The following is a 56805-nucleotide window of genomic DNA, read 5'->3' as shown; positions in this document are numbered from 1 at the left end:
GCCGCCGCATCCGGTGAGCGCCAAGGTGCTGCTCAGGGCCGCCGCCGTGAGTGCCGTTGCGACCCGCAGGCTGGTTGGCCAGCGGGGTCTCGTACTGCTGCTCGTCATGTGGGGAATCCGCCTCATAGACCTGCTCCGGGACCGGGCCACTGTACGCATACCGACCCGGGTTGCGCGTACACCCGGTAGGTAACGCAAGATGTGGGACGGATTACATCCTGTCCACAGGGAGAACCTGCATCGGGCATTTGCGTGTTCGTGGGGATAGCCTTGCCCGTGGGCAACCCATTTCTTACAGTGCGAAAATTCGGAAGAGGCGAATCAAGCCGTGTCCTCAGGCACCCCGTCCCCCAACACTGCCGACATCCCAGCGGAATTCGGCGCCAACGAGTGGCTGGTCGAGGAGATGTACGACCAGTACACGAAGGATCCCAGCAGTGTTGACCCCGTGTGGGTGAAGTTCTTCGAGACCAACGGACAGCCTGGCGCGTCGCCGAACGGCGCCGCCGCCCCGGCGAAGCCCGCTGCCAAGTCTCCGGTCCCCACGGCACCGACGGGCGCGCCGGCCGCCGCGCCCGCGCCGACCACCCCCGCCTCCGCCGAGGCGCCGGCCGCCAAGGCGGCTCCGGCCCCCAAGGCGAAGCCGCGCCCGGCCGCGCAGGCCGCCGAGCCGGCCAAGGGCACCGCGACGCCCACCCCCAAGGACGCCCCGAAGCCGACCGCCGTCGCCGTCACCGACGAGCCGACCTACACCACGCTGCGCGGCATCCCTGCCGCCACCGCCAAGAACATGGACGTGTCGCTCTCGGTGCCGACCGCGACCTCCGTGCGCAACATGCCGGTCAAGCTGCTGTGGGACAACCGCACGGTCATCAACAACCACCTCAAGCGCGCTCGCGGTGGCAAGGTCTCCTTCACCCACCTCATCGGCTACGCCATCATCAAGGCGATCAAGGCGATGCCGGCGATGAACAACACCTACGCCGAGGTCGACGGCAAGCCGACCCAGGTGACCCCGCCGCACATCAACCTCGGTCTGGCCATCGACCAGCAGAAGAAGGACGGCACCCGCCAGCTCGTCGCGCCGTCCATCAAGGGCTGCGAGCTGATGGACTTCGCCGGCTTCTGGACGGCGTACGAGGACATCGTCCGCAAGGCCAAGGACAACAAGCTGTCCATGGCCGACTACTCCGGCACCACGGTCAGCCTGACCAACGTCGGCGGCATCGGCACCAACAACTCGGTGCCGCGGCTGATGCAGGGCCAGGCCGCGATCATCGGCGTCGGCTCGATGGACTACCCGCCCGAGTTCCAGGGCGCCTCCAACGCCACCCTGGCCAAGAGCGCGGTCTCGCGGATCATGACGATGACCTCGACGTACGACCACCGGGTCATCCAGGGCGCGCAGTCGGGCGAGTTCCTGGCCACGGTCCACCGGCTCCTGCTCGGTGAGAACGACTTCTACGACGAGATCTTCGCGTCGCTGCGGATCCCCTACGAGCCGATCCGCTGGAACCAGGACATCGACACCACCCACGACGACCAGATCTCCAAGCAGGTCAAGGTCGGCGAGATCATCCACGCCCACCGCGTGCGTGGTCACATGATGGCCGACACCGACCCGCTGGAGTACAAGCAGCGTTCGCACCCCGACCTGCAGATCGAGTCGCACGGGCTGACCCTGTGGGACCTCGACCGCGAGTTCCCGGTCGGCTCCTTCGCCGGCGGCCGCAAGCCGTTCATGAAGCTGCGCGAGATCCTCGGTGTCCTGCGTGACTCCTACGTCCGCACCACCGGCATCGAGTACATGCACATCCAGGACCCCGAGCAGCGCCAGTGGATCCAGGACCGCGTCGAGCGGCCCTACGACAAGACCCCGCGCCAGGAGCAGCTCCGGATCCTGTCGAAGCTCAACGAGGCCGAGGCCTTCGAGACCTTCCTGCAGACCAAGTTCGTCGGCCAGAAGCGGTTCTCCCTCGAGGGCGGCGAGACCGCGATCCCGGTCATCGACGAGGTCTGCGAGGCCGCCGCCGAGGCCGGTCTGGACGAGGTCACGATCGGCATGGCCCACCGCGGCCGCCTCAACGTGCTCGCCAACATCGTCGGCAAGTCCTACAACCAGATCTTCCGCGAGTTCGAGGGCAACATCGACCCGCGCACGGTCCAGGGCTCCGGCGACGTGAAGTACCACCTCGGCGCCGAGGGCGAGTTCCTCTCCGACCTGGGCGACACGATCAAGGTCTCCGTCGCCGCGAACCCGTCCCACCTCGAGACCGTCGACCCGGTCCTGGAGGGCATCGCCCGCGCCAAGCAGGACGTGCTCGACCAGGGCGCGGTCTTCCCGGTCCTGCCGCTGCTGGTCCACGGTGACGCCGCCTTCGCCGGCCAGGGTGTGGTCGCGGAGACGCTCAACCTGTCCCAGCTGCGTGGCTACCGCACCGGTGGCACCGTCCACCTGGTCATCAACAACCAGGTCGGCTTCACCACCTCGCCGGGCTCCTCGCGCTCCTCGCTCTACGCCACCGACGTCGCGCGGATGGTCCAGGCGCCGATCTTCCACGTGAACGGCGACGACCCGGAGGCCTGCGTGCGCGTCGCGCGGCTCGCCTTCGAATACCGCCAGGCGTTCAACAAGGACGTCGTCATCGACCTCATCTGCTACCGCCGCCGCGGGCACAACGAGGGCGACGACCCGTCGTTCACCCAGCCGATGATGTACGACCTGATCGAGCAGAAGCGCTCGGTCCGCAAGCTCTACACCGAGTCGCTGATCGGTCGTGGTGACATCACGATCGAGGAGGCGGAGCAGGTGCTGGCCGCCTACCAGGCTCGCCTGGAGCAGGTCTTCACCGAGGTGCGCGAGGCCGACAAGATGCCGCAGGCCTGGGAGACCGTCCCGGACTACCCCGAGAAGCCCGCCGGCGAGACCGTCACCGCGATCACCAACGACGTGCTGAAGCGGATCGCGGACTCGTACGTCACCCCGCCGGAGGGCTTCACGGTCCACCCGAAGGTGATGCCGCAGCTGCAGCGCCGCGCGACCCAGATCACCGACGGCGGCATCGACTGGGGCACGGGCGAGACGCTCGCGTTCGGGTCGCTCCTGATGGACGGGCGCCCGGTGCGTCTGGCTGGTCAGGACTCGCGTCGCGGCACCTTCGTGCAGCGCTTCGCGACCATGATCGACCGCAAGAACGCCGACGAGTGGACGCCGCTGAACAACCTCACCGAGGACCAGGCGAAGTTCTACGTCTACGACTCGCTGCTCTCCGAGTACGCCGCTCTCGGCTTCGAGTACGGCTACTCGGTCGCCCGGCCGGACTCGCTGGTCCTGTGGGAGGCGCAGTTCGGCGACTTCGTCAACGGCGCCCAGTCGGTGATCGACGAGTACATCTCCGCGGGCAAGACCAAGTGGGGCCAGGACTCCGGTGTCGTGCTGCTGCTGCCGCACGGCTACGAGGGCCAGGGCGCCGACCACTCCTCGGCACGCATCGAGCGGTTCCTCACGCTGTGTGCCGACGAGGCCATGGTCGTGGCTCAGCCGTCCTCGCCGGCCTCCTACTTCCACCTGCTTCGTACCCACACCCTCGGCGCCGAGCACCGGCCGCTGATCGTCTTCACCCCGAAGTCAATGCTGCGCCGCAAGGAGGCCGCCTCACAGCCGGCCGACTTCACCTCGGGCTCGTTCCAGCCGGTCATCCCCGACACCGAGGCGGACGCCTCGAAGGTCAACACCGTCCTGCTGGTCTCCGGCCGCCTCACCTGGGACCTCACGGTCGAGCGTAAGAAGCGGGACCGCGACGACGTCGCGATCGTCCGCGTCGAGCAGCTCTACCCGTGGCCGACCGAGGAGCTGGCCACCGAGCTCGCGAAGTACCCAGACGCGCAGGTCAAGTGGGTCCAGGACGAGCCCTTCAACCAGGGCCCGTGGCCGAGCTACTACCTCAACGTGGTTCCCGAGCTGGGCCGCGAGGTCGAGCCGATCACCCGCCCGGCCTCCTCCACCACCGCCGTCGGCACCATCAAGCGGCACACGGTCGAGCAGAAGGAGCTCATCGACCGCGCGTTCGCCTGATGGCCTGATCGCACCACATGCCGAGTCGGCGCGTTCTAACGCGCCGACTCGGCGTGGTTTTGGTCGTCTCAGACCGGGACCGGGACCGGCTCTTCGCTGAGCCCGACCTTCGAGTGGAGGCGTCGCAACGGCCGCGGCGCCCACCAGGCCGCCTCCCCGAGCATCCGCATGGCCGCTGGGAGGAGGATGCCGCGGATCAGGACCGCGTCGATGAGGATCGCCAGCCCGACCCCGAGGCCGAAGAACTTCATGAAGCTGATGTCGCTGACCATGAACGCGAAGAAGCTGGTCGCGATCAGGGCGGCGGCCGTGGTGACGATCCGACCGGTGTGGGCCAGGCCCTGCACGACCGCATCGACGTTGCTCAGGCCGCGGCGGCGCATCTCGGTGATCCGGCCGAGCACGAAGACCTCGTAGTCCATCGACAGCCCGAACGCGATCACCAGCAGCAGGACGACCATCGAGACGTTGAGCGGCATGGCGGTGAAGCCGAGGAGATCGGCACCGAATCCCTCCTGGAAGATCAGCACGGTCGTCCCGACCGTCGCGCCGAGGCCGATGAGGTTGAGCACCAGCGCCCGCAGCGGCTGGATCAGACTGCCGGTGAACAGGAACAGGATCACCACCATCGCGATCGCGAGCCCGCCGACGGCGTACGGGAGCTTGGCGCCGATCGCGTCGAGAGAGTCCAGCAGCTCCGCGGCGCCGCCACCGACGAGCGCCTCCGTCCCGGCCGGGGTGGGGACGGCGCGTACGTCACGGACCAGGTCACGCGCCTCCTCGGACTGACGGTCGAGCTGGTTGACGACAGCGAGCTCGTCGGCGCCGTCGCCGGGCGGGAGGGCGGGTGTCGTCGAGGCGAGGGCACCGTCGACGTACGTCCCGACGCGGGTGTCGACACGGTCGACGTCCTCGACCCGGGATAGATCGGCGGCGTACGTCGCCAGGCTCTCCTCATCGACGCTCGAGGTGGTCACGACGCGGATGGGGCTGGTGCCGTCGCCGTCGAACTCCTCGCGAAGCAGGTCGCCGGCCTGACGGCTCCCCGCCGATGCCGGGAGGACCCGGTCGTCGGGGGTGCCGAACTCGATCGCGGCCAGCGGCGCGGCCATCGCGAGCAGGACGGCCACGACCGGGAGCGCCACCCACGGCCGCCTGGTGACGAAGCCGGCCAACCGCGTCCAGAACGGGGCGGCGCCACCACGGAGGCCGCGTACGCCGGGGACGCGGAGGGCGTCGATCCGGTCGCCCAGGAGGGTGATCGTGGCAGGGAGCAGCACGACCGCGACCACCGCGGTGATCACCATGACCCCGATGCCGGCGTACGCCGAGGAGCGCAGGAAGTAGAGCGGGAAGAAGAGCAGCGAGGCCAGTGAGACGGCGACCGTGGTGGCGCTGAAGACGATCGTGCGGCCGGCGGTCTCCACGGCACGTACGACGGCGTGGGCGTGCTCCGCACCGGCGGCTCGCTCCTCGCGGACCCTCGCCACCATCAGCAGGCCGTAGTCCACCGCGAGTCCGAGCCCGAGGCCGGTCGTCAGGTTGAGGGCGTAGATGGACACGTCGGTGAAGTTGCCGAGCACCGAGAGCTCGGCGAAGGTGCCGGCGATGGCGAACCCGCCGACGCCGATCGTGACGATGGCGGCGACGACGTTGCCGAAGGCGAGGACCAGCAGCGCGATCATCAGCGGGATCGCGATCGCCTCGGCGAGGGCGAGGTCGGCGCCGATCTGGCTGCCGACCTCCTCGAAGGTCGCGAGCTGGCCGCCGACATGGACCGTGGCCCCGTCGTTCGCGGTCTCGTCGGTGTAGCGGTCGATCACCGCGGCGGCGTCGACCGTGTCGGGGTTCTTGGCGCCGACGGAGATCAGTCCGTGGGCGCCGTCCTCCGAGGTCATACCGGGGCCGGGGGCATCTAGGTAGGAGACGACGTCGGTCATGTCGTCATCGGCCCGGAGACGGTCGACGAGCGCCTGAGCGTCCTTCGCAGCGGTGCCTTCGGTCACCTCGCCGTCCGCTGCACTGACGGTCAGGAGGAAGCCGGCCTCGTTGCCGAAGCCCTCCTCCAGCGCGGTGGCCGCGCGGCTGCTCTCCGAGGCGGGGTCGTCGAAGCCGGCGTCGTCGAGCTTGCCGAAGGCCGAGGTGGCCAGATAGATCGCGCCGAGGAGAGCGACCAGGCCGATCACCAGGACCCGGCGCGGATTTCGCACCACGAGGGTGCCGAGTCGGTGGAACACGATTCCTCCAGAATGAATGTGGGCAGGCGTAAACTTTGCAGGTGTTAACTTTCCCTTTGATGTGGGCAGGTGTCAACATGAATTCCGTGAAATCCTCTGAGAGCTCGGACGAGGGCGCCCGGCCCTACCACCACGGCGACCTCCGGAACGCGCTGGTCGATGCGGCCGCGACGCTTGCCGAGAAGGGCGGCCCGGACGCGGTGACCATCCGAGCCGCGGCCCGCGCGGTCGGCGTGACCCCGACCGCGACCTACCGCCACTTCGCCAACCAGTCCGACCTGCTCCACGCCGCCAAGCACGAGGCGATGGACCGGCTCACCGCGACGATCCTCGAACTCCTGGCCGCCGAGAGCCCCGCTCCCCACCCGGCCGAGGCCGCGGTGCAGCGTCTCGCGGCGGCAGGACGGGGGTACGTCCACTTCGCCCTAGCCCAGCCCGGACTGTTCCGCACCGCGTTCTGCCGTCCCGCCACGGACGACGAGCATCCGACCGAGGAGCTCTCCCAGGTCCTGGCGGAAGCCCCGCCGTACGCCTTCCTCACGACCGCTCTCGATGACCTGGTCGATGCCGGCTGGCTCGCGCCCGAGCTCCGTCCCGATGCCGAGACGGCCGCCTGGTCGACCGTCCACGGCCTGTCGGTCCTCTTCGTCGACGGCCCCTACCGCCACGTCCCTGTGACCGAGCGCGACCGGCTCATCAACGTCACCCTCGGCATGGTCGTACGCGGCCTCTCCGGAGGCCCGGCCTCCGACGCACCGCTGAACGCAGAATGAAAGACTGAGGCCATGTACTTCACCGACCGCGGCATCGAGGAGCTGGTCACCCGTCGGGGCGACGAGGAGGTCACCCTCGCCTGGCTGGCCGAGCAGCTCCAGGCCTTCGTCGACGTCCACCCCGAGCACGAGACGGCGATCGAGCGCCTCGCCACCTGGCTGGCCCGCCTCGACGACCCCGAGGACTGACCCCGCCGAGTAGGTAGTTCTTGCGCGCCGAGAAATCAGTTGTGGGCGACGAAACCAAGCTTTCGTCGCCCACAACTGCGGATTCGGCCGCCAGAACTACCTATTCGCCTAGGTCTTTCTCGGCTCGCTTCGCCGCGGCGCGGAGCTCGAAGAGCTCGGTGGCCATGCCGCCGATGGCACCGGCCATGTCACGTACGGCGCCGGTGATGATGACCGCCACCTGACCGACGGTGGTCGCGGTGACCTCGACGGCGCTCTGGGCGACATCCTTGCGGATCTCGTTCTTGCTCAGCTCGGGCTCCATGACAACCCATTGTGGCTGGTCAGGCGTCATGCCGCGACCCCCTGGAGGGCGGGAGCGGCCTCGACGCCATCAGCAGCAGGGCGCTTGCGGTCGGGCAGGGCGTACCTGCAGATCTTCTTGAGGACGCCCCACAGCTGCTGGTGCAGCGGGCCGGTGTTGTAGGCCAGGTCGTAGCGCTCGCAGATCTCGCGGACCTCCTCGGCGATCTCCGGGTAGCGGCGCGCGGGGAGGTCGGGGAAGAGGTGGTGCTCGATCTGGTGGGACAGGTTCCCGGACATGATGTGGAAGATGCGCCCGCCGGTGATGTTGGCGGAGCCGAGGAGCTGGCGGTAGTACCAGTGCCCCTGGGTCTCGTCCTCGCACTCCTCCTGGGAGAAGGAGGCGACGCCGGCTGGGAAGTGGCCGCAGAAGATGATGTTGAAGGCCCAGATGTTGCGTACCAGGTTGGCCACGCCGTTGCCGAGGAACGTCAGCGGCGCCAGCGGGCCGGTGAGCAGCGGGAAGAGGACGTAGTCCTTGAGCGCCTGGCGCTTGACCTTCTTCATCAGGCCGCGGTGCAGCTCGGCGTTGTCCGACATCTTCCGCTTGCCGGCGACGATGTTCTCGACCTCGAGGTCGTGCATCGCGACGCCCCACTCGAAGAAGACCATCAGCAGGAACGCGTACACCGGGTTGCCGAGGAAGTAGGGGTGCCACTTCTGGTCCTCGTCCATCCGCAGGATGCCGTAGCCGATGTCGCGGTCCTTGCCGAGGACGTTGGTGAAGGTGTGGTGGATGTAGTTGTGGGAGTACTTCCACTGGTCGGAGGGGCACACGTTGTCCCACTCGAACATGCGCGAGTTGAGGTCGGGGTCGCCCATCCAGTCGTACTGGCCGTGCATGACGTTGTGCCCGATCTCCATGTTGTCGAGGATCTTGGAGATCGACAGACAGGCGACGGCCGGGACCCAGCCGATCATGGGCAGGTAGAAGAGCGCGCGGCCGGCGAGCTCGAAGGCGCGCTGCTTCTTGACGATGTCGTAGATGTACGCCGAGTCCTTCTCGCCCAGGTCGGCGACGATGCGCTGCCGGATGGCGTCCATCTCGGCGCCGAAGGCTTCGAGCTCCTCGGCGGAGAGGCGGCGGTTGCCGGTGTTCTCAACGGTGGTCATGGGGGTGTCTCCTTGGAGGAATCGTCAGAGGTCCACGGAGCAGTCGCCCTCGGGCGTGCTCACGCAGATCCGGATCTGTTCGTCGGGGAGCTCGGAGGTCTCGCCGGTGAGGACGTTGCGGACCCGTCCGGAGCTCTTGTTGGTCGTGCAGGAGAAGCAGATCCCCATCCGGCAGCCGGACTCGGGGGTCAGCCCCGCGGCCTCGGCCTGGTCGAGGATCGTGGCGCCGTCGTTGGCGACGGTCTTGCCGTTGCGCGCGAACTCCATCTCGCCGCCGGCGACGCCGGCGTTCTTGGGCGGCTTGAAGTACTCCACACGGAGCGACTCGGTGCCTTCGTACGCAGCCTGAGCCGCCTCGATGAGCGACGCCGGCCCGCAGGCCCAGGTCGGCAGGTCCCGATATCCCGGGACCAGCTTCGAAAGCAGCGCCGGGGAGAGGTAGGGCGCGCCGTCGGCGGTGTGGAGGATGTGCAGGTCGACGCCGTGGCCCTGGTGACGGATCTCCTCGAGCTCGTCGGCGAAGATCTGGCGGTCGGCGCTGGGGGCCCAGTGCAGGAAGGTGACCATGCCCCGGTGCGTACGTCGCTGCAGGGAGCGCAGCATCGACATCACCGGGGTGATGCCGGAGCCACCCGAGATCAGCACGATGTGCTCGGGCACGCGGTCGGGGAGGACGAAGTCGCCCTCGGCCTGGGACAGGTGGACCAGGGTGCCGACGGTGGCCCGCTCGGTCAGGAACTTGGAGATGCTGTAGGGGGTCGCGTGCTCGTCGTCGTGGGCGCGCACCGTGATCGTGAGCGGCTCACCCGGCTTGCCCTCGGTGTTGGAGACGGTGAAGACGCGGGTGGTACGCCGCCCCTCCCCCGTGTCGATGCCGACACTGACGTGCTGGCCGGCGCGGTGGCCGCGCCAGGTCGAGGTGGGCTGGAGCGTCACGGTCGCCACCCGGGGCGCGCCAGGCGCGCTCACCTCCGGGTGGATGTCGGTGATGCGGGCGCGCACCTCGTGCGCGGCCAGCATCGGGTCGATCTGGGTCAGGTAGCGGTCGATGCCGTGCGGTGAGGCGAGCGCCGCAACCGTGCGGGAGCGGAGGATCCGGCCGCCGAGGTCGAGTGCCATGTGTTTCGCCTTTCAGTGAACATCTGTACACCGACAACCATGGCTGGTCACCACAGCACGCGTCAAGACGCCACGGACGTGGTCCAGATCACGGTGTACAGGTGTGCACCTGACGGGCCCCCGGCCGCTGCGCCTAGGATGGTCTGGTGATCGAGACGGGTGCGGAGCCGGAGAGCCGTGCGGAGCGCAAGCTCCGGACCCGGCGAGCGATCCTGGACGCGACGCTGGAGCTGTGCACCGACAGCTCGCTGACGGCGCTCTCGCTGCGCCAGGTCGCCAAGCAGGTCGGCATCGTCCCGACCGCGTTCTACCGCCACTTCGACTCCATCGAGTCGCTCGGGCTGGCGCTGGTCGAGGAGTCCTTCGACTCGCTGCGCGACCTCTTCCGCGACGTACGCCGCAACGCGCGGGCGGACCAAGACATCGTCGACGGCTCGATCGATGCCCTCGTCGACCACGTTCACCGGCGCCGCGACCACTTCGGCTTCATCGCCCGCGAGCGGGTCGCCGGCCCACGTTCGGTGCGCGAGGCCATCAGGCGCGAGATCGAGCTCTGCGAGCGCGAGCTCGCCACCGACCTGGCGCTGATGACCGGCACCGACACCTGGACGGGCAAGGACCTGCACGTGCTCTCGTCGCTGTTCGTGACCGTCCTGGTCGCGACCGCGGAGCAGATCCTCTCCACCACCCGCCCCGAGCAGGAGGAGCAGATCGTCGCCACCGTACGCACCCAGCTGAGGATGCTGCTGATCGGTGTCTACCAGTGGCGCTCGGAGTCGTAGCCGGCTAGCAGCCGCACACCGCGGGCTCGCGCCCGTGCTCGCACAGCTCGGCCAGCTCGGCGTCGAGATCCGCCTCGGGCTCCTCGACGGGCTCCGCAGCGGCCTCCTCGTGCCCCTCGGCCCGAGCCGGCAGCAGCACGGCCATCACGACCACGATCAGAGCCAGCCCGGCGCTGACCATGAACGCGGCCTGCAGGCCGCTCACCTCGGCCGCGACGGCACCGACCTCGTCGATGACCTGGTCGCTGCGTACGGACATCACGGTGACCGCCAGGGCGGTGCCGAACGCGGCCGCGACCTGCTGCAGCGTGCCCAGGATCGACGAGCCGTGGGAGTAGAGGTGCGAGGGCAGCGACCCGAGACCCAAGGTGAAGACCGGAGTGAACGCAGCGGCCAGGCTGACCATCAGGACCAGGTGCAGCACCAGCACGAGCAGGTAGGGCGTGGTCAGCGAGATCTGCGAGAGCCCGGCGAGAGCGACCACGATGCCGACGGAGCCCGGGATCACGAGCACCCGGCCACCGTAGTTGTCGAAGATCCGCCCCACGGTCGGCCCGAGGAGACCCATCGCGAGACCGCCGGGCATCACCAGGAGGCCGGTGTAGAGGGGAGAGAGCCCGCGCACGGTCTGCAGGTAGAGCGGCAGCAGGATCATCGAGCCCATCATCGCCAGGAACGCGACCGCCATCAGGACCAGCGACTTGGTGAAGGTGGGGTGCAGGAACGCGCGCAGGTCCAGCAGCGGCGATCCGACCCGCTGCAGCCGGAGCTGACGGAGCACGAACCCGAGGATCAGCAGGGCCCCGAAGCCCGCGATGACCAGCGGAAGACCGACCTCACCCTCGGCGAACCGGCTCAGCCCGTAGACGAGCGAACCGAACCCGAGCGCCGCGATGACCACGGAGGCCCAGTCCACGCTGGACTCCGCGGGCTCGTTGACGTTCTCCAGCCGGCGCAGCCCGGACCAGGCGACGCCGACGGCGATCGGCAGGACCAGCAGGAAGAGCAGCCGCCACGAGCCGAAGCCCAGGATCAGCCCGGACAGGGTCGGTCCGAGCGCCGGCGCGACCGAGATCGCCATGGTGACGTTGCCCATCACCCGGCCTCGGTCGCTCTCGTCGACGACCGTCATCAGCGTGGTCATCAGCAGCGGCATCATCACCGCGGTGCCCGCGGCCTGGATGACCCGGCCGGCGAGCAGGATCCCGAAGACCGGCGCGATCGCCGAGATCAGGGTGCCGGCGATGAAGACGGCCATGGCCGTCGCGTACGCCGTCCTGGTCGTCACCCGCTGCAGGAACCAGCCGGTCACCGGGATCACCGACGCCATGGTGAGCATGAACGCGGTCGAGACCCACTGAGCGGCATGCTCGGTGACCCCGAAGCTGTTCATCAGGTTCGGGATCGCGTTGAGCATGATCGTCTCGTTGAGGATCACCACGAAGGTGGCCAGCACGAGCAGGGTGATGACGGCAGGCGTACGCCGCTTCTCACCGTCGATCGGACGGTGTGATGGTGTGACGGCAGCAGTCATGACGAGTTCCTCGGGTCGTACGCAGGGGCCCGTTGCCGCCCGCTCTATACATAGATCGAACGGGCGGGGCCGATTTCGACATCACGCCACGAGAAACTTTCAAGCCCCCCGGCAGTGACACTCAATGGTCCCTTGCTGAACCGGGGAGAGTCGAACGATATTCCGTACGTCACACCGCCGGCGTCACAGCGTGAAGACGACCTTCCCGAAGAGGTCACCGGCGTGCATCGCCTCGAAGCCGGCCTTGGCCTCGGTCAGCGGCATGGTGCGGTCGATGAGCGGGCGGGCGCCGGTGGCCTCGAGCAGCGAGACCAGGCTCGCCAGCTCGCTGCGGGTGCCCATCGTCGAGCCGATCACCTTCAGCTGCAGGAAGAAGATGTTGGTCAGCAGCGCGTCGTCGAGGTTCGCCCCCGACGTGGTGCCGCTGATGATGATCGCCCCGCCCGGCCGCAGCGAGCGCACCGAGTGCTTCCAGGTCGCGCGCCCGACGGTCTCGATCACCGCGTCGACCTTGACCGGCAGCCGCTCCCCCGACGGCAGAGCCTCGTGGGCACCGAGCTCGAGGGCACGCTTCTGCTTGGCCTCGTCGCGCGAGGTCGCGTAGACCTTCAGGCCGGCCGCCCGCGCGAGCGTGATCGCCGCGGTCGCGACGCCACCGCCGGCGCCCTGGACCAGCACCGAGTCGCCGGCCTTGAGGCCGCCCTGGGTGAACAGCATCCGGTAGGCGGTCAGCCACGCCGTCGGCAGGCAGGCGGCCTCCTCGAACGACATCCCGGCGGGCTTCGGTACGACGTTGCGTCGCGGCACGACGACCTTCTCGGCGAAGGTGCCCTGATGACGCTCGGAGAGCAGCGACCGCTTCGGGTCGAGGGTCTCGTCGCCGGACCAGTCGGGCGAGGAGACCACCGAGTGCACCACGACCTCGTTGCCGTCCTCATCGAGCCCGGCCGCGTCGCAGCCCAGGATCATCGGCAGCGCCTCGGCCTTGAGGCCGACGCCCTGCAGCGACCACAGGTCGTGGTGGTTGAGCGAGGCCGCCTTGACGGTGACAGTCGTCCACCCGTCCGGAGCGACAGGGTCGGGCCGCTCCCCCAGCACGAGGCCGGAGATCGGATCGTCGGATGAGAACTTCTCGGCGTACGCAGCGAACATGCGCCCGACCCTACCGACCGTGCCCCGACGAGTCGGCCCGTCTTGACAGTCAGACCTGCCGAGTCGGCGCGTCAGAACGCGCCGACTCGGCTACGTCAGGCGCGAGCGACCCCGTCAGCCCGAGCGGCCTCGGCGACCGCAGCGGAGACGGCGGGGCCGACGCGCGGGTCGAACGGCTCGGGGATGATCTTGTCCGCGGACAGCTCGTCACCGACCAGAGCGGCCAGCGCCTGCGCGGCGGCGAGCTTCATGCCCTCGGTGATCGAGGAGGCGCGCACGTCGATCGCACCCCGGAAGATGCCGGGGAAGGCGAGGACGTTGTTGATCTGGTTGGGGAAGTCCGAGCGCCCGGTGGCGACGATGCTGGCGTACTTGTGAGCCACGTCAGGGTGGATCTCGGGGTTCGGGTTGGCCATCGCGAAGACGATCCCCTGCGGCGCCATGGTCGCGACGAGCTCCTCGGGGACGGTGCCGCCGGAGACGCCGACGTAGACATCGGCGCCGGCCAGCGCGTCGGCCAGCGAGCCCGAGCGGCCGGTGACGTCCGCGGTCACCTCGGCGATCGCCTTCTTCGACTCGGTCAGGTCCGAGCGGGTGGAGGAGATGACGCCCTTGCGGTCGAGGAGGACGAGGTCCTTGATGCCGAACTCGAGCAGGATCTTGGCGACCGCGACGCCGGCGGCGCCGGCACCCGAGATGACCACACGGGTCGACTCCGGGTTGCGGCCGGTCAGCTTCAGCGCGTTCATCAGCGCGGCCAGCGTGACCACGGCGGTGCCGTGCTGGTCGTCGTGGAAGACCGGGATGTCGAGCGCCTCCTTGAGGCGGTCCTCGATCTCGAAGCAGCGCGGCGCGGAGATGTCCTCCAGGTTGATCCCCCCGAACGAGGGCGCCATCCGGATGACGGTCTCGACGATCTCGTCGACGTCGGTGGTGTCCAGGCAGATCGGGATGGAGTCGACGCCGCCGAACTCCTTGAACAGCACCGCCTTGCCCTCCATCACCGGCATCGCGGCGGACGGGCCGATGTCACCGAGACCGAGCACCGCGGTGCCGTCGGTGACGACCGCGACGGTGTTCGGCACCCAGGTGTAGGTCTGGGACAGCTCCGGGTTCTCGGCGATCGCGGTGCAGACCCGGGCGACGCCGGGGGTGTAGGCCATCGACAGCGATGCCCTGTCGGAGACCGATGCGGTCGCAGCGATCGCCATCTTGCCGCCGCGGTGAAGCTCGAACACCGGGTCGCCGTCATAGGCGGTGGACTCGGTGGACAGGGTGGACTCGGTCATTGGGGGGCCTCCAGAAACTACAGACTCGGACGTCGGGCGGTCGAACGCGAGCCGAGGGGTGGAGCCGCGCAAGGCGCCATCTACAGGGATGTGATGCCCGGATGGCAGTTTCCCACAGGCTACCGGAGGAAGCGGTTGATGTTTCCTACAAGGTGACCAAGGCCTCATCTGGAGCCCTCATCCAGAGACTTGCCCCAGGATGCGTGGGCGCGGCCACAGTCGGGCCACGACGACGCCGATCACGTCGGTGTCCGCGACCGGCCCCCGGTGACGGGAGTCGATCACCCCCGGAGCAGCCGGGTTGTCCGAGAGCAGCCACCACCCGGAGCGCCCGGAGACGGTCGTACGCCGCTCGACCGCCCGCTTCACCACGACCGCCCCGTCGGCGAGCCGTCCGACGACCACGCACCCGGGCACGGGCGTACGTCCGTAGGAGACCCACAACCGGTCCCCCGCTCGCAGCGTCGGCTCCATCGAGACCCCTACGACCTTCGCCATCCCCCAGCTGTGTCGGGGTGCCCTGGCCGCGATGTCTTCCATGCGGAGTAGTGTCGCAATCCGTAGGACACATGAACACTCTTTGAGAGGACCCGCATGTTCGCGCGACTTTTCGCTCCCACCATCGAGGTCTCGGCCCACTGCGACCTGCCCTGCGGCGTCTACGACCCCGCCCAGGCCCGCATCGAGGCCGAGTCCGTCAAGGCCGTCATCGCCAAGGCCCTGGACAGCGACGACCCCGACTTCCGCACCCGCGCCATCGTGATCAAGGAGCAGCGCTCCAACCTGGTCAAGGAACACCTCTGGGTGCTGTGGACCGACTACTTCAAGCCCCCGCACTTCGAGGCCTACCCCCAGCTCCACACCCTCGTCAACGAGGCCACCAAGCTCGCCGGCGCCGCCGGCACCAAGGGCACCCTCGACCTCGAGACCGCCGACAAGCTCCTCGCCAAGATCGACGAGATCGCCGAGATCTTCTGGGCGACCAAGAAGGCCTGAGGACAAGAAGGCCTGAGCTTTCTCGAAGCTCGGCCCGCGCACCACAGCCGCTCCGTTCCTGGAGCGGCTGTGGTGCGTTAACGGGGCGGCGAGACCGGTCTCGTTGCATAATCATCGGGACTCCCACAGAAGGACTGACAACCCAGATGCCCCAGGTCGAGCTGCGCCTTCCCGCAGAAGGCGCTTACGTCTCCGTGCTGCGTACGACGACGGCCGCGCTGGCCGCTCGCCTCGACTTCACGCTCGAGGACATCGAGGACCTGCGGATGGCGGTCAGCGAGGCGGCGGCGATCTGCCTGGAGTGCGCCGCGGAGGCTGCTGACCTGGACGTCGTCTTCGACCTCGGTGAGGACACCATCGGGGTGACCGTGACCACGACCCGCGACACCGAGTCGGAGATCGACGAGGAGAGCTTCGCCTGGCAGGTGCTCACCACCCTGGCCAGGGAGGTCACCGCCACCCCCGACGGTGATCAGCTCAGGATCTCCCTGGTCGCGGGAGCGACCCCGCTTGGAGCCGCGCGCTGACATGGCGCAGGAGACGATCCGGTCGTCGAGGTCCAGGAGCACCCGCGAGGTGGACGACGCCCGCGCACGCTCCCGGGAGCTCTTCAGGGCCCTCGCCGGGCCGGACCTGCCCGATACGGAACGGACCGCCGTCCGCGACGAGCTGGTCCACCTCAACATGGCGTTGGTCGAATACTGCGCCTCCCAGTTCTACGGTCGCGGCGAGCCGCACGAGGACCTCGTCCAGGTCGGCGTCGTCGGCCTCCTCAACGCCGTGGACCGCTACGACCTCTCCCGCGACGTGGAGTTCTCGACGTACGCGGTGCCCACGATCCTCGGCGAGATCAAGCGTTACTTCCGCGACAGCCGGTGGGCCGTCAGCGTCCCCCGTCGCCTTCGCGATCTGCAGCAGAACCTCCGCGACGCCACCGCCGAGCTCTCCCAGGAGCTCGGCCGCTCCCCCACGGCCCGCGATCTCGCCACCCGGCTCGGGGTCAGCCTCGAGACCGTCGTGGAGGGCCTGGAGTCCAGCAACGCGTACGCGGCGCTGTCCCTGGACTCCGAGACCGACGAGACCGCACCGATGCTCGACTCGCTGACCGCCCACGACCTGCGCCTGGACGACGTCGAGGTGCGGGAGTCGATCAAGCCCGTGCTCGACAGCCTCTCCGCCCACGAGAAGCAGGTGCTGATGCTGAAGTTCTTCCGCAACAAGACCCAGACCGAGATCGCCGCCGAGCTCGGCGTCTCCCAGATGCAGGTCTCCCGGCTGCTCAACCGATCGCTCCTCCAGCTGCGCAAGGCGCTAGAGGAGGACTGACTAGCGCTCCTCGAGCGCGGCGATGCTCGGCGGCGCGAAGATGCCGACGAGGGCGACGACCGCGACCAGCGCCAGCCCGCCCGCGATCGCGAGGTCCTCACGCAGGTTCCAGGCCAGGCCGAGCACGATCAGCTGGACGAGCACCAGCGGCGCCCGCGCCCACGACTCCAGTCGCCAGAGCATGTAGGAGCACCAGCCGATGCCGGCGGCGCAGAGCAGGAAGAACAGTCCGCCCGCGATCGCGGTCGTGAGCGAGGCGGCGTCGGGGATGCGTACGAACTCCAGCGCTCCCCACAACAGCATCGCCGCGGTCTCGACGCCTGCGGCGATCAGGGTCAGCAGGAGAGTCCAGGGGCGGTGCAGCGCGGTCACCTCAGCAGCCTAGAACCCTCGCCAAGCCTCAGAAAATCCGCAGTAGCATACACGACCGGATTTTCCGGTAACTCACCGCGTTACCGAATTGTCTAGCCCCAGGAAGACTGAGTGTTACGGTCCGGTGACGAACCAGACACTGGTTAGGGGTTGTTTCGGCGTCCATTTCTTGGAACTCTAGAGACCAGCACGCACGTGAAGACATTCACACATCCCCGCCACGTGCCGACTCGCAGGGTCTCGAATCACCAGGGCCTTGCCCATCCTACGTCAGAAAGAGGGTCTACCCAGCCATGGATTGGCGCCACCGTTCGGCTTGTCTCGATGAAGACCCGGAACTGTTCTTCCCCATCGGAAACACCGGTCCGGCCATCCTCCAGATCGAGGAAGCCAAGCAGGTCTGCCGGCGTTGCGACGTCCGGGAGCAGTGTCTTCAGTGGGCTCTTGAGGCCGGTCAGGACCACGGCGTGTGGGGTGGACTGAGCGAGGACGAGCGTCGTGCGCTGAAGCGCCGCAACGCCCGCTCCCGTGTCCGCACCGCCGTCTGACCAACCCCTAGAGGCCATCAACCCCTAGCGATCCACCTAGAGCTCCAACGGCAGCTCGACCGCAGCTCTCGCCCCATGGCCGTCCGGCCGGGGCCCCAACGAGAGCCGGCCCCCGAGCTCGCCTTCGACGAGAGTCTTCACGATCGACAACCCCAAGTTTGTCGATGTGTCGAGACTGAACCCGTCGGGTAGTCCATGACCGTCGTCCTCGATGGTCACCTGGAGATGCCCGGCGGGTTGCTGTCGTACGGACATCACGATCTTGCCGGTCTCGGGATCGCCCGGACCGTTGCCGCGGTAGCCGTGCTCGACCGCGTTCTGCAGCAGCTCGGTGACGACCATCGCCATCGGCGTGGCCACCTCCGATGGCAGCGACCCGAACGAGCCCTCTCGGCGTACCCGCACGGCGACGCCGACCGAGGTGACCTCTCCCACCATGGAAGCGAGCCGGTCGGCGATCTCGTCGAACTCGACGGTCTCCTCGACGGCCTGCTGGGAGAGGATCTCGTGGACCAGTGCGATGGACCCGACACGCCGTACGGCCTCGTTCAGCGCATCCTGTGCCACACCGGAGTCGACCCGGCGAGATTGCATCCGCAGCAGCGCGGCCACGGTTTGTAGGTTGTTCTTCACTCGATGGTGGATCTCGCGGATCGTGGCGTCCTTGGTGACGAGCTCACGATCGCGTCGGCGCAGGTCGGTGACGTCGCGCAGCAGCACCAGCGCACCGATCGCCTCGCCACGTGGCCGCAGCGGGATCGAGCGCATGATGATCGCCATCACCCCGGTGTCGATCTCGGTGTCGCGGTGCGCCCGACCGCCGAGGACCGCGCTCAGCGTCTCCTCGTCGGGGCGCTTGCGCGGCGGCACCAGGGCCCGGGTCATCCCGGCCAGGGACTGGCCGGCGAGGTCGCCGGAGAGCCCCAGCCGGCGGAAGACCGAGAGCGCGTTGGGACTGGCGTAGTCGACGACGCCGTCGGCATCCACCCGCACGAACCCGTCCCCGACCCGAGGGGTGTCGGTGTGGTCGCTGCGCTGGCCGACCGCCGGGAAGTAGCCGTTGGCCACCATCTGGGTCAGGTCGGCGGCGGTCTGCAGGTAGGACAGCTCGAGCTTCGAGGGCGTGCGTACGCCGAGCAGGTTGGTGTTGCGGCTCAGCACCGCGATGATGCGGCCGGCGCGGCGTACGGGGATGGTCTCGACCCGCACGGGGAGGTCGTCGCGCCACTCCGGGTCGCCCTCACGAACGAGCCGGCCGGCGTCGACGGCGTCGTCCAGGGTGGCGTGGCGCCCCTTCGGCACGAACATGCCGACGATGTCGTCGACATAGGCCGTGGGACCGGTCGTGGGACGCATCTGACCGGCCGCCCAGAAGCCGTTCCCGGACTTGTCCGGCAGCCACAGCACCAGGTCGGCGAAGGAGAGGTCGGCCAGGATCTGCCAGTCGGCCATGAGCAGCTGAAGCCACTCGACATCGTCGTTGTCGAGTTCGGTGTGGCTCTGGGCGAGCTCGCTCAGGGTGGGCACGCCGACAGCGTAGATGTAGACCAAGGTATGCGCATTGCGCGGGTCGGTGGTCGGCGCGTGGCCGGGTTTGGCAGGATGTTCCCCATGTCGGAGGCGTACTGGCGCGAGGTTCATTCAACCGGTCTCGCCGTACCCACCGACCGGCCGCTGGGTGACCTCACCATCGAGCTCACCCGGATGCTCGGCGACCCGGATCCGGACGTACGCAGCGGGCTGGCCGTGCCTGCCCTGTCGACGTGGATCCAGCGCGGCGTCTACGACGACCTGCTCGGGGGTCTGGGCGACGGTATGGCGGCCGGGCTGGTGGTCGGTCTGGGCGACTCCGGCAACAACGGCGTCTTCCGGCGGGCGTCCTCGGTCGAGGCCCTGGCCGAGTGCATCGCCCGCGACAACGCCCGCTCGCTGGTGCGTGCGGAGAAGGTGCTGGAGTGGGGCGACCGGATCGCCACCTGGCTGCTGCGCGAGCGCGACCTGCGAGCCTTCGTACCCGAGCGTGGCTGGGCGCATGCGGTCGCCCGCGGCGCCGACGCGCTCGGCACCCTGGCCGCCTCCGAGCACCTCGGCAAGCCCGAGCTGACGGTGATCCTCGACGTGGTCGCCGACCGGGTGCTCGCCCGCGGGGACACCATCTACGCCCACGGCGAGCCCGACCGGCTGGCGGCGGCCACGATGTCCGTGCTGCGCCGCAACCTGGTCCCGCTCAACATCATGGAGCCGTGGATCAACCGGATCGTCACCGTCGCCACCGCCACCCCGGAGACGCCCGACCGCGACCCGTTCCTGCTCACCGGCAACGCCGAGGCCTTCCTGCGGGCCCTCTACATCCAGCTCGCGCTCAGCAACGACATCCCGCAGATCCGCGGCGACCTGCTGCTGGTCGTCGTCGCGGCCCTGAAGAAGTCGAACGCCACGTACCTGACGTGACTGCGGGTCGAGATTCGCCCTCCCGCGCATGGTTTTGAGAGACTGTCCCGAGGCCCCTCGGGGTCCACGTACCCCAATGGAGGAGATCATCATGGGCAAGACTGGCCGCAAGCGCCGCGCGCGCCGCAAGAAGGGCGCGAACCACGGCAAGCGCCCCAACGCCTGACCGCTGACCCTCGTCACGAGGTCAGAGCAGTCAAGACGCAAGAGCCCCAGCCGATCGGCTGGGGCTCTCGTCGCGTTTGTGGCCGGTTCAGGACCTCGTGCGGAGCTCCTGGATCTGGACCATGATCTTTGCGCGCAGCTCGCCCGGGGCGACCTCGGTGCACGAGCGCGCCACGACCGCCTTGACGAGGCGCTGCTGGTCGTACGTCTCCAGGCAGGGGTTGCAGCTCTGCAGGTGGAGCTTGACCTGGTCGGCGTCGGCCGCGGCGAGCTCGTTATCGATCAGGAAGACGATCTGCTCGAGGAAGTCCGCGCAGTCGGTGGGTGAGGCGTCATGTTTGTGGGCACTCATGACGCACCTCCACGAGCGCCGGTGAGGTCGTTGGTGCGAACGTAGTCGGAGAGAAGATCGCGCAGCTGGCGCCGGCCGCGGTGAAGCCGCGACATCACGGTGCCGATCGGGGTTTCCATGATCTCGGCGATCTCCTTGTAGGCGAATCCCTCGACGTCGGCGAGGTAGACAGCGAGCCGGAACTCCTCCGGGAGACGCTGCAGGGCGTCCTTCACCTGAGAGTCGGGCAGGTGCTCGAGCGCCTCCATCTCCGCGGACTTCAGGCCGGTCGAGGTGTGCGACTCGGCCCGCGCGAGCTGCCAGTCCTCGACGTCCTCGGACATCGACTGCTGCGGCTGGCGCTGCTTCTTGCGGTAGGTGTTGATGAAGGTGTTCGTGAGGATGCGGTAGAGCCAGGCCTTCAGATTGGTGCCGGGCTTGAACTGGTGGAAGGAGGAGTAGGCCTTGGCGAACGTCTCCTGCACCAGGTCCTCCGCGTCGGACGGGTTGCGGGTCATCCGCATCGCCGCCGAGTAGAGCTGGTCGAGGAAGGGCAGCGCGTCCCGCTCGAAGCGCAGCGCACGCTCCTCGGGTGTCTCTGTGGCCAGGTCGACCTCATCGTTGTTGTCGCTCATCACGTCCCAGGGTACGCGCGCGAGCAGCGGGGCGCTCATCTGCGACACATTCGCGTCGGGGCGTTCGAGCAGGATGGTCATGTTCAGTGAACGCCACAGCGGGCGACAAACATTCCCGCTAGACGATGACCTCGCGGACCAGCCACTCCAGGGTGGACTCGACCAGGATCGCGTCGGCGTCGGCCTGCGTGATCGGGCCACGCTTGCCGACGACCAGGGAATGGTCCGCTCCCGGGATCGGGGTGACCTCGATCCCCTCCGGGAACTCCTCGGGCTTGCCGAACCTGTCCCGGGTGCCCTGCAGCACCAGCGTCGGCACCCTGGACTCCAGCAGCTCGTAGGCACGCGAGATGCCCGGCTTGGCGATCGGGTGCAGCGGGAAGGCCAGGCAGAGCGCCCCCGCGGCGCCGAAGCCGCGCGCCGTACGGACCGCCGAGCGGGCCCCGGCGGAGCGGCCTCCGACCACCAGCGGGGTGCGCACCCGCATCCAGTTGGCGGCCAGGGTGAGCGCTGCGTCGAGCGACTTGGGCGGCGTCGCCACCGGCTTCCCCTTGACCCGCCAGGGCTGCTCGAAACGGACCACGGTGATCCCCTGGGCCGGCAGCGCGTCGTTGAGCGCCATCAGGTCGTGGGTGTCGATGCCGTTGCCGGCACCGTGGGAGAGCAGCAGGGTCGCCTGTGGTCGTCGCGCCCGGCGGGTGTAGAGCCGCCCCTGTCCGTAGGGCGTGTCGATCATCTGCGTCGTGGTTCCACCCATGTCATCCCCAGGCTTCCTCGATCGGCAGCGGCTCGACGAGCTCGCGGCCGTTGTTGCGTACGTTGCTCACCAGCGTCGAGACCGGGTAGGCCTCCAGCCGGCCGGGCGCCGCCGGGGTCAGCAGATCCAGATCGCCCGGACGCGTCGGGTCGAGCCACTGGCCCCAGCGCTCGGGTTCCACCATGAGCGGCATCCGGTCGTGGATGCGACCCAGCGAATCCTCGGCCTCGGTCGTGATCACGGTGCACGACCACAGCCAGCGGGCTGGGTCGTCCTCGGCCTTGGCGGGGTCGGGCCAGAGCTCGTAGAGGCCGGCCATCGCCAGCACGCCCCCGTCCTTCGGGGTGATGAAGTAGGGCTGCTTGCGGGGCTTGCCCTTCGCGTCCTTGGCCTCGGTGGCGTACCACTCGAAGTAGCCGTCGGCCGGCAGCAGGCACCGCCGCTTCGCGAAGGCCCGTCGATAGGCGGGCTTGTCGCCCACCGTCTCCATCCGGGCGTTGATCATCCGGTTGCCGATCTTGACGTCCTTGGCCCAGGAGGGGACCAGACCCCAACGTACGGAACGGAGCTGGCGCTCGCTGGAGGCTGCTTCCTCGCGCGGCGGGCGCTCGAGGACGGCATAGACATCGTCGGTCGGGGCCACGTTGTAGCTCTCGGTGAGCGGCTCCTGAAGGCGCAGCTCATCGATCTCGAACTCCTCGGCCAGCTCGTCGGGTTGGCGGCTGGACGCGTAACGACCGCACATACGTTCACCTTAGCGCCGGGGGCCGGTGGTGTTCGGAGGTATTTCTAGGCTCCGCGAGCGAGCTCGTCGAGCAGGTGGCCCGCCGACCTGTCGTTCTCCGGGAGTCCTTCGATCCAGATCCGGTCGGCGCTGTGCTCGACCATCCGCTTGAGGAGGCCGAGCCGTTTGACCAGCGTCTCGTCACGCGGGGCGACCACGACCATCCGGCTGTGACCGACCTGTCCGACGGCCGCCGCGGTCGCGAAGACCGACCGGGCGGTCTGGCCCAGCAGCGACATCCGGCGGGCGGTGGCGATGCTGTCGGTCTTCCCGCCGGGGGCGCCCGGGAGATGGGCGTCGGTGACGACCAGCGCGTGACTGCGCGCCGTGGCTTCACGGTAGAGGTCCGAGATGCGTTCCCGTAGGTGCGCGAGGGTGGCGAGACCGGTGAGCGGGTCGGCACAGGAGATGGTGTGCAGATAGCCCAGCGTCGCCTCGCTCCAGGCGACGGACAGCGCGTGCACCTCGACGAACGCCGGGTCGCGGTCTTCCACGGCCTGCGTGGTCATCCGAAGGTCCTCGAGGCTCTCCCCCAGGGGCACACCTGACTCGGCAAGGTCGTGGCCGACGACCCAGCAGGCCTCGGCGACGTAGTTGCTGTGCTCGGCGAGCGCCTCGGCGACGGCCTCGAAGCGCGGCGGGAGCGCCGCGCGCTGCCCGTCGGAGAGCTCTGTGATCTCAGGCGAGGTGGGTGCAGGCGCACGCCGACCCCGGGAGAACAGCCGCACGACTCACCTCTTTTCTCGTGTTTCCTGGCGTTGGTGTCGTTCCTTGTCCGAAGTTGCTGGGTCATGGATACAGTGGTGCGCGCGCAACCGATCGCGCTGCACATGGACTTGACGTACCAAATCAGCAACCATGACGCGATCGAGACCCACATTTTCTGGGTTTCGCGAAAACTTGTTGTCAGATCCGGGGAGAGGGGCGTGACGTGCGGGCTTCCGTGGTCGTTAGCACAACGCATGTCTCCCGTTGGCGCAACCCGCGTCATACCTCCGTCCTTCTAACGTCTCTGGTGCTGTGAGCGAATCGACCCCCACCTCTCTACCTACCCTCGACGCCCCTGGCGACGCCGAGCTGATCACCGCTGTCCGTGGTGGTGACCTGGATGCGTACGGGACGCTGTTCGAGCGCCATGTCGAGGCTGCCCGCCGCCTCGCCCGCCAGCTGGTGTCGCCCGGCGACGCCGACGACCTCGTCTCCGAGGCGTTCGCCAAGGTGCTCAACGTGCTGCAGCGGGGCGGCGGCCCGGACCTGGCGTTCCGCGCCTACCTGCTGACGTCGCTGCGCCGGCTCCACGTGGACAAGATCCGCGCCGCCTCGAAGCTGACCACCACCGACGACCTGACCCCGTTCGACCCGGGTGTGCCGTTCGAGGACACCGCGGTCTCGGGCTTCGACAACCAGGCCGCCGCGAAGGCGTTCCAGCAGCTTCCGGAGCGCTGGCAGCAGGTGCTGTGGCACACCGAGGTCGAGGGCCAGAAGCCGGCCGAGATCGCGCCGATGCTCGGCATGTCGGCCAACTCGGTCTCCGCGCTCGCCTACCGGGCGCGTGAGGGCCTCAAGCAGGCGTTCATCTCCATGCACGCCCAGGACGCAGGCGAGGAGGCGTGCGCGACCACCCGTGCCAACCTGGGCGCCTACATCCGCAACGGCCTGTCCAAGCGTGACTCGACGAAGGTCGACGACCACCTGCAGGACTGCCGTCCGTGCACCGCGATCTACCTCGAGCTCACCGAGGTCAACTCCGGGATGGGCGCTTGGCTGGCTCCGGCCCTGCTCGGCGCCGCGGGCGCGGGCTACCTCGCCGTCGGAAGTGGCGTCGCCGCCAAGGGTGGCGTGCTGCTCTTCTTCGGGCGGGTCAAGGACTGGGTGCTGGGCGATCCTGTGGGACGTACGGTCGGAGCCGGCGCCGGTGTCGCCGCGGCCGCTGCTGCGGTGGCCGCAGGGATCGCGCTCACCAGCGGCAGCCCGACCCCGAAGACGCCGGTGGCCGACAAGCCAGCCGCCGAGGCGCCGGCGGCTGCCGACCCGGCTCCGGCCGATCCGGCGGCTCCGGCCGACAAGCCCGCCGACAAACCTGCCGACAAACCGGCTGACCAGCCCGCGGATCAGCCCGCTGACCAGCCGACCGATCAGCCCGCTCCCGCTCAGGCCCAGCAGGCGCCTGTGATCACGACACCGATCTCCACGGTGAGCGGACAGCCCGGCGGCAAGACGGTCATCGATCTGACCAAGGGCGCGACCGATGCCAACGGCGACCCGCTCTCGGTCAAGGAGGCCACCGTCGCCTCCCCCGCCCACGGCACCGTCACCATAGGCGGCACCTCGGGCTCGGGCGGTAAGGGCGGCAGCGTCAGCGGCGCGATCTTCGGTGGTCTACGGATGGCCGGCGAACCCGTCACCACGGTGACCTACCAGGCCGACATCGGCTGGCGTGGCACCGACACCATCGAGTACGTCCTCACCGACGGCAACGGCGGCGAAGTCGCCGGCACCGTCGACATCGCCACCCCCAACGCCGACCCGAAGGCCGTCGACGACGCAGCCACGGCCACGGTGACCGGCGGCAACGGCAACGGCCAGGGCAACAACGGGAACGGCAACGGCAACCAGCCGAGCTCGGCCACGACCACCATCGACGTGCTCGCCAACGACGCCGACGACAACGGCGACGCTCTCGCGCTGGTCAAGATCGTCGAGAAGCCGGCGCACGGCATGGCCGAGATCGTCGGCGGCAAGGTCGTCTACACGATGACCGCCGGCTACGACGGCGCCAGTGACACCTTCACCTATCGGATCTCGGACGGCCACGGCGGCAAGGACGTCGGCGCTGTGGAGGTGACCTTCGAGCAGGCTCCGAAGAACGACCCAAAAGTCGGGGTTAGCCACCGTCACGAGTCGGGCGTGGGCGGGGTCTTCACCGTCCCCGGCGTCTCCGACCTGCACGACTACGAGGACGTCGTGGTCTCTGTAGACGGCCTCCCCGAGGCTGCCGAGGGCCGGTCGACGATGCTCCGGATCAACATGACCGGCGTCGCCTCGCCCTACTTCGGACCCGGTTTCGCCTGGTCCGCCTGTGGCGCTCCCGCCACCACCATGCCGGCCAACGGCACCGTCACCCACGAGTGCACGCTCGCCGGTGACGGCGAGGCCGCCCACTTCGCGTTCATCCCACAGTCGGGCGCGACGTGGACCTTCGAGGCCAGCATCGAGCCCACCGGCTACGAGGACAGCGACACCACCAACAACACCGCCTCGACCAGCGGCACCGCCACTCCGGAGCCGACCCCGACGCCGACGCCGACCCCGACGCCGACGCCGACGCCGACTCCCACCGAGACGCCGGACGTTCCGCAGGTGCCCACACCGCCCACGACTCCCGACGTGCCACAGGTGCCCACACCGCCGACGACTCCTGACGTGCCACAGGTGCCGACGCCGTCTTCGGACCTTCCCAGCATCCCGGGCAGCCCCAGCGGCAGCCCCTCGCTGCCCGAGGGTTCCGATGTGCCCAGCGCGAGCCCGAGCGCGACGCCCGAGGTCGAGCGCGGTGCCGCAACAGGCGGTCTGACCTGGAAGGGCTTCCTGAAGGCGCTCGGGATCGGGTGATTTCATCCCCGGTGACCGACGGCCGCCCCTGCTCGCGGAACCTCTAAAGTTGGACCTGTGACTACGACGACGGACCGTGCCGCTGACCCTGCCAACGGGCCGGCCGACCCCTGGCCGGCGCCCCGAGCGCACGGTCCGGTGACGGCGACGGTGTCGCTGCCCGGCAGCAAGTCGCTCACCAATCGGGCGCTGGTGCTCGCCTCGATCGCGGAGGGGCCCAGCGTCGTACGTCGTGCGCTTCGGTCCCGCGACACGCTGCTGATGGCGGCAGCGCTGACGTCGTTGGGGTCGCAGGTGGACACCTCGGGAGACGACTGGGTCGTGACACCGGGGGCGTTCGGCGCCGATGCCGAGGTCGACTGCGGGCTGGCGGGGACGGTGATGCGGTTCGTGCCTCCGGTGGCCGCGCTCTCCACCGGCACGGTCGCCTTCGACGGCGACCCGCACATGCGCAACCGGCCGGTCGGCGAGGTGCTGCGTGCGCTTCGCGACCTCGGGGTCTCGATCGACGGGGACGCGCTGCCGTTCGCGATCCACGGCGCCGGTGCCGTGCCGGGCGGGACCGTGGTGGTCGACGCCTCGGCCTCGAGCCAGTTCATCAGCGCGCTGCTGCTCGCGGGGGCGCGCTACGAGAACGGTGTGGACATCCGCCACGAGGGCAAGCCCGTGCCCTCGCTCCCCCATATCGACATGACGGTCGCGATGCTGCGTGAGAACGGGGTCGCGGTCGACGACGCTGACGCCAACCGATGGACGGTGGCACCAGGACCGATCCAGGCGCTGGACCGCACCATCGAGCCGGACCTCTCCAACGCGGCTCCGTTCCTGGCCCTGGCCGCGGTCTCGGGTGGCACCGTGACCGTGCGCGACTGGCCGGAGGCCACCGACCAGCCGGGCGACCAGCTGCGCGAGGTGCTCTCGTTGATGGGCTGCGAGGTGAGCATCACCGACGACGGGCTGACCGTGACCGGGCCGGAGCGGCTCACCGGGATCGACCTGGACATGCACGACATCGGTGAGCTCACCCCTGCCGTCGCGGCGCTGTGCGCGCTCGCCTCGACTCCTTCTCACCTGACCGGCATCGGCCACATCCGGGGCCACGAGACCGATCGGCTCGCCGCGCTCGCGCGCGAGCTGGGTGCGCTCGGGGCCGACGTCACCGAGCATCCCGACGGGCTGACGATCCGCCCCGCGACGCTGCACGGTGGGGTGTTCCACACCTACGCCGACCACCGGATGGCCCATGCCGGCGTGATCATCGGGGCTGTCGTCGAGGACGTACTGGTCGAGAACATCACCACCACCTCCAAGACCTTCACCGACTTCGCGCCCTTCTGGGCCGGGCTCTTCTGAGAACCCCATGGCGAAGGCACAGCGGCGCTACGGGACCGAGGACGTCGAGCACTACGACCGTCCCCGGCGCCGCACCCGGCCGCGGACGAAGGACCGGCCCAGCTATGACGACGCCGACCTCGGACGAGTGATCACCGTCGACCGTGGTCGGTTCACGCTGGTCATGGACGAGGCCCCCGATGTCGAGGTGTGGGCGGTCAAGGCCCGCCCGCTCGGCCGCAAGGGCGTGGTCGTCGGCGACCGGGTGAAGGTCGTCGGCGACACCTCGGGTGCGGAGGGGGCACTGGCGCGGATCGTCGAGCTCGAGCCCCGGGAGACCGTGCTGCGACGTACGGCCGACGACGACGACCCCGTCGAGCGGGTCGTGGTGGCCAACGCCGACCAGCTGGTGATCGTCACCGCGATCGCCGACCCCGAGCCGCGCACGGGGTTCATCGACCGCGCGCTGGTGGCTGCCCTGGAGGCGGGCATCGAACCGCTGCTGTGCATCACCAAGGCCGACCTGGCCGACCCGGAGTCGCTCGTCTCCATCTACCGGTCGCTGGGGGTGCCGTGGTTGGTGACCCAGCGGGGCGGGGACATGAGCGCACTGCAGGCCAGGCTCGAGGGACGTACGTCGGTCCTCCTCGGCCACAGCGGAGTGGGCAAGTCGACGCTGGTCAACGCCATCGTTCCCGACGCCGGGCGCGAGGTCGGGCACGTCAACGCCGTCACCGGGCGGGGGCGGCACACCTCCACGTCGGCGTTGATGCTGCGGCTTCCGGACTCCGCCGACGGTGGGGGCTGGATCATCGACACCCCGGGGATCCGTACGTTCGGGCTGGCTCACGTCGAGCCGGAACGGCTCATCGTCTCCTTCCCCGATCTGCAGGAGGCGACCGCGGAGTGCCCGCGCGGCTGCTCGCACGCCGAGGATTCGCCGGAATGCGGGCTCGACATCGCGATCGAGGACGGCAGGCTCGATCCGGAACGGGTCGCCTCGTTCCGGCGCCTGCTCGAGGCGCGGTCCGTGCCGACGTACGCGCTCTGACCACCATGCCCCGGGCGGTGTTTTCGTGGGTAACCGGTTACCAGGGGAGGGTTCGCTCCGAGGGCGGAGCCACTAGAGTGGACCTTCGTGGCGAGCACTCCTGACTTCAACGACGACCTGCGGCTGGCGCACCTGCTGGCCGACGACGCCGACTCGCTGTCGACGTCGCGGTTCAAGGCGCTCGACCTGCACGTCATGACCAAGCCCGACCTCACTCCCGTCTCCGACGCGGACAAGGCCGTGGAGGAGTCGATCCGGCGCACGCTCTCTCGCGCGCGTACGCGGGACGCGATCACCGGCGAGGAGTCGGGATCCTCGGGCTCGTCCAGCCGCCGCTGGATCGTCGACCCGATCGACGGCACCAAGAACTTCGTGCGCGGCGTGCCGGTCTGGGCGACCCTGATCGCGCTCGCGGTCGACAACGAGGTCGTGATGTCGGTCGTCTCCGCGCCCCAGCTCGGTCGGCGCTGGTGGGCGGCGAAGGGCCAGGGCGCCCACACCGGCAAGTCGCTGATGAAGTCGACCCGCTGCCAGGTCTCGGACGTACGCCGCCTGGAGGACGCCTCGATGTCCTACTCCTCGCTGCACGGCTGGGAGGAGCGCGAGCGGCTCGAGGACTTCCTGGCGCTGATGCGCAGCTGCTGGCGCACCCGTGCCTACTCCGACTTCTGGTCCTACATGCTCGTCGCCGAGGGCGCTGTCGACATCGCGGTGGAGCCGGAGCTCGAGCTCTACGACATGGCCGCGCTCGACATCATCGTGCGTGAGGCCGGCGGCCAGTTCACCTCGCTGGCCGGCGACCCGGGACCGTGGGGCGGCAACGCGCTGGCCACCAACGGTCACCTGCACGACGCCGTGCTCTCGTTCCTCGGTGGGCTGCCCGACGGCAACAACGACGCCGACTGGCCGGCCGCGCAGCCGGGGTCGGTCACCGCGTTCCGCCGTCCGGGGACCGAGTAGGCGTTCCGGAACAGACCCTGGCGTGACGTACGTCACGGCCGCTACCGTTGGTGCATGAAGATCGCGGACGTACTCACTCGCAAGGCGATCGCAGAAGTCGTCACGATCGCATCAACCGCCACCGTGCGTGACCTGCTCGGGGTGCTCTCCGAGCACGGCATCGGGGCCTGTGTCGTCAGCAGCGACAGCACCGCCGTCGCCGGGATCGTCTCCGAGCGCGACGTGGTCCGGCGCCTCCACGAGAACGACGCGCTGCTCGCCGCCGAGGTCTCCTCGATCATGACCGCCGAGGTCGAGACCTGTGTTCCCGAGGCCACCATCGACGAGATCCTGGCGATCATGACCAAGCGGCGGATCCGGCACATGCCGGTCGTCTCCCCCGACGGCGACCTGGTCGGCATCGTCAGCATCGGCGACCTGGTCAAGCACCGCATCGACCAGCTCGCCTTCGAGCGCGACCAGCTCGAGGCGTACGTCCACCAGACGTAGCTGCCAGTCCGATGGCGGCAGCGGCGACCAGGGCGGTCATGGGCCAGCCGAACCACTCGACAGCCGCGACACCACAAGCGGTTCCGATGCTGCCACCGACGAAGTAGACCAACATGTACGCGCTGTTGAAGCGCGCCGGCGCCGCCGGGTCGATCGCCAGGACGGTGCTTTGGTTGGCGACCTGAGCGGCGAACAGCCCGGCGTCGAAGATCGCAAGACAGATCAACGTCACGACGGTGTTCGAGAGGCTGAACCCCACAGCGACCGCAGCCGCTCCGGCGAGGCCGAGGCCGACCACGATCACCCGTCGAGCGCCCACCCGGTCCGCCCACCTCCCGGCGACCTGGGTGGACAGCAGACCCGACAGGCCCGCCAGGGCGTACAGGCCGATCTGCTCGGCCGGCAGTGAGTACGGGGGCTCGGACAGAGCGACAGCGATGCCGGCCCACACCGTGCAGAACGCGAAGAACCACAGCGAGCCCCGCAGAGCAGCAGAACGCAGAACGGGGTGCCCCACGATCAGTCCCGGCACCGACCGCAACGAAGCGAGATAGCCACGCTCGCCGGCCGCTGTCGCGTGGGGCAGCACCAGCACGCAACCCATGGCGATGAGTCCGCAGGCGGCAGCGAGCACGAGCAGCATGGCGCGCCATCCGAGCTCGTCGGTCAGCCAGCCACCGACGATTCGACCGGCGAGGATCCCCACCGAGATGCCGGCGGTCACCGTCCCCAGAACGGTGGCGCGCCGTCCCGCCGGTGCCAGCCGCCCTGCGAACGAGCTGAGACCGGCTCCGACCGACGAGCATGCCCCGACCACGACCATCACTGCCCCCAGGAGCGTCACGGTGGCTGCGGCAGCGCTGGCGGCGAGCCCGAGCGCCAGGACCCCGAACTGCGCTGCGAGGACGCGTCCTGGCGGGAGCCGGTCGACCAGCGGCACGAGAAGCGCGAGTCCCAGCATGTAGCCGACGGGACCGCCGGCAAGGGCCAGTCCGATGGAGGCGACGTCCGTATCGAGCGATTCGGCCACCGTCGTGATCGCGGGCTGCATCGGGTAGATGGTCGAGGTCCCGAGCGCGGCCGCCAGCGCCATGAACACGATCGTGGGGACGCTGAGCCGCACTGGCACCTGTGCCTCGGTTTCGATCTGCATGCTGCAACCGTAGGGAGCAGAATCTCCCGACACCGGCGGGAATGCGACGTCACCGTCGTGCCGGGATCGGCCCGGCCGCCGGAGCCGGAGCCGACGCAGCCGGATCGCGGCACATGCCCCTTCCTTCACAGGACCTGCACAACTTCTGCAGCCTTTCCGGCGACTCGGGCTTCTAGCCTGAGCATGTGCCAGAACAAGTGACGCGCCGGGTCCTCGTCGTCGAGGACGAGCCGGTCATCAACCAGGCCGTCTCCGACCGGCTCTCGGCGGAGGGGTACGACGTCGTCCGGGCGTGGGACGGCCCCGGGGCGGTCTCCTGCTTCGAGTCGACCGCTCCTGACCTGGTCGTGCTCGACGTGATGCTGCCCGGCTACGACGGCCTGGAGGTGTGTCGCCGGATCCAGGCCGTACGCCCCGTGCCGGTCCTCATGCTCACCGCGCGAGTCGAGGAGGCCGATGTGCTCGTCGGGCTCGGCGTCGGGGCCGACGACTACCTGACCAAGCCGTTCCGGGCCCGTGAGCTGGTCGCCCGGGTCAACGCGCTCCTGCGCCGGGTGGAGCGGGCCGCCGAGCTGGCGGGGTCGCCGCGGCGTACGGCTGAGATCGGGGGGCTGCGGATGGATCCGGCAGCCCGACGCGTGTGGGTCGACGAGTCCGAGGTGAGGCTGACCCCGACCGAGTTCGACCTGCTGGTCTGCCTGGCCGCCGACCCGGGTGCCGTGGTCACCCGCGAGCGGCTGCTCTCCGAGGTCTGGGGCTGGAACGACGCTTCGGGCACGCGCACCGTCGACAGCCACGTGAAGGGGCTGCGGGCCAAGATCGGATCCGAGCGGGTGCGGACCGTGCACGGCGTCGGCTACGCGCTCGAGGCCGGCGAATGACCCCGTTGGAGCGGGTCTCCTCGATCAAGGTAAAGCTCGGTCTCCTGGTCGCCGCGAGCGCCCTGGTCGCGGCGGTCGTCGGCTCGGTCGGGCGGGTCGCCGGAGTCTCGCCGTGGATCTCGATCCCGGTCACGGTCGGGATCGCGCTCGCGGTCACCCAGCTGCTGGCGGCCGGGATGACGTCCCCGCTGCGGCAGATGACCCTCGCTGCCCGGCGGATGGCGCGGGGCGACTACTCGGTCTCGGTGCCTGCGGTCGGTGCCGACGAGGTCGGTCAGCTGGGCCGTGCGTTCAACACGATGGCCAGCGACCTCGGCGCCGTCGACCGCCAGCGCCGTGACCTGGTCGCCAACGTCTCCCATGAGCTGCGTACGCCGCTGGCTGCTCTCACCGTCGTGCTGGAGAACCTCGTCGACGGCGTCGGATCCGACCCGGCCGCGCTGGAGACGGCGCTCGGCCAGGCCGAGCGTCTGAGCCGGCTGGTCGAGGACCTGCTCGACCTGGCACGTGTCGACGCCGGCAAGGCGCCGCTGAGCACCGCCTCGGTCGAGCTCGGCCCGCTGCTGGAGGCCTGCGTCGCGGAGACGCGGGTCAACGGGCGGCCGGTCACCTACGAGATCGACGTACCGGCCGACCTGGTCGTCGATGCCGACCCCGATCGCCTCAGCCAGCTCGTCGTCAACCTGCTCGACAACGCCTCCCGGCACAGCCCGCGCGGCGGCATCGTCACCGTGCGGGCCGGAGTCGACGGCGAGCGCTACCACCTCGAGGTCCTCGACTCCGGACCCGGCATCCCGTCCACCGACCGGGGCCGCGTCTTCGAGCCCTTCGGCACGCTCAGCGCCTCCGGCGAGGGCGGCGGGACCGGGCTCGGGCTCGCCATCGCCCGGTGGGTCACCGACCTGCACGGGGGCTCCATCGCCTTTCTCGACCCGCTTCCCGGTGCCTTCGGCGCCCGGGTGCGCGTCGACCTTCCGCTGCGGCCACCGGCACGAACTCTCGCCAGTCATCTCACCCCCACCCACGAGGAGATCCAGATGCCCACCATTCCCCCGGCGGCCGATCCCGCCGAACCGGCCGAGCCGGCCGTCCCGGCTGCTCCCATGACCGAGACCGCACCCAAGCCTGCCTACGGCGCCCCGTCCGTCCTCGACGACATCTTCGGCGCCTACTGGCCCGACTCCGCTGTTCCGGGCAGGTTCGGGCTCTTCATCGGCGCGGTGGTCGCCGGTCTGCTCGGCGGGCTGCTGATCCCCGACCGCAACGCCGGGCTCGGCACGGTCATCGTGATGCTGGCCGCCGGCGGGGTCGTGATGCTGGCGAACGAGAAGCGTCGAAGCTGGTTCCCGGTCCTCTGCTACGTCCTGTTCGCGTTGCTCTCCTCGGTCGCGGTGCTCCGCGACGCCGAGTGGCTGGTCGCGCTGTGCCTGCTCACGGCGGTCGCGGTGATCCTGTGCGCCTCCACCCAGGCGAAGACCCTGCTCGGGATCGTGCTGACCGGGATCTCCTGGCCGCTGGCCGGGCTGCGTGGGATCCCGTGGCTGGGCCGCACGCTGACCAGCGTCTCCGGCAAGGGGCACGGGGCCGCGGTCGCCCGCACGACCGTGCTCTCGCTGCTCGGCCTGGTGATCTTCGGGCTCCTGTTCACCACCGCCGACGCGGTGCTGGGCAGCTGGGTCGACCAGTTCGTGCCGGACGTACGCCCTGACACCGTCGCAGCCCGGATCTTCATGACCGTCTTCGTCTTCGGGGTCGTGATGGGCGCTGCGTACCTGGCCGTGAACCCGCCCCGGATCGACCGCGGCGAGCGTACGTCACAGCCCGTCGCCAACCGCTACGAGTGGCTGGCTCCGGTCGGAGTCGTGGTCGCCGTCTTCGCCGCGTTCCTCGCCGCCCAGGCGGCCGCGGTCTTCGGCGGCGAGGACTACCTGCGCGAGACGACGGGGCTCACCTACGCCGAGTACGTCCACCAGGGGTTCGGTCAGCTCACCGTCGCGACCGCACTGACCCTGCTGGTGATCTGGGCGGCCGCGCGCAAGGCGCCGGTGGAGACCACGGCCGACCGGCTGTGGCTGCGGATCGCACTCGGGCTGCTCGCTGCCGAGGCCCTGGTCGTCGTCGGGTCGGCGCTGTACCGGATGCACCTCTACCAGGAGGCGTACGGCTTCACCCAGCTCCGCCTGCTCGTCGATGTCTTCGAGGCCTGGCTGGGTCTGCTGGTGATCGCCGGGCTCGTCGCCGCGGTGACCGGCAAGGCCATCGGCGGCGGCCTCTGGCTCGGCCGGTTCGCGCTGGTCAGCGGGGCTGTCGCGCTGCTCGGGATCGCTGCGATCAACCCGGACGCGTGGATCGCCGAGCACAACGTCTCGCGCTATGAGGAGACCGGGAAGATCGACACCGACTTCCTCGCCGAGCTCAGCGACGACGCGGTGCCGGCCCTGAAGAAGCTCCCCGAGGACCTGCGCAGCTGTGTGCTCGGGACCAACGACCGCGAGGGCGACTGGCTGGAGTGGAACCTCGGCCGCGAGCGTGCCGACGGCCTGACCCCGGTCTACCCCGGGACGGCCGACGCGACGGTGGTGTGCCCCAGCGAGAATCGATACGTAGACTGAATTCATGAGCCAGAAGCCTGAGATCGACTTCGTCGACCCCACCCCTCCGACCGACCTCGTCATCAAGGACATCACCGTCGGTGACGGCGAGGAGGCCACCGAGCGCGACCGCGTATCGGTCCACTACGTCGGCGTCGCACTCTCCACCGGTGAGGAGTTCGACGCGTCCTACAACCGCGGCGAGCCGCTCGACTTCCGCGTCGGCATCGGCCAGGTCATCCAGGGCTGGGACCAGGGCATCCTCGGCATGAAGGTCGGCGGCCGCCGTCAGCTCGTCATCCCGCCCCACCTGGGCTACGGCGACCGCGGCGCCGGCGGTGCGATCAAGCCCGGCGAGACCCTGATCTTCGTCTGCGACCTGGTCAAGGTCGAGAAGTAACCCAGCCGAATCCGCAGAAACGGCGGCCGAGACTGTAGTTCTGGCAGCCGAGAACGTAGCTGTGGGCGACGAAACTCGAGTTTCGTCGCCCACAACTCACTTTTCGGTGGCCGCAACTACGGATTCGGCCGCAAGAACTACCTATTCGGCGGGGATTCACCAGGGGACGTCGAAGTCGGCCTCGTCGGAGACCCGGGCAGCCTGGCCGGCGTACTCCACGACGTCGCCGAGGCGGAGCTGGCGGCCGCGGCGGAGCTCGGTCTCACCGTTGACCGTCACCTCGCCGGCGGTGATCGCCGGGCGCGCCTCGGAGCCGGTCTCGACCAGGTTGGCCAGCTTCATGAACTGACCGAGGCGGATGACCTCGTCGGTGATGGGTACGTCGAAGGGCTCGCTCACCCCGCTATCCTCCCCCGCCCGCCGAGACGTCACAAATACCGGCCGAGACGTCACTACCGTCGGCCGAGACGTCGCTGCGGTCGACCGAGATGTCACTACCGTCGGCCGAGTTGGCACGACGTGCCGTCTCGACCGACGTACGTGACGTCTCGACCGACGTACCTGACGTCTCGACCGACCTAACTGACGCCTCGGGCTAGGCGGGTCACCCCACCAGGACGGCGACGGTGTGGATGATCACGCCGACGAGGCCACCGACGATGGTGCCGTTGATGCGGATGAACTGCAGGTCGCGGCCGACGAAGAGCTCGATGCGGCGGGCGGCCTGCTTGCCGTCCCAGCGCTGGATGGTGTGGGTGATGACGGTGGTCGCCTCGCGGCCGTAGCGCTTGACGACGTAGACGGCCACGTCGGAGGCGAGGGCGTCGTAGCGGCGCTGGAGGGTCTCGTCGAGGACGACCTTCTGGGCGTAGCGGACGACCTCGTCCAGGGCGCGGCGGCGGACGACGCCATCGGGGTCGCGCAGGGACGTGGTGAGCGCACGGCGTAGCGCGTCCCAGATGGAGATGGCTGTGTTGATGACGCCGGGGTGGTCGAGCACCCGCTCCTTGAGCCGCTCGGCGCGTTCCATGGTGGCCTCGTCGTGCTGCAGGTTGTCGGCGAGGTCGGCGAGCATGGCGTCGATCGCCTTGCGGGCGCGATGCTCGGGGTCGTCGCGGATGTCGGCGATCCAGCGGACCAGCTCGACGTGGATGCGGGCGGTCACCGGCTCGCGCAGCACCTGCGGCGTCCACCACGGCGCCCGCTCGCCGAGCACCTCGGTGACGATCTCCTCGTTCTCCTCGAGCCAGCCGTGCAGCTCGACCAGCGCCAAGTCGACCAGGCCGTGGTGGACGCCGTCGTCCAGGGCCGCCTGCAGGGTGCCGCCGAGCAGCGGCGCGATCTGCTCCTCGCGCAGGCGAGGTACGAAGCCGTCCTGGATGATCTCGACGATGTGCCGGTTGCTGATCCGGGACAGTCCGTCGGCGACCACGGTGGAGACCTCGTCGACGACCCGCTTGGCGTTGGGCTCCTCCGAGAGCCACAGCGCGAGCCGCAGCGACGGCATCGCGACGCCGAGCCGCTCGCGGATGGTCTCCTCCTGGAGGAAGTTGTCCTGGACGAACTCCTCCAGGCTGGCGCCGAGCTCGTCCTTCCGCTTCGGGATCAGCGCGGTGTGCGGCACCGGCAGCCCCAGCGGGTGACGGAACAGCGCGGTGACCGCGAACCAGTCGGCCATCGCGCCGACCATGGACGCCTCGGCGCCCGCGTTCACGAACCCCCAGAACCCGTCCAGCCGCAGGGTCAGCAGGTAGACGATGGCGGCCACGACCAGGAGCCCGGTGGCGACGATGCGCATGCGGCGCAGTGCCTGGCGGCGTACGACATCGGCCTCGGTCTCGACCATCAGGCCGCCGATGCCGGCGCCCCCAGGAGAACTCATGGGCTCAATTGTGCCGGGTCGCCCCACGCGAGGCGATCTGCAACACCAGAACCAGCATTTCTATAGGCTACTCACGGGTTGGCCCACAGGTCAGTTACAAAGCACCCAAGGGCGTCACCGATCCCTTCCCCTGCTCGTTGGAGTGGGCGAGAGTGCCTCGGGGGAGGCACACGTCCCACCGAGGAGATACATGTCGTCGCACAACGCGGACGGTGTGGGGTCGCATCTGTTCGACTCGTCGAGGAGCGCTATGTCGTTGACCACCGCCGCCAAGGTGGAGGTTCTCAGCGTCCTCGTCCGCGCCGGCCGGGAGGCCCGCGCCCCACTCACCCCGCACGACTGCAACACCGTGGTCGAGACCAGCGCCCATCTCGCCGAGATCGCGCCGACCCTCCCTGAGGGCACGCCCGGCGAGCGCGCCCGCGCGACCCGCTCCGCGATGGAGCTGTTCCTCTCCGTCGACTGCCCCCAGCTCGCGCCCGAGCTCCGCGAGGAGCTCGCCCGGGCGGTCGAGCACGTCGTCGTACGTCATCCGGCGACAGCCGCCTAGCGCAACAGGGTTTCAACCACCACCTCGTATCGAGCAAAAATGCCGTCGTGACCCCACGGGTCGCGGCGGCGTGCTTGTATGAGAGTCGGGAGGTAGTTGCATGACCATCGTCAGAGCCGCAATCAGCCAGACCACCTGGACCGGGGACAAGGCCTCCATGCTGGACAAGCACGAGGGCTTCGCGCGTGAGGCCGCCGCGCAGGGCGCCCAGGTGATGTGTTTCCAGGAGCTCTTCTACGGGCCCTACTTCGGGATCACCCAGGACAAGAAGTACTACCGCTACGCCGAGCCTGCCGACGGACCGATCGTGCAGCGCTTCGCGAGCCTGGCCAAGGAGCTGGGCATCGTGATGGTGCTGCCGATCTACGAGGAGGCCGACACCGGCATCTACTACAACACCGCCGTGCTCGTCGACGCCGACGGCACGATCCTCGGCAAGTACCGAAAGAACCATCTGCCGCACGTGGAGAAGTTCTGGGAGAAGTTCTACTTCCGCCCCGGCAACATGGGCTATCCCGTCTTCGAGTCCGCGGTCGGGAAGGTGGGGATGTACATCTGCTACGACCGCCACTTCCCCGAGGGCTGGCGCGAGCTCGGGCTCAACGGCGCCCACATGGTCTTCAACCCCAACGCCACCAAGCCCGGGCTCTCCAACCGGCTGTGGCAGATCGAGGGCCCGGCCGCCGCGGTCGCCAACGGCTACTTCGTGCTCCAGCCGAACCGGGTCGGGCTGGAGGACAACGAGTACGGCCCTGAGGCGGTCAACTTCTACGGCACCTCCCAGGTGATCGACCCGCGCGGCAACTTCGTGGGTGACCTCGGCTCGGGCGAGAAGGAGGAGCTGCTCGTCCGCGACCTGGACATGACCATGGTCCAGGAGATGCGCGACGACTGGCAGTTCTACCGCGACCGGCGGCCCGATTCGTACGCCGCCATCCCCCGACCCTGAGGAGGGCCCATGACCACGCTCATCACGGGCGGCACGGTCGTCTCCGCGACCGGGCGCACCCAGGCAGACGTGCTCGTCGACGGCGAGAGGATCGTCGCGCTCATCTCCCCCGGTGCCAGTCCCTTCGGCGAGATCAACGCCGAGGTCACCATCGACGCGACCGGGAAGTACGTCATCCCCGGCGGCGTCGACGCCCACACCCACATGCAGCTGCCGTTCGGCGGCACCAACGCCTCCGACACCTTCGAGACCGGCACCCGGGCCGCGGCCTGGGGCGGCACCACGACGATCATCGACTTCGCGGTGCAACGCTACGGAGAGCGCGTACAGGACGGGTTGGCGCACTGGCACGAGCTCGCCGCCGGCAACTGCGCGATCGACTACGGGTTCCACCAGATCATCGGCGGGGTCGACGACGACGCGCTCAAGGCGATGGACACGCTCGTCGACGAGGGGATCACCTCGTACAAGCTGTTCATGGCCTATCCAGGAGTCTTCTACTCCGACGACGCGCAGGTGCTACGGGCGATGCAGAAGGCCACCGACCACGGGCTGCTGACGATGATGCACGCCGAGAACGGACCGGCGATCGACGTGCTCGCCGCCCAGCTGGCCGAGTCCGGCAAGACGTCTCCCTACTACCACGGCATCGCGCGGGCCTGGCAGATGGAGGAGGAGGCCACCCACCGGGCGATCATGCTCGCCGACGTGACCGGAGCTCCGCTCTACGTGGTGCACGTCAGCGCCAAGCAGGCGGTCGCGCAGCTGGCCGCGGCCCGTGACCACGGGAAGAACGTCTTCGGCGAGACCTGCCCGCAGTATCTCTACCTCTCCCTCGAGGACCAGCTCGGCGCGAGGTCTGAGGAGTGGGGCGACTTCGAGGGAGCCAAGTGGGTCTGCTCGACCCCGCTGCGCTCGCGCGAGGAGGGCCACCAGGACGCGATGTGGCAGGCGCTGCGCACCAACGACCTGCAGATGGTCTCCACCGACCACTGCCCCTTCTGCATGAAGGAGCAGAAGGAGCTCGGCAAGGACGACTTCCGGGCCATCCCCAACGGGATCGGGTCGATCGAGCACCGCGTCGACCTGCTCTACCAGGGCGTGGTGACCGGGCAGATCACGCTCGAGCGGTGGGTGGAGCTGATCGCGACCACGCCGGCGCGGATGTTCGGGCTCTACGGCCGCAAGGGGGTCATCGCGCCGGGGGCGGACGCCGACATCGTCGTCTACGACCCGAACGGTCACACCTCCATCGGCATCGGGGACGGCCGGACCCATCACATGAACATGGACCACTCCGCCTGGGAGGGCTACGAGATCGACGGACACGTCGACGTCGTGCTCTCGCGGGGGTCCGTCGTCGTCGCCGACGGCGAGTTCAAGGGCACCAAGGGCCACGGCAGCTACCTCAAGCGCGACCTCTCCCAATACCTGGTGTGACGCGATGGACTTCGGTGTCGTCCTCCAGACCAACCCGCCCGCCTGGCGGGTCGTCGACCTGGCGAAGCGGGCCGAGGCGTACGGCTTCGACCATGTGTGGACCTTCGACAGCCATCTGCTGTGGATGGAGCCGTACGTCATCTACAGCCAGATCCTCGCCGAGACCCGCACGATCAAGGTCGGCCCGTTCGTGACCAACCCGGCGACCCGCGACTGGACGGTGACCGCGTCGGTCTTCGCGACCCTGAACGAGATGTACGGCAACCGCACCGTGTGCGGGATAGGGCGCGGCGACTCGGCGGTTCGGGTGCTCAACGGGAAACCGTCGACGATCCGGGAGATGCGCGAGGCGACCCGGGTGATCCGCGAGCTCGCCAACCGGCGCCCGGTCGAGGTCAACGGCACCACGCTGCAGTTCCCGTGGGCCAAACGCTCCGAGCTGGAGGTGTGGATCGCGGCCTACGGCCCGCTCGCGCTGAAGGCCGCCGGAGAGGTCGGCGACGGGTTCATCCTGCAGCTGGCCGACCCCGACATCACCGAGTGGATGATCGGGGCGGTCAAGAAGGCCGCCTCCGACGCCGGCCGCGACCCCGAGTCGCTGACCTTCTGCGTGGCCGCACCCGCCTACGTGACCGACGGGTCGACCGAGGCACTGCATCATGCCCGCGAACAGTGCCGCTGGTTCGGCGGGATGGTGGGCAACCACGTCGCCGACATCGTGTCCAAGTACGGCAGCGGCGCCGTCCCGCAGGCGCTCACCGACTACATCAAGGACCGCGAGGGCTACGACTACAACGAGCACGGCCGGGCGGAGAACACCCACACCCAGTTCGTGCCCGACGAGATCGTCGACCGGTTCTGCCTCCTCGGGTCGGTCGAGGAGCAGGTCGCCAAGCTCGAGCGGCTCAAGAGTCTCGGGGTCGACCAGTTCGCCGTCTACCTGCAGCACGACGCGATGGACCAGACCCTGGCGGCGTACGGCGATCTGGTGATCCCGCGGGTCAACCGCCCCGTCACTGCGAAGGCGTAAGCGTGGGGCGCGTTGTCACCGGGGTCACCCGGACGGTCGACGGACTGCTCGGGCTGGCCCTGGTCGTGGCGCTGTGGGAGGGCTACAAGCGGTTCGGCCCCGAGGCCGGCTGGGGCATCGGGGAGGCGCGGATCCTGCCGCGGGCGACCGACCTGGCGATGCCGCACGTGTGGGAGATGGCCACCCGGCTCCTCGAGCCGGAGACCTCCGCCTCGACCTCCTCACCGCTGTGGCTCGTCGTCCTCCAGGCGGCCCTGGTGTCACTGGGGATCGCCTGCGTCGGGCTGCTCGTCGGCACCGTCGTCGGACTCGCGTTGGCGCTGGCCATGGACCGGTTCCGGCTCGCCGAGCACGGCCTGTTGCCGTGGATCGTGCTGTCCCAGACGGTGCCGCTGATCGCGTTCGCGCCGATGGTGAAGTCGTGGGGCTCCAACATCTCCATCGGCACCTGGCAGTGGCCGGCGTGGATGTCGGTCGCCGTGATCGCCTCCTATCTCGCCTTCTTCCCGATCGCCGTCGGAGCGCTGCGCGGGCTCCAGTCACCGACCGTGCAACAGCGCGAGCTCTTCCGGACGTACGACGCGGGCTACTGGCCCACGGTGCGCAAGGTCAAGCTGCCCGCCGCCGTGCCCTACCTGCTCTCCGCCCTGCGGCTGGCGGCGGCCGCCGCCGTGGTCGGGACGGTGGTGGCGGAGGGTTCGATCGCCTACCTGGACGGCATCGGCCGCAAGCTGATCGGCTACGGCGGCCAGGCCTCCGGCGACCCGGCGAAGGCCTGGGCGCCGATCTTCGGCGCGGCCGTGCTCGGGCTGCTCGCCGCCGGGGTGGTCTGGCTCATCGGCGTCGCGCTGCGGCGCTACCGGCGGGGCGAGGCGACATGATCGACGACGAGAAGGCGACCGTGACCACCGACTCCCCCTCGACTGCACCGCCCTCGAAGAACGGTGAGGATCGTGCCACCGCCGCCGTCTCGCTGGCTGGGGTGACCAAGCAGTTCCCGAGCAAGCAGGGCCAGGTGCACGCGCTGGCCGACATCGACCTGAGCGTCGCACCGGGCGAGTTCGTCTCGCTGATCGGGCCCTCGGGCTGCGGCAAGTCGACACTGATGCGGCTGGTGGCCGATCTCGAGAGCCCGACGGCGGGGACCGTGCAGGTGTTCGGCAAGACCGCGGCGCGTGCTCGCAAGGACCAGGACTACGGGATCGCCTTCCAGCAGGCGGGACTGTTGGCGTGGCGTACGGTCGCCGGCAACATCGCGGTGCCGCTCGAGCTGCACAAGGTCTCCAAGCGCCGACGGCAGGAGCGGGTCGCCGAGCTCGCCGCCCTGGTCGGGCTGGAGGAGTTCACCGGGCACTACCCCGACCAGCTCTCCGGCGGCATGCAACAGCGGGTGGCGATCGCCCGGGCTCTCGCCGAGCAGCCCCGGCTGCTGCTGATGGACGAGCCGTTCGGCGCGCTCGACGAGATGACCCGCGAGCGGCTCCAGACCGAGCTGTCCCGGCTGGTCCGCGAGACCGGCGCCGCGGTCGTGTTCGTCACCCACTCGATCCCGGAGGCGGTCTTCCTCTCCGAGCGGGTGGTGGTGATGTCGCCGCGGCCGGGCCGGATCACCCGGATCGTCGAGACCGGCCTCGGTCCCGAGGTGGTCCGCAACGAGGGGCTGCGCGAGTCGGAGCGCTTCTACGAGCTGGTCACCGAGGTCCGCGAGGCGCTGCACGCCGGACCCGTCTCCGGCCCCGTCTCCGGACCCGCCTCCGGAGCGGGCTCATGACGCTGTCGCCCACGCGCCTGCTCGCCCCGCTGGTCGTGGGGCTCATCGGCCTGACCCTGTGGACGCTCACCGTCGACGTGCTCGGCATCGGCACCTTCTTCCTCCCCGGTCCCGGTGAGGTCGTCACCGCACTCGGTGAGAGCTGGGCGCCGATCCGCGCCGCCTTCTGGGTCACCGCGGCCAACGCGCTGTGGGGCTTGGCCGCCGGCGCGGTCCTCGGCGTGGCGCTCGCCGGCGTGGCCGCCGCGACCCGGCTCTTCGACGGCATGCTCGGCCCCCTGGTCGCGATCATCGCGGTCATCCCGATCGTCGCGATCGCGCCGCTGCTCTACACGATGCTCGGCACCGACCAGGAGACCCCGCGGCGCATCATCGGCGCGATCGCCGCGTTCGTACCGGTCTTCGTCAACACCCTCCGCGGCCTGCGGCAGACCACTCCCCTGCAGCGCGACCTGATGAGGACGTACGCCGCCGGGCCGGTGCAGCGCTTCCGCACCGTGACGCTGCCGGTCGCGGTGCCCTACACCCTCACCGGGCTGCGCCTGGCCGGGTCGCTGGCCGTCATCTCGGCGCTGGTCGCGGAGTACTTCGGCGGGGTCAACAACGGTCTCGGCAGCGCCATCAAGAACGCCGCGACCTCCAACCATGCCCGGGCATTCGCGTACGTCGGGGGCGCGATCGTGCTCGGACTGCTGGTCTTCGCGCTCACGGCCGCACTGGAGCGGCTCGCGCGCAGGGCCTATCCGTCAGGAGAGAGCCGCTAGGCGGCGTACGGCCTCCTTCTCGCAGTGTGGCGCGGAGGTGGTCCCGACAAGCTCGACCACCGGAGGAGAAATGAACAGTTTCATACGACAAGGACTCGCTGCCGCGGCCGCCGTGGCACTGACGTTGGGGCTCGCCGCGTGCGGCGGCTCCGGGAGCGAGGGTGACGGCGAGGGCGACCTGACCCAGGTCAAGCTGCAGCTGCAGTGGCTGCCGCAGTCACAGTTCGCCGGCTACTACGCGGCGTTGGACCAAGGCTTCTTCGAGGACGAGGGCCTCGAGGTCGAGATCATCCCCTCGGGTGGCGACATCGTGCCGCAGGACGCCCTGGCCAACGGCGACGTCGACTACGCGGTCGCCTGGGTGCCGAAGGTGCTGGGCTCGATCGAGGGCGGCGCCAACCTGACCAACGTCGCCCAGATCTTCCAGCGCTCGGGCACGCTGCAGGTCTCCTGGGCGGACTCCGGTATCGAGTCCGTCGCGGACTTCGAGGGCAAGAAGATCGGTTCGTGGGGCTTCGGCAACGAGTGGGAGATCTTCGCCGCGATGGCCGCCGAGGGGCTGGACTCCAAGTCCGTCTCGATCGTCACCCAGGACTTCAACATGAACGCGTTCCTGCAGGGTGACATCGACGCGGCACAGGCGATGACCTACAACGAGTACGCCCAGCTGCTGGAGGCCGAGAACCCCGAGACCGGGGAGCTCTACCAGCCTGCCGACTTCAACGTCATCTCCTACGAGGACACCGAGGGCGCGATGCTCCAGGACGCGCTGTGGGCCGACACCGAGCGGCTCTCCTCCGACGCCGACTACGAGGAGACGACCGTCAAGTTCCTCAAGGCGGTCGTCAAGGGCTGGGCCTACGCCCGCGACAACGCCGAGGACGTCGCCCCGACCATGGCCGAGCACGAGTCCACCTGGGGTCCCTCGCACGAGCTGTGGATGCTCAACGAGACCAACAAGCTCATCTGGCCGGCCGAGAACGGGGTCGGGGTCATCGACGAGGCGGCCTGGAAGCAGACCGTCGACGGCGCGCTCTCGGCGACCAACGAGAAGGGCGAGAAGCTGATCACCAAGGCGCCGCCGGAGACGGCCTACTCCAACGAGTACATCGAGAAGGCGCTCGACGAGCTCGGCGACGAGGTCGACACCCAGGGCACCGACTTCACGCCCATCGAGGTGGAGGTCACCGCCGGTGGCGCGTGATTCAGTCGTATATGGCACCTCATTGTAACGAAAACGTAGCCGTCGACCTAATATACCGTCGTAATCAGTACTCCGGTTCGGCGGCTACGTTGCCGTTTCCGGCGTAGAGTGAGGATCCAGATCATGTCCGCCCACGCACCCCAGGGGACAGCCTTGACCAGCGCCGAAACCACGTCAGCGGGGGTCACCCCCGACCCCGCCCTCGATGCCCGCGCCTACGATCTCGACCGGGCACACGTCTTCCACTCCTGGTCCGCCCAGGCGTCGCTGAAACCGCTGGTCATCGCCGGCGGCCAGGGTTCGCGGGTGTGGGACCACTCGGGACGTACGTATCTGGACTTCTCCTGCCAGCTGGTCAACACCAACATCGGCCACCAGCACCCCAAGGTGGTGGAGGCGATCAAGAAGCAGGCCGAGACGCTGACCACGATCGCGCCGACGACCGCCAACCTGACCCGTGGCGAGGCCGCCGAGCGGATCACCGACATCGCGCCGGTGGGCTTCAACAAGGTCTTCTTCACCAACGCCGGTGCCGACGCGGTCGAGAACGCGATCCGGATGGCGCGCCTCCACACCGGCCGCGACAAGGTGCTCTCGACCTACCGCTCCTACCACGGCAACACCGGTGCGGCGATCGTCGCGACGGGCGACTGGCGCAGGATCCCGAACGAGTACGCTCGCGGCCACGTCCACTTCTTCGGCCCCTACCTCTACCGCTCGGAGTTCTGGGCGACCACGCCGGAGCAGGAGTCCGAGCGCGCGCTGCGCCACCTGCGCCGGGTCATCGAGTCCGAGGGGCCGGCATCGATCGCGGCGATCCTGCTCGAGACCATCCCCGGCACCGCCGGGATCATGATCCCGCCGCCGGGCTACCTTCCCGGGGTCAGGGCGCTGGCCGACGAGTTCGGGATCATGCTCATCCTCGACGAGGTCATGGCCGGCTTCGGCCGCACCGGCGAGTGGCTCGCCCTGGACGCCTACGACGTCGTCCCCGACCTGATCACCTTCGCCAAGGGGGTCAACTCCGGCTACGTACCCGCCGGCGGGGTGATCATCTCCGACCCGGTCGCGGCGACCTTCGACGACCGGGTCTTCCCCGGCGGGCTCACCTACTCCGGCCACCCACTCGCGATGGCGTCGATCGTGGCGACCATCGAGGCGATGAACGAGGAGGGCATCGTCGACAACGCCGCGACGATCGGCACCGACCACATCGCCCCCGGCCTCGCCTCGCTGGCCGAGAAGCACGACGTCATCGGCGAGGTACGCGGCACCGGGGTCTTCTGGGCCCTCGAGCTCGTCACCGACCGCGGGACGCGCGAGCCGCTCCCGGCCGCGACGATGGGCCGGATCAAGTCCGAGCTGATCGCCCGCAACCTGATCCCGTTCACCATGGAGAACCGCATCCACGTGGTGCCCCCGTGCGTCGTCACGCCCGACGAGGTCGCTGAGGCGATCTCGATCTACGACGACGTGCTCGGCTCCCTGTAAGCAGCTCAGTAAGGACGCATGACATGACCGACCTCCCCATCCTCGACCACTGGATCGGCGGGGCCACCAACCCCGGCACCGGCACCCGCCTCGGCGACGTCTACAACCCGGCTCTCGGCACCGTCCAGAAACGCGTACGCTTCGCCGCGGCCGCCGATGTCGACGCCGCCGTCTCCGCGGCCAAGAAGGCGTTCGAAGAGTGGAGCGAGACCTCGCTGACGCGGCGTACGGCCGTGCTCTTCAAGTTCCGCGAGCTGCTCAACGCCCGCAAGGGCGAGCTCGCCGAGATCCTGACCGCCGAGCACGGCAAGGTGCTCTCCGACGCCGCCGGCGAGATCGCCCGCGGGCTCGAGGTCGTCGAGTTCGCCTGCGGGCTCTCCCACCTGCTCAAGGGCACGGTCTCCGAGCAGGTCTCCTCCGGCGTGGACGTGACCACGCTCAAGCAGCCGCTCGGCGTGGTGGGCATCATCAGCCCGTTCAACTTTCCCGCCATGGTGCCGATGTGGTTCTTCCCGATCGCGATCGCTGCCGGCAACGCGGTCGTGGTCAAGCCCTCGGAGAAGGACCCGACCGCGTCCAGCTGGATCGCGGAGCTGTGGTCCGAGGCAGGGCTGCCCGACGGCGTCTACAACGTCGTGCACGGCGACAAGGAGGCGGTCGACGCGCTCCTCGACAACCCCGACGTCGCCTCGATCTCCTTCGTCGGCTCCACCCCGATCGCCCGCTACGTCTACGAGCGCGGCACCGCCGCCGGCAAGCGGGTCCAAGCGCTCGGCGGCGCCAAGAACCACATGCTCGTGCTGCCCGACGCCGACCTCGACCTGGTCGCCGACTCGGCGGTCAACGCGGGCTTCGGGTCGGCCGGCGAGCGCTGCATGGCGATCTCCGTCGTGCTCGCGGTCGACTCGGTGGCCGACAGCCTGATCTCGAAGATCACCTCGCGGATGGCCACGCTCAAGACCGGCGACGGCACCCGGGGCACCGACATGGGACCGCTCATCACCGGCGCCCACCGCGACAAGGTGGCTGCGTACGTCGACGTGGCTGCCACCGACGGGGCCGAGGTCGTCGTCGACGGTCGCGGGATCGAGGTGGACGGCGACCCGAACGGGTTCTGGGTCGGACCGACGCTGGTCGACCGGGTCCCCACGACGTCCACCGTCTACACCGAGGAGATCTTCGGCCCGGTGCTCTCGGTCGTCCGCGTCTCCGGCTACGAGGAGGGCCTGGAGCTGATCAACTCCGGTCAGTTCGGCAACGGCACCGCGATCTTCACCAACGACGGCGGCGCCGCCCGGCGGTTCCAGCGTGAGGTGCAGGTCGGAATGGTCGGCGTGAACGTACCGATCCCGGTGCCTGTCGCCTACCACTCCTTCGGCGGGTGGAAGGCGTCGCTGTTCGGGAACGCGAAGGCGTACGGCCCGGCGGGGCTGGACTTCTTCACCCGGGAGAAGGCGGTCACCACCCGGTGGCTGGACCCCTCGCACGGCGGGATCAACCTGGGGTTCCCGCAGAACTCCTAGGCCCAGTAGTCGTAGTCGTCCTCGGGGCTGCCTGCGTCGTGCTTCTGCTCGGCGTAGTCGGCCTCGTCGACGTCGTCCGGCGTCGAGGTCACCGTCTCCTCGGCGTCCAGCGGCGCCTCGTCGTCGACGGCCTCCTCCACGACGTCGGTCGCCTGCTCCTCCAGGTCTGCCTCTGCTGCGTGCTCGGTCATCCGTCCTCCCCAGGTGGATCCGTGTGCTCGATCTCCAGTAGACCACCGCCGCGCGGGTGCCGCCACGGATGGCCGGGACGAGCGACCGCGGTCACCCGCGGCCTGATGGTTCCTGGATCAGCTCCTTGAGCGAAACGGTCACGTCCTTGGCCCGGGCACGGTCGATGCCGTGTCCCTTGTCGAGCGCGCGCCGCACGAGCATGAAGTCGCGAGGGTTGTTGGCCACCTCAGCGGCAATCAGCCTGCCCTGCCGGAAATAGAGGACCGTGAGTCGGTCCCCCGCACGACGGACCACATGGTCGTCATAGCCGTCGGAGATTCCGACCATCTGGATCTTGAGGTCGCCTTGGTCGGACCAGAACCACGGAGTGACCGGATCCGGGGGGTCCAGCCCCAAGAGAGCGCAGGCGGCCGCCTTGCCCTGTTCGACTGCGTTGTGCACAGACTCGATACCCAGCAGCGTGTCCTCGCGGTGGGGGTGCTGCTGGACGGTGCAGTCCCCCATCGCGACCACTCCAGGGCGGCTGGTCCGGCCCGCCGCGTCGACCACGACGCCACGCTGACAGTGGAGGCCGGCACTCTGAGCGAGCGCGATGTCGGGTACTGCGCCGATACCCACGACCACCAAGCTCGCGGGCAGGATCCTGCCATCGCCGAGCTCGACCCCGGTCACGGCTCCGTCACTTGCCTGCAGCCCGGCGACGGAGGTGTCGAGGAGGACCTCGATACCCGCGTCACGATGGAACTCGAGGCAGTGCTCGGACAGCGGCGGGGCGCACAACCGTTGCAGCAGCCGGCTCATCGTCTCCACGACGGTCACCGATGCACCACGGCTCCGCGCGGTCGCCGCGACCTCGAGCCCGATGAAGCCGCCCCCGATCACAACCACCTCGGGAGAGCCATCGAGCGCATCCCGCAGAGCGATGGCATCACCCATGCCCCGAAGCGTGTGCACGCCACCGAGTCCCGGAGGGACTCCCGGGAGGGGGCGGGCGGTGGCGCCGGTCGCCAACGCGAGGCCGCTATAGCTGACCAGGCTTCCGTCGTCGAGCGTCGCGACACCACCGCCGCCGTTCATACAGAGCCCGAGTTCTCCCACCCGGCGACCGGTCCGCACCTCGATGTCCCGCTCTGCGAAGAACTCCGCCGCGCGAAGCTGCAGCGACTCTTCGTCCTCGGTGCCCTTGAGGAAGCCCTTGGAGAGGGGAGGCCGCTGATAAGGCAGGTACGTCTCAGCACCGACGATGGTGACAGCCTCACGGTAGCCGAACGTCCTCAGCTGCGTGGCCAAGGCGAGACCTGCCTCGCCTCCTCCGACAACAAGGATGCCGGTGCGCTGTTCTGATGCCGTGTGCTGAGTCATGTCACTGCTCCGGGGCGATGGTGACCTCGAGCCCATCGTGCTCGTCGGTCAGCCGGATCTGACAGGACAGACGACTGTGAGGTTGCCGTGGTGACTCGGCGTCATCGAGCATCTCGTCCTCGAAGTCAGCCGCGATCCCGGTCCGGTCGAGCCAGGCCGGGTCCACGAACACGTGACAGGTCGCGCAGGACAGGGCCCCACCGCATTCGGCCACGATGCCGGGGACACCGTGCTTGATCGCTGTCTCCATGACGGAAGCGCCGGTCCGCGCCTCCACGGCGTGGCTCGTCCTGTCCGGGGCGTGGTAGATGACTTTCGGCATGACTGGTCCCTGTGACTCGTGCTGTTGGCTCAGAAGTTCTCGAAGTACTCGCGGTGTTCCCAATCGGTGACACCGTTGACGTACTTGTCCTCGTCGGGGTGCTCGCCTACCCAGGCGTCGTACCGGGCCACCTCGCTGCGCTTCATCGTCACGAAGTAGTCGATGAAGCTGTCCCCGAACGCCTTCCGGTAGAAGGTGTCGCCTTCGAGCGCGGACACTGCGTCGGCCAGCGTGACCGGAAGCTGCTCGACCTCGGCGCTGTAGGGGTCCTCGCTGATCGGTCCGGGGTCGATCCGGTTGGTGATGCCGTCGTGACCCGCCGCAGCCTGCGCCGCGAGGTAGAGGTAGGGATTCGCCGCCGAGTCACCGACCCGGTTCTCGACATGGGACGCAGAATCGTTGGGGGCACTGATGACACGCATCATGGCGGCGCGGTTGTCCTGCCCCCAGGTGAGCCGGTCCGGAGCCAGGGAGTACGGGCGACGCCGGCGGTAGCCGTTGATCGTCGGCGTCGTGAACGCAGAAGCGGCGACGCCGTGGGCGAGCGTGCCGCCGACGTAGTGACGTCCCAGCTCCGAGAGTGGGGCGTCGTCTGTCGGCACCATCAGGTTGCGGCCGGTGCCGGCGTCGACGACCGAGGTGTGCAGATGCCACCCGCTGGCGTAGAAGCCGGCGATGGCCGGCGTGCACATGAACGAGGCCAGGTAGCCCTGGCGCTTTGCGATCTGCTTGGTCGCCATCCGGAACAACGCGGCGGAGTCGGCCGCGGCGATCCCCTCCAGCACGTCGAAGGTCGTTTCCACCTGGCTGGGTGCCCACTCGTCGTCGATCGAGCGCAGCGGCAGGCCCATCTGCTCCAGCGCCCGGCGGATGGGCCTCAGTACGTCGTCGATCTCATCGAGGTGATCCATGAGCAGGTAGTTGTAGCCCCGTGCCACTGGTGCCACGAGCGGCGGATCGGCCGGAGATCCCGGCGCACCCAGCGAACCGTGGCTGAGGCCGTCGTCGATCACGCGGGTGAGGTACCACTCCATCTCGATGCCTGAGATCAGGCTGTAGCCGCTGCTGGCGAACTCCGACAGGGTGTTCTTCAGGATGGTCCGAGGAGCGAGCGGGAACGGCTTTCCGTTGGCCATGTAGAGGTCACAGAACACCACGGCGGTCTTCTCGACCCATGGAAGTACCCGGAAGGTACCGGGGTCGGGCACCATCTTCACGTTCGGCGAACCACCCAGACCCTCGATGGAGAAACCACCGTCCGGGGTGAACGGATTGAAGACGATCGCGTTGGCCGGATCGAAGAAGAACGGCGCCATGGTGATATCGGTCCCGGACTCGAGCGCGGCAAGATATGCCGCCTTGGTCAACGCCTTGCCACGCAGGAGACCGTGCTGGTCGGGCCAGACGAGCCGCACGATCTCGATCCCCTCGCGGTTGACGGTCTCGATGGATCGCTCCGCCTCGGCGAGCTGATCGGCGGAGTGGATGGCGTACTTGCGGACGAACTTGTCGGACATGGGGTCTCCTTTGGTGGTGGTCTAGAGAGATTGGTCTGGACGGAGCGAGCTACGCCCCATCCATCGAGCGATGACACGCATGCCGTCTTCCCACGCGCGCAGTTCTTCGGCGTTCTCCTTGTGCAAGAGGTCGACGTCGATCTCCCAGCGGGTCAGCTTCACGGTCTCGGCCTCGAGCAGGGACCTCACGCCGGATCGGTCGAGCTCGGGGTGGAACTGGAGGGCCAGCGAGTCGCCCAGTCGCCAGGCCTGCGGATACCTGTCCGTGGTGGCGAGCAGGGTCGCGCCCGCCGGAGGACGGAAGGTGTCGGAGTGGAACGCGAAGTGGCGGCCGGCGATCCCGGCCCCCTCCCCGGTCACTGGCAGCACATCGATGAAGCCGCATTCGAGTCCCGAATCGCCCGGGAGCGCCTTGCCACCCAGTGCGGCAGCGAGCAGCTGGGAGCCCAGGCAGATACCCAGAACCGGAACCCGTGCGCGGTGGGCGGAAGCGACGAAGGCGATCTCGTCGGCCAGGTACGGGTGCCGTGCGAGGTGGTACGCACTCTGCGGACCGCCCAGCACGACCACCCCTGCGTAGTCCACAACCGTGGCCGGCAGCCGTTCGCCGAGAAACGGTCGCACCACGTGCAGTACGAGACCGTGCAACCGGGCAGCCGACTCGAGACTCTTGAGCGACAGCCGGGCGACGTGCCCGATCACGAGGATCGTCGGCGCAGTCATCGTTGGGTCCTCGGCTCGATCCTGGTGGTCCACGGTTCCCAGTGGTCCACGCCGGCCAATGCCGCGAGCAGCTCGGCCGCACGTGTCCGATCGACGGCGACCCAGGTGCCGTCCGGGTGCACCCCGTACGGCGTGAAGTCCCACAGCTGGAGCTGCTTGACCTGCTGGATGATCGGCCGCATGGACGCGATCTCGTGCTCCAGCCGGTCCAGCCGGAGCCGCAGCAGAGCGTTCTCGCGCTGCAGCTCGGCGACACGGTCCTCAGAGGATGGCGATGTCATGGCTCAGAACACCAGGGTGAGGTTCTCGTGGTACTGCTCCGAGTCGAGCAGGTTGGCCCGCTTGACCTTGATCCGCCAGCCCTGCTCGGTCTGGACCAACGCGTGGGCGTACCAGCCCGCATAGACCTTGGTGGCACCCGCGCGGAACTCGTAGACCGCGAAGTTCGACCGGACCAACCGTGACCCCGGCGCGACGTCGAGCACCTCCACGTTGCTGATCAGGTGCCGTGTCCGCGAGGCCGGGATCTGGCTATAGGCCAGGCCCGTCCGCAGCCAGTAGACCCGGTCGGTGAGCCGTCGTCGATCGTCGAACGCGTGCGAGACCTCGGTCTGCGGGTCGCCGCCTCCCGGGGTGATCGGTACCCAGTAGAGACATTCGTCGCTGAACAGCTCGAGCCAGTGGTTGAACCGGCCCTCGTCGATCAGCCGAGCCTCCCGGGACAGAAAGGCGGTCGCCTCGTGCAGAACGGCGGGTTCGGACTCCGGCCAGTCGTCGTCGAACAGTTCGCGGAGCCGGGCCAGCTCGGAGTAGTAGTCCGCGTCCATGTAGTAGGACCACGACGACGTGTCGGCGTACTGATTCCGGGCGTTCACACCGGGCTCCCTTCCATCAGCCGGACCCACTCTTCGTAGTAGCGGCGCATGTGCAGCTCGTCGGTGACGGCGGTCTTGACGACGCCGTCCTCGGTGATCTCCTGCCAGCCGGTGCCGAGACCGCGGTTCATCAGGATCCACTCCTCCTCCACGACCGCCAGCCCACGCTGGACCTCTTCGAAGTTGGCCTGGTCATCGGGCTCGCCGAAGGCCGGGAAGTCTTCCTGGGTGCGCATCCGGAGCGTGTTCACCTCATCCGGGGCGCCGCCGGCCATGGTGGCGTGCCAGGTCAGCTGGGTGCGGTCGACGGCCAGCGGCTCCACCACCTGGATCTGATTCCCGATGATGAGCAGGTTCGGGAAGATGCTCAGGTTGATCTGGGAGCCCACGCACAAGTCCAACAGCGTGTCGGCGTCGTCGGGGTACTGCTCACGGATCAGCTCTTCGAACTTCTCCCGGCCCGGTTGCGGTCGCTGGTTGGCCCAAAAGCTGCCCGGTCCGCCATAGGCCGGACGCTGGTCGATGACGCTGTGCCCGTGACCGAGTGCGTACGCCTTCATCGGGCCGTCGTCGGGGGTCTTCCCGAAGTAGGACATGTCCTTGGCGTCACCCATCCGCGAGGCCATCTCCAGCAAGGACCGGTGTGAGAACGACGGGTGATAACCATCGCCGGCGTTGTCGTACGCGAGCTTCCAGTTGCCACGAACCCCCATCCGGTGCGCGGCGCTGCGGACGATGATCTCGCCGCCCGGCGCACGGTCGATCCAGTAGTCCAGCCAACCGAGCACCGGCCCGAGCCACTCCTTCAGTGACATGGCCTCGTCGTTGAGGGTGCCGAAGATGAAGCCGCGGTAGCTCTCGATCCGATTGACCGTACGCAGGCCGAACTGCGCCTTGTCGAAGTCCGGGCCGTAGCCCTCTGGCCACGGCACGCCCACCAGCTCACCGGTGTTGCGGAAGGTCCATCCGTGGTAGGGGCACTGGAAGCTCTTTGCCGTGCCCGACTCGTCCCGACACAGCGTTGCACCGCGATGCGCACACCGGTTGAAGATGCCGCGGATCTCGCCGTTGCGGTCTCGTGTGAGGATGAGCGGGCGCTGGCCCATGTTCACTGAGAGGTAGGAGTTCGGCTCCGGAAGCTGGCTCTCGTGGGCCAGGTACACCCACGACTCCCCGCCGAAGACCTTCACCATCTCCTCGGCGAAGATCGACGGGTCGGTGTAGAGCGTCCGGTGCACCCTGTCCGCGCGGACCAGGGAGTTCCACCGGCCCTGCTGCTGAGCGGACTCCACAACCGGAACCCGGTCCCGAGTCGAATGCTGCGAGTTGACCATCTGCCCTCCTGTTCAATCCGGCTGCCGGTGGGGCACCGGAGCAAGCTCGCATAAGCGTGCTCCCGCTGGATTGCACAGAAAAGACCAAAGAACTTACATCAGGACATCCCCGTCCGAGGGTCTCCGGACGGATTCGCCGATCAGCGCAATGGCGTCGGTCAGATCCATCGCGACGTCAACCACAGGCCCCGATTGATCGGTCTCCACGCAGCCAGAGGCCGACAGGTGACGTGTCATGGCCTGGACCGCTGCAGCGGCGTCCTGGTTCCGTACTGCGACGACCACCTCATCCAGGTGAGCGACCAACACACTGGAGGAGACCGAGTCCAGCTCGAAGGCGCATTCCCGAAATGCCACGATCGTCGCGTTCAGGAAGGCCACTGTGAGGGGATTGTGCGAACACTGCGCCAGCCACCGATGGAGGGCAAGGTCGTAGCTCAGTGCATCGTCGCGCGCCCAGTCTTCCGGCGACGCGCTCGGTCTGGTCTTCTCCAGCTCATCCAGACGCTCCAGGTCCTCGGACCTGCGCTCGCGGCTCGCCCGCACGACGTTGAACACCTCGATGCCGAAGCGGGCTTCTCGTAGCTCGCGGTGGCTCAGCTCTGTCGCCGCCAGCGAGAGGGTGAGGTTCTCCCCGAGACCGTGCGCGAGCAAGGAGGGCTCCTCATATGTGACGTAGGTGCCGCCGCCGCGACCTCGCCGCGTCGTGATCGCTCCGACGTCACGCAACGACCGAAGAGCCAAGCGGACGGTGGGACGGCTCACCCCGAACGTCTCCGCCAGATCTTCCTCCGCGGGGAGCCGGGTCCCCGGCGTCAGCGATCCGTCGAGGATCGAGCGCCTGATCGCCGCGGCGACCTGTTGCGGAGCTGACTGGATCCTCGATGCGATGAGAGGTATCGATTCGTTCACCGCCACACTCCAAACAGTTCGATGGCCGCCGTGCTCAACATACGCCACCTGGAAGGTGGGCTTCCCGAAGGCTGGGTGCTCCTCGGATTCAGCCGCGACCGGGGACCCAACGGATTTGACCACGCGAACCGAAGCTGGTTCCCCGGCTACGATCCGGTCCCATGCGCACCGAGAACCCGGCCCGCGAAGCTCCCGGATCGACGTGGGCTCGCAGCTACGACTACACCGCGCGCGAGCTCGTGCGACCACGTTCCGTGGAGGACGTACGCGACCTCGTGCGGCGCGAGCCGCGGCTGCGCGCACTGGGGTCCCGGCACTCCTTCACCGACCTCGCGGACACACCGGGGGTGCTGGTGTCGCTCGACGGCCTGGAGGAGTCACCGAGCCTGGTCGGCGATGTCGTCCGGGTGCCTGGTGGGATGCGCTACGGCGAGCTCGCCGCCTGGCTGCAGGAGCGCGGGCGGGCGCTGCCCAACCTCGCCTCGCTCCCCCACATCTCCGTCGCCGGCGCGGTCGCGACCGGCACTCATGGCTCGGGGGTCGGCAACGGCTCGCTGGCCACCTCCGTGACCGCGTTGGAGATCGTCGACGGCCGCGGCGACCTGGTGCGCCTCTCGGCCGGGGAACCCGACTTCGCCGGGGCCGTCGTCGGCCTCGGTGCCCTGGGGATCGTGACCCATATCGAGCTGCTGACCTCGCCGACCTACCAGGTCGCGCAGACGGTCCACGAGGGTCTCACCTACGCTGACCTGCGAGAACACCTCACCGAGATCCTCGGCGCGGCCTACTCGGTGTCGATCTTCACGCGGTGGACCGACGAACCGGACGGGGCGGTCGCCCGGGTCTGGGTGAAGTCGCGCTCGACGACGCCGGATCTCCCCGGGACGGTGCTCGCGACCCGGCCGCGGCACGTCGTCCCCAGTCTCGACCCGGCGCCGTGCACCGAGCAGCTCGGCGTACCTGGACCGTGGCACGAACGGCTGCCCCACTTCCGGCTCGACTTCCAGCCGAGCGTCGGCGCTGAGCTGCAGAGCGAGTACCTGGTGCCGCTCGATCGCGCGCAGGAGGCGGTCGATGCCGTCCGGTCGCTCGCCGACCGCGTCCGGCCGCTGCTGCAGGTCGCTGAGATCCGTGCCGTCGCCGCCGACGACCTCTGGCTCTCCCCCGCCTACGGAACCGACACGTTGGCGCTGCACTTCACCTGGAACGCCGACCCTGCCGGCGTCCGCGAGCTCCTACCCGACCTGGAGGAACGGCTTCCGGCGGGCACCCGGCCGCACTGGGGCAAACTCTTCGCGACCATGGACCCCGGCGCGGAGTTCCCGCGCTGGGACGACTTCCGGGACCTCGTCCGCCGCTTCGACCCGGACCGCCGGTTCTGGAACGGCTGGTTGGAGCGGGTGTTCGGCTCTGCCGGGGTAGTTGGGGGGGGGGGGGGGGGTGTAATGTGGAGCAAAATAGTCGAGAAGAGAGCCACCAACAACAAAAAAACCACAACGAAACGAAAACCCAGGGGGGGGGGGAG

The 56805-nt window shown here is 68.9% G+C and carries 57 protein-coding genes (1 of these 57 cut by a window edge); 29 read left to right on the top strand and 28 right to left on the bottom strand.

Going from position 1 to position 56805, the window contains the following annotated elements:
* Positions 1-108 carry the beginning of a hypothetical protein gene (locus tag ACIRON_RS08415; RefSeq protein ID WP_402991501.1) on the bottom strand. Its footprint begins 570 nt before the window's first position, so the window shows 108 of its 678 coding nt (coding positions 1-108); the start codon lies at positions 106-108; its stop codon lies off the left edge, out of view.
* Between the two features lie 220 nt (positions 109-328).
* Between ACIRON_RS08415 and ACIRON_RS08410 the strand changes: the two genes are divergently transcribed.
* Positions 329-4075: a multifunctional oxoglutarate decarboxylase/oxoglutarate dehydrogenase thiamine pyrophosphate-binding subunit/dihydrolipoyllysine-residue succinyltransferase subunit gene (locus ACIRON_RS08410; protein WP_402991498.1), complete on the top strand. Its 3747-nt coding sequence runs from the start codon at positions 329-331 to the stop codon at positions 4073-4075.
* 68 nt (positions 4076-4143) lie between these two features.
* Here ACIRON_RS08410 and ACIRON_RS08405 read toward each other — a convergent pair whose 3' ends face one another.
* Positions 4144-6312: an MMPL family transporter gene (locus ACIRON_RS08405; RefSeq protein WP_402991495.1), complete on the bottom strand. Its 2169-nt coding sequence runs from the start codon at positions 6310-6312 to the stop codon at positions 4144-4146.
* Positions 6313-6398: 86 nt separating this feature from the next.
* Here ACIRON_RS08405 and ACIRON_RS08400 point away from each other — a divergent pair, with 86 nt between their 5' ends.
* Positions 6399-7085 (top strand): TetR/AcrR family transcriptional regulator, encoded by a 687-nt coding sequence (locus ACIRON_RS08400; RefSeq protein WP_402991492.1) that lies wholly within the window; start codon positions 6399-6401, stop codon positions 7083-7085.
* 12 nt (positions 7086-7097) lie between these two features.
* Complete coding sequence (locus tag ACIRON_RS08395; RefSeq protein ID WP_008362094.1) at positions 7098-7274, top strand: DUF6104 family protein; 177 nt, start codon at positions 7098-7100, stop codon at positions 7272-7274.
* A 100-nt stretch (positions 7275-7374) separates the two neighbouring features.
* Here the strand turns inward: ACIRON_RS08395 and ACIRON_RS08390 are convergent, their stop codons facing one another.
* From ACIRON_RS08390 to ACIRON_RS08380, 3 genes are read right to left on the bottom strand one after another with little or no spacing between them, the layout of a single operon-like run.
* The gene (locus ACIRON_RS08390; protein ID WP_402991488.1) at positions 7375-7578 is read right to left on the bottom strand and encodes a hypothetical protein; all 204 of its coding nucleotides are present in this window, start codon (positions 7576-7578) and stop codon (positions 7375-7377) included.
* Between the two features lie 26 nt (positions 7579-7604).
* Entirely contained in the window at positions 7605-8729 is a 1125-nt protein-coding gene (locus tag ACIRON_RS08385; RefSeq protein WP_402991486.1) for a fatty acid desaturase family protein, read from the bottom strand.
* A 24-nt stretch (positions 8730-8753) separates the two neighbouring features.
* The gene (locus tag ACIRON_RS08380; RefSeq protein WP_402991483.1) at positions 8754-9848 is read right to left on the bottom strand and encodes a flavin reductase family protein; all 1095 of its coding nucleotides are present in this window, start codon (positions 9846-9848) and stop codon (positions 8754-8756) included.
* Between the two features lie 146 nt (positions 9849-9994).
* Between ACIRON_RS08380 and ACIRON_RS08375 the strand changes: the two genes are divergently transcribed.
* Positions 9995-10630 carry a TetR family transcriptional regulator gene (locus ACIRON_RS08375; RefSeq protein ID WP_402991479.1) on the top strand — a complete coding sequence of 212 codons (636 nt, stop codon included), beginning with the start codon at positions 9995-9997 and terminating at the stop codon, positions 10628-10630.
* Positions 10631-10634: 4 nt separating this feature from the next.
* Here the strand turns inward: ACIRON_RS08375 and ACIRON_RS08370 are convergent, their stop codons facing one another.
* From ACIRON_RS08370 to ACIRON_RS08355, 4 genes are all read right to left on the bottom strand, one after another.
* On the bottom strand, positions 10635-12164 hold the full coding sequence (locus tag ACIRON_RS08370; protein ID WP_402991476.1) for an MDR family MFS transporter: 1530 nt from the start codon (positions 12162-12164) through the stop codon (positions 10635-10637).
* Between the two features lie 183 nt (positions 12165-12347).
* A complete protein-coding gene (locus tag ACIRON_RS08365) occupies positions 12348-13316 on the bottom strand; it encodes a zinc-binding dehydrogenase (RefSeq protein WP_378868374.1) in 969 nt (322 codons plus the stop codon).
* A 95-nt stretch (positions 13317-13411) separates the two neighbouring features.
* The gene (locus ACIRON_RS08360; RefSeq protein WP_402991472.1) at positions 13412-14605 is read right to left on the bottom strand and encodes an NADP-dependent malic enzyme; all 1194 of its coding nucleotides are present in this window, start codon (positions 14603-14605) and stop codon (positions 13412-13414) included.
* Between the two features lie 177 nt (positions 14606-14782).
* Positions 14783-15145: a S24 family peptidase gene (locus ACIRON_RS08355; RefSeq protein WP_402991469.1), complete on the bottom strand. Its 363-nt coding sequence runs from the start codon at positions 15143-15145 to the stop codon at positions 14783-14785.
* 54 nt (positions 15146-15199) lie between these two features.
* Here ACIRON_RS08355 and sodN point away from each other — a divergent pair, with 54 nt between their 5' ends.
* From sodN to ACIRON_RS08340, 3 genes are all read left to right on the top strand, one after another.
* On the top strand, positions 15200-15601 hold the full coding sequence (gene sodN / locus ACIRON_RS08350; RefSeq protein ID WP_402991466.1) for a superoxide dismutase, Ni: 402 nt from the start codon (positions 15200-15202) through the stop codon (positions 15599-15601).
* A 146-nt stretch (positions 15602-15747) separates the two neighbouring features.
* On the top strand, positions 15748-16128 hold the full coding sequence (locus ACIRON_RS08345; RefSeq protein WP_402991464.1) for an anti-sigma factor: 381 nt from the start codon (positions 15748-15750) through the stop codon (positions 16126-16128).
* Positions 16129-16177: 49 nt separating this feature from the next.
* Positions 16178-16927, top strand: coding sequence for a SigB/SigF/SigG family RNA polymerase sigma factor (locus tag ACIRON_RS08340; RefSeq protein ID WP_402991461.1), 750 nt, complete (start codon positions 16178-16180; stop codon positions 16925-16927).
* Here the strand turns inward: ACIRON_RS08340 and ACIRON_RS08335 are convergent, their stop codons facing one another.
* On the bottom strand, positions 16928-17299 hold the full coding sequence (locus tag ACIRON_RS08335) for a hypothetical protein (protein ID WP_402991459.1): 372 nt from the start codon (positions 17297-17299) through the stop codon (positions 16928-16930).
* A 293-nt stretch (positions 17300-17592) separates the two neighbouring features.
* Between ACIRON_RS08335 and ACIRON_RS08330 the strand changes: the two genes are divergently transcribed.
* A complete protein-coding gene (locus ACIRON_RS08330) occupies positions 17593-17847 on the top strand; it encodes a WhiB family transcriptional regulator (protein ID WP_008362075.1) in 255 nt (84 codons plus the stop codon).
* 36 nt (positions 17848-17883) lie between these two features.
* On the opposite strand, the gene ACIRON_RS08325 is transcribed toward ACIRON_RS08330, so the two are convergent.
* On the bottom strand, positions 17884-19374 hold the full coding sequence (locus tag ACIRON_RS08325; protein ID WP_091050876.1) for a sensor histidine kinase: 1491 nt from the start codon (positions 19372-19374) through the stop codon (positions 17884-17886).
* Positions 19375-19458: 84 nt separating this feature from the next.
* Here ACIRON_RS08325 and ACIRON_RS08320 point away from each other — a divergent pair, with 84 nt between their 5' ends.
* Both ACIRON_RS08320 and ACIRON_RS08315 read left to right on the top strand, forming a co-directional pair.
* On the top strand, positions 19459-20298 hold the full coding sequence (locus tag ACIRON_RS08320) for a DUF2785 domain-containing protein (RefSeq protein ID WP_091050877.1): 840 nt from the start codon (positions 19459-19461) through the stop codon (positions 20296-20298).
* A gap of 91 nt (positions 20299-20389) precedes the next feature.
* On the top strand, positions 20390-20464 hold the full coding sequence (locus ACIRON_RS08315) for a 50S ribosomal protein bL37 (protein ID WP_369797015.1): 75 nt from the start codon (positions 20390-20392) through the stop codon (positions 20462-20464).
* 87 nt (positions 20465-20551) lie between these two features.
* Here ACIRON_RS08315 and rsrA read toward each other — a convergent pair whose 3' ends face one another.
* The 5 genes from rsrA to ACIRON_RS08290 all read right to left on the bottom strand — a co-directional run bounded on the left by rsrA (position 20552) and on the right by ACIRON_RS08290 (position 23698).
* Positions 20552-20815 carry a mycothiol system anti-sigma-R factor gene (gene rsrA / locus ACIRON_RS08310; RefSeq protein ID WP_402991454.1) on the bottom strand — a complete coding sequence of 88 codons (264 nt, stop codon included), beginning with the start codon at positions 20813-20815 and terminating at the stop codon, positions 20552-20554.
* Positions 20812-21429, bottom strand: a complete 618-nt coding sequence (locus ACIRON_RS08305) for a sigma-70 family RNA polymerase sigma factor (RefSeq protein WP_183544482.1) — start codon at positions 21427-21429, stop codon at positions 20812-20814. The genes rsrA and ACIRON_RS08305 overlap by 4 nt, the downstream gene beginning before the upstream one ends.
* Before the next feature lie 118 nt (positions 21430-21547).
* Positions 21548-22186 (bottom strand): alpha/beta family hydrolase, encoded by a 639-nt coding sequence (locus ACIRON_RS08300; RefSeq protein WP_378726580.1) that lies wholly within the window; start codon positions 22184-22186, stop codon positions 21548-21550.
* Position 22187: 1 nt separating this feature from the next.
* The gene (locus ACIRON_RS08295; protein WP_402991450.1) at positions 22188-22931 is read right to left on the bottom strand and encodes an SOS response-associated peptidase; all 744 of its coding nucleotides are present in this window, start codon (positions 22929-22931) and stop codon (positions 22188-22190) included.
* Between the two features lie 44 nt (positions 22932-22975).
* Positions 22976-23698 (bottom strand): hypothetical protein, encoded by a 723-nt coding sequence (locus ACIRON_RS08290; protein WP_402991447.1) that lies wholly within the window; start codon positions 23696-23698, stop codon positions 22976-22978.
* Positions 23699-23990: 292 nt separating this feature from the next.
* On the opposite strand from ACIRON_RS08290, the gene ACIRON_RS08285 reads away from it, so the two are divergent.
* From ACIRON_RS08285 to ACIRON_RS08265, 5 genes are all read left to right on the top strand, one after another.
* Positions 23991-26582, top strand: coding sequence for a sigma-70 family RNA polymerase sigma factor (locus ACIRON_RS08285; protein ID WP_402991444.1), 2592 nt, complete (start codon positions 23991-23993; stop codon positions 26580-26582).
* A 57-nt stretch (positions 26583-26639) separates the two neighbouring features.
* Positions 26640-27935, top strand: a complete 1296-nt coding sequence (gene aroA / locus ACIRON_RS08280) for a 3-phosphoshikimate 1-carboxyvinyltransferase (RefSeq protein WP_402991441.1) — start codon at positions 26640-26642, stop codon at positions 27933-27935.
* Positions 27936-27942: 7 nt separating this feature from the next.
* A complete protein-coding gene (gene rsgA, locus ACIRON_RS08275; RefSeq protein WP_402991438.1) occupies positions 27943-28965 on the top strand; it encodes a ribosome small subunit-dependent GTPase A in 1023 nt (340 codons plus the stop codon).
* Between the two features lie 87 nt (positions 28966-29052).
* Positions 29053-29925, top strand: coding sequence for an inositol monophosphatase family protein (locus ACIRON_RS08270; protein WP_091050896.1), 873 nt, complete (start codon positions 29053-29055; stop codon positions 29923-29925).
* A gap of 54 nt (positions 29926-29979) precedes the next feature.
* The gene (locus ACIRON_RS08265; protein WP_402991433.1) at positions 29980-30414 is read left to right on the top strand and encodes a CBS domain-containing protein; all 435 of its coding nucleotides are present in this window, start codon (positions 29980-29982) and stop codon (positions 30412-30414) included.
* Here ACIRON_RS08265 and ACIRON_RS08260 read toward each other — a convergent pair.
* Positions 30347-31567, bottom strand: a complete 1221-nt coding sequence (locus tag ACIRON_RS08260) for an MFS transporter (protein ID WP_402991430.1) — start codon at positions 31565-31567, stop codon at positions 30347-30349. The genes ACIRON_RS08265 and ACIRON_RS08260 overlap by 68 nt on opposite strands.
* A gap of 185 nt (positions 31568-31752) precedes the next feature.
* Here ACIRON_RS08260 and ACIRON_RS08255 point away from each other — a divergent pair, with 185 nt between their 5' ends.
* Genes ACIRON_RS08255 through ACIRON_RS08245 form a run of 3 tightly spaced genes read left to right on the top strand, consistent with a single transcriptional unit; the run spans position 31753 to position 35439 of the window.
* Positions 31753-32448 (top strand): response regulator, encoded by a 696-nt coding sequence (locus ACIRON_RS08255; protein ID WP_402991427.1) that lies wholly within the window; start codon positions 31753-31755, stop codon positions 32446-32448.
* The gene (locus ACIRON_RS08250) at positions 32445-35060 is read left to right on the top strand and encodes a DUF4153 domain-containing protein (protein WP_402991424.1); all 2616 of its coding nucleotides are present in this window, start codon (positions 32445-32447) and stop codon (positions 35058-35060) included. Before ACIRON_RS08255 ends, ACIRON_RS08250 begins: the two co-directional genes overlap by 4 nt.
* Before the next feature lie 4 nt (positions 35061-35064).
* Positions 35065-35439 carry an FKBP-type peptidyl-prolyl cis-trans isomerase gene (locus ACIRON_RS08245; RefSeq protein ID WP_091050909.1) on the top strand — a complete coding sequence of 125 codons (375 nt, stop codon included), beginning with the start codon at positions 35065-35067 and terminating at the stop codon, positions 35437-35439.
* A gap of 156 nt (positions 35440-35595) precedes the next feature.
* Here the strand turns inward: ACIRON_RS08245 and ACIRON_RS08240 are convergent, their stop codons facing one another.
* Both ACIRON_RS08240 and ACIRON_RS08235 read right to left on the bottom strand, forming a co-directional pair.
* A complete protein-coding gene (locus tag ACIRON_RS08240) occupies positions 35596-35838 on the bottom strand; it encodes an RNA-binding S4 domain-containing protein (RefSeq protein ID WP_091050911.1) in 243 nt (80 codons plus the stop codon).
* A gap of 205 nt (positions 35839-36043) precedes the next feature.
* The gene (locus ACIRON_RS08235) at positions 36044-37321 is read right to left on the bottom strand and encodes a DUF445 domain-containing protein (RefSeq protein WP_402991419.1); all 1278 of its coding nucleotides are present in this window, start codon (positions 37319-37321) and stop codon (positions 36044-36046) included.
* Between the two features lie 250 nt (positions 37322-37571).
* On the opposite strand from ACIRON_RS08235, the gene ACIRON_RS08230 reads away from it, so the two are divergent.
* The 10 genes from ACIRON_RS08230 (at position 37572) to ACIRON_RS08185 (ending at position 48043) form a co-directional block, all read left to right on the top strand.
* On the top strand, positions 37572-37871 hold the full coding sequence (locus ACIRON_RS08230; protein ID WP_091050916.1) for a hypothetical protein: 300 nt from the start codon (positions 37572-37574) through the stop codon (positions 37869-37871).
* A gap of 100 nt (positions 37872-37971) precedes the next feature.
* Entirely contained in the window at positions 37972-38820 is an 849-nt protein-coding gene (locus ACIRON_RS08225; RefSeq protein ID WP_402991416.1) for a nitrilase-related carbon-nitrogen hydrolase, read from the top strand.
* Between the two features lie 9 nt (positions 38821-38829).
* Entirely contained in the window at positions 38830-40260 is a 1431-nt protein-coding gene (gene hydA / locus ACIRON_RS08220; protein ID WP_402991413.1) for a dihydropyrimidinase, read from the top strand.
* A gap of 4 nt (positions 40261-40264) precedes the next feature.
* A complete protein-coding gene (locus ACIRON_RS08215) occupies positions 40265-41290 on the top strand; it encodes a TIGR03842 family LLM class F420-dependent oxidoreductase (RefSeq protein ID WP_402991410.1) in 1026 nt (341 codons plus the stop codon).
* A 2-nt stretch (positions 41291-41292) separates the two neighbouring features.
* Complete coding sequence (locus tag ACIRON_RS08210) at positions 41293-42171, top strand: ABC transporter permease (RefSeq protein WP_402991407.1); 879 nt, start codon at positions 41293-41295, stop codon at positions 42169-42171.
* Positions 42168-43061: an ABC transporter ATP-binding protein gene (locus tag ACIRON_RS08205; RefSeq protein ID WP_402991404.1), complete on the top strand. Its 894-nt coding sequence runs from the start codon at positions 42168-42170 to the stop codon at positions 43059-43061. Before ACIRON_RS08210 ends, ACIRON_RS08205 begins: the two co-directional genes overlap by 4 nt.
* A complete protein-coding gene (locus ACIRON_RS08200; RefSeq protein WP_402991401.1) occupies positions 43058-43825 on the top strand; it encodes an ABC transporter permease in 768 nt (255 codons plus the stop codon). The genes ACIRON_RS08205 and ACIRON_RS08200 overlap by 4 nt, the downstream gene beginning before the upstream one ends.
* 70 nt (positions 43826-43895) lie before the next feature.
* Positions 43896-45029 carry an ABC transporter substrate-binding protein gene (locus tag ACIRON_RS08195; protein WP_402991398.1) on the top strand — a complete coding sequence of 378 codons (1134 nt, stop codon included), beginning with the start codon at positions 43896-43898 and terminating at the stop codon, positions 45027-45029.
* Positions 45030-45182: 153 nt separating this feature from the next.
* Positions 45183-46520, top strand: coding sequence for an aspartate aminotransferase family protein (locus ACIRON_RS08190; RefSeq protein WP_402991395.1), 1338 nt, complete (start codon positions 45183-45185; stop codon positions 46518-46520).
* Between the two features lie 23 nt (positions 46521-46543).
* Positions 46544-48043, top strand: coding sequence for a CoA-acylating methylmalonate-semialdehyde dehydrogenase (locus tag ACIRON_RS08185; RefSeq protein ID WP_402991392.1), 1500 nt, complete (start codon positions 46544-46546; stop codon positions 48041-48043).
* Here ACIRON_RS08185 and ACIRON_RS08180 read toward each other — a convergent pair.
* From ACIRON_RS08180 to ACIRON_RS08140, 9 genes are all read right to left on the bottom strand, one after another.
* Positions 48040-48234: a hypothetical protein gene (locus ACIRON_RS08180; protein ID WP_402991389.1), complete on the bottom strand. Its 195-nt coding sequence runs from the start codon at positions 48232-48234 to the stop codon at positions 48040-48042. The genes ACIRON_RS08185 and ACIRON_RS08180 overlap by 4 nt on opposite strands.
* Before the next feature lie 91 nt (positions 48235-48325).
* Complete coding sequence (locus ACIRON_RS08175; RefSeq protein ID WP_402991386.1) at positions 48326-49597, bottom strand: NAD(P)/FAD-dependent oxidoreductase; 1272 nt, start codon at positions 49595-49597, stop codon at positions 48326-48328.
* Position 49598: 1 nt separating this feature from the next.
* On the bottom strand, positions 49599-49919 hold the full coding sequence (locus ACIRON_RS08170; protein WP_402991384.1) for a 2Fe-2S iron-sulfur cluster-binding protein: 321 nt from the start codon (positions 49917-49919) through the stop codon (positions 49599-49601).
* 29 nt (positions 49920-49948) lie between these two features.
* Positions 49949-51436 (bottom strand): glutamine synthetase family protein, encoded by a 1488-nt coding sequence (locus ACIRON_RS08165; RefSeq protein WP_402991381.1) that lies wholly within the window; start codon positions 51434-51436, stop codon positions 49949-49951.
* A 21-nt stretch (positions 51437-51457) separates the two neighbouring features.
* Entirely contained in the window at positions 51458-52159 is a 702-nt protein-coding gene (locus tag ACIRON_RS08160; protein ID WP_402991379.1) for a type 1 glutamine amidotransferase, read from the bottom strand.
* Positions 52156-52440: a hypothetical protein gene (locus tag ACIRON_RS08155; protein WP_402991376.1), complete on the bottom strand. Its 285-nt coding sequence runs from the start codon at positions 52438-52440 to the stop codon at positions 52156-52158. Before ACIRON_RS08155 ends, ACIRON_RS08160 begins: the two co-directional genes overlap by 4 nt.
* A 3-nt stretch (positions 52441-52443) precedes the next feature.
* Complete coding sequence (locus tag ACIRON_RS08150; protein WP_402991373.1) at positions 52444-53034, bottom strand: aromatic-ring-hydroxylating dioxygenase subunit beta; 591 nt, start codon at positions 53032-53034, stop codon at positions 52444-52446.
* Positions 53031-54326: a Rieske 2Fe-2S domain-containing protein gene (locus ACIRON_RS08145; protein WP_402991370.1), complete on the bottom strand. Its 1296-nt coding sequence runs from the start codon at positions 54324-54326 to the stop codon at positions 53031-53033. Before ACIRON_RS08145 ends, ACIRON_RS08150 begins: the two co-directional genes overlap by 4 nt.
* Before the next feature lie 135 nt (positions 54327-54461).
* Positions 54462-55403, bottom strand: coding sequence for a FadR/GntR family transcriptional regulator (locus tag ACIRON_RS08140; RefSeq protein WP_402991367.1), 942 nt, complete (start codon positions 55401-55403; stop codon positions 54462-54464).
* A gap of 38 nt (positions 55404-55441) precedes the next feature.
* Between ACIRON_RS08140 and ACIRON_RS08135 the strand changes: the two genes are divergently transcribed.
* Positions 55442-56805, top strand: a 1364-nt coding sequence (locus ACIRON_RS08135) for an FAD-binding protein (protein WP_402991364.1), incomplete at its 3' end; no start/stop codon positions are given.

Source organism: Nocardioides sp. NPDC101246 (genome assembly GCF_044767415.1).
GTDB lineage: Bacteria > Actinomycetota > Actinomycetes > Propionibacteriales > Nocardioidaceae > Nocardioides.
Note: the sequence above shows the minus strand (reverse complement) of the source record. Positions and strands in the feature narration are given on the sequence as shown.

Bases quoted from the DNA above. Each gene is read 5' to 3' on its own strand.
- ACIRON_RS08295 (WP_402991450.1), bottom strand. From the start codon at position 22,931: ATGTGCGGTCGTTACGCGTCCAGCCGCCAACCCGACGAGCTGGCCGAG.
- rsgA (WP_402991438.1), top strand. From the start codon at position 27,943: ATGGCGAAGGCACAGCGGCGCTACGGGACCGAGGACGTCGAGCACTAC.
- ACIRON_RS08320 (WP_091050877.1), top strand. From the start codon at position 19,459: ATGTCGGAGGCGTACTGGCGCGAGGTTCATTCAACCGGTCTCGCCGTA.
- ACIRON_RS08200 (WP_402991401.1), top strand. From the start codon at position 43,058: ATGACGCTGTCGCCCACGCGCCTGCTCGCCCCGCTGGTCGTGGGGCTC.
- ACIRON_RS08305 (WP_183544482.1), bottom strand. From the start codon at position 21,429: ATGAGCGACAACAACGATGAGGTCGACCTGGCCACAGAGACACCCGAG.
- ACIRON_RS08345 (WP_402991464.1), top strand. From the start codon at position 15,748: ATGCCCCAGGTCGAGCTGCGCCTTCCCGCAGAAGGCGCTTACGTCTCC.
- ACIRON_RS08205 (WP_402991404.1), top strand. From the start codon at position 42,168: ATGATCGACGACGAGAAGGCGACCGTGACCACCGACTCCCCCTCGACT.
- ACIRON_RS08235 (WP_402991419.1), bottom strand. From the start codon at position 37,321: ATGAGTTCTCCTGGGGGCGCCGGCATCGGCGGCCTGATGGTCGAGACC.
- ACIRON_RS08215 (WP_402991410.1), top strand. From the start codon at position 40,265: ATGGACTTCGGTGTCGTCCTCCAGACCAACCCGCCCGCCTGGCGGGTC.
- ACIRON_RS08180 (WP_402991389.1), bottom strand. From the start codon at position 48,234: ATGACCGAGCACGCAGCAGAGGCAGACCTGGAGGAGCAGGCGACCGAC.
- ACIRON_RS08185 (WP_402991392.1), top strand. From the start codon at position 46,544: ATGACCGACCTCCCCATCCTCGACCACTGGATCGGCGGGGCCACCAAC.
- ACIRON_RS08385 (WP_402991486.1), bottom strand. From the start codon at position 8,729: ATGACCACCGTTGAGAACACCGGCAACCGCCGCCTCTCCGCCGAGGAG.
- ACIRON_RS08300 (WP_378726580.1), bottom strand. From the start codon at position 22,186: ATGGGTGGAACCACGACGCAGATGATCGACACGCCCTACGGACAGGGG.
- ACIRON_RS08245 (WP_091050909.1), top strand. From the start codon at position 35,065: ATGAGCCAGAAGCCTGAGATCGACTTCGTCGACCCCACCCCTCCGACC.
- ACIRON_RS08160 (WP_402991379.1), bottom strand. From the start codon at position 52,159: ATGACTGCGCCGACGATCCTCGTGATCGGGCACGTCGCCCGGCTGTCG.
- sodN (WP_402991466.1), top strand. From the start codon at position 15,200: ATGTTCGCGCGACTTTTCGCTCCCACCATCGAGGTCTCGGCCCACTGC.
- ACIRON_RS08360 (WP_402991472.1), bottom strand. From the start codon at position 14,605: ATGACCGAGTCCACCCTGTCCACCGAGTCCACCGCCTATGACGGCGAC.
- rsrA (WP_402991454.1), bottom strand. From the start codon at position 20,815: ATGAGTGCCCACAAACATGACGCCTCACCCACCGACTGCGCGGACTTC.
- ACIRON_RS08380 (WP_402991483.1), bottom strand. From the start codon at position 9,848: ATGGCACTCGACCTCGGCGGCCGGATCCTCCGCTCCCGCACGGTTGCG.
- ACIRON_RS08250 (WP_402991424.1), top strand. From the start codon at position 32,445: ATGACCCCGTTGGAGCGGGTCTCCTCGATCAAGGTAAAGCTCGGTCTC.
- ACIRON_RS08225 (WP_402991416.1), top strand. From the start codon at position 37,972: ATGACCATCGTCAGAGCCGCAATCAGCCAGACCACCTGGACCGGGGAC.
- ACIRON_RS08195 (WP_402991398.1), top strand. From the start codon at position 43,896: ATGAACAGTTTCATACGACAAGGACTCGCTGCCGCGGCCGCCGTGGCA.
- ACIRON_RS08230 (WP_091050916.1), top strand. From the start codon at position 37,572: ATGTCGTTGACCACCGCCGCCAAGGTGGAGGTTCTCAGCGTCCTCGTC.
- ACIRON_RS08395 (WP_008362094.1), top strand. From the start codon at position 7,098: ATGTACTTCACCGACCGCGGCATCGAGGAGCTGGTCACCCGTCGGGGC.
- ACIRON_RS08260 (WP_402991430.1), bottom strand. From the start codon at position 31,567: ATGCAGATCGAAACCGAGGCACAGGTGCCAGTGCGGCTCAGCGTCCCC.
- ACIRON_RS08170 (WP_402991384.1), bottom strand. From the start codon at position 49,919: ATGCCGAAAGTCATCTACCACGCCCCGGACAGGACGAGCCACGCCGTG.
- ACIRON_RS08265 (WP_402991433.1), top strand. From the start codon at position 29,980: ATGAAGATCGCGGACGTACTCACTCGCAAGGCGATCGCAGAAGTCGTC.
- ACIRON_RS08155 (WP_402991376.1), bottom strand. From the start codon at position 52,440: ATGACATCGCCATCCTCTGAGGACCGTGTCGCCGAGCTGCAGCGCGAG.
- ACIRON_RS08365 (WP_378868374.1), bottom strand. From the start codon at position 13,316: ATGTTCGCTGCGTACGCCGAGAAGTTCTCATCCGACGATCCGATCTCC.
- ACIRON_RS08175 (WP_402991386.1), bottom strand. From the start codon at position 49,597: ATGACTCAGCACACGGCATCAGAACAGCGCACCGGCATCCTTGTTGTC.
- ACIRON_RS08355 (WP_402991469.1), bottom strand. From the start codon at position 15,145: ATGGAAGACATCGCGGCCAGGGCACCCCGACACAGCTGGGGGATGGCG.
- ACIRON_RS08330 (WP_008362075.1), top strand. From the start codon at position 17,593: ATGGATTGGCGCCACCGTTCGGCTTGTCTCGATGAAGACCCGGAACTG.
- ACIRON_RS08165 (WP_402991381.1), bottom strand. From the start codon at position 51,436: ATGTCCGACAAGTTCGTCCGCAAGTACGCCATCCACTCCGCCGATCAG.
- ACIRON_RS08370 (WP_402991476.1), bottom strand. From the start codon at position 12,164: ATGACTGCTGCCGTCACACCATCACACCGTCCGATCGACGGTGAGAAG.
- ACIRON_RS08390 (WP_402991488.1), bottom strand. From the start codon at position 7,578: ATGGAGCCCGAGCTGAGCAAGAACGAGATCCGCAAGGATGTCGCCCAG.
- hydA (WP_402991413.1), top strand. From the start codon at position 38,830: ATGACCACGCTCATCACGGGCGGCACGGTCGTCTCCGCGACCGGGCGC.